Source organism: Pedobacter sp. PF22-3 (assembly GCF_026239555.1).
Lineage (GTDB): Bacteria > Bacteroidota > Bacteroidia > Sphingobacteriales > Sphingobacteriaceae > Pedobacter.
On the sequence record NZ_JAPIVP010000023.1, the window covers coordinates 1 to 57,671 of the forward strand.

Sequence of the window (57,671 nt, forward strand, 5' to 3'; positions counted from 1 at the left end):
ATGAGCGGAATAGCCCACAGCGCAGCGAGGACTATAAGCGAAAGCGGGACTAAAACTGCCAAGAACCACCAACCGTTCATTTCCAAATATCAACAAGAGAACAAAATATAAATACTGCAGATTTTGTAGCCCAATTATCAAAATTTGCCCTGTCAATATGATTAAAAAAACTTTAAATGCTTCTACCTCATTAATGCTAAATATCAAGTAAAAAGTTAATGACTAAAGCCTTTACTACCTGCATTCCTATTTCTTTTGCTTACCTTATATTCCCCAATACTAAGATTGTAGAATTTACTAATAAAACGACTGAAGAAGAAAAAAATAAATGTTCATATAACGTTTATTATTTTAAAAATTTTACTTTTACCATGAGAATCTTCCAAGTATAAACCGTATGAAATTAAATTACCCTATAAAAAGTATCTTTTCAGCATGTATTGCGTACGCTGCCGTTGGAATTGGATACACTACTGCAGTGCAGGCTCAAACTGCAAAAGTAATTAAAGTTAAAACAGACCAAAGTATTGCTAAAGTGCAACCGAACATGTGGGGTGTTTTTTTCGAGGATATTAACTTTGGTGCCGATGGCGGCATTTATGCAGAACTAATTAAAAACCGCTCTTTCGAATTTACCAAACCTTTAATGGGCTGGACAATTCAGCGGAAAAAGCAGCAGGAAGGCGAAATATTGGTGGTAAACCGCAAAGAGGTAAATACCGCCAATCCCAGATATTTACAGATAAAAAAACAAACCGACGATTTTGAGCTCGTAAATGAAGGATTTAAAGGTATTGGAGTAAAAAAAGGATTACGCTACGATTTTTCATTGATGTACCGCCAATCAGCCCCTGGGGTTAAACTGGTACTGATGTTAAAAGACGCGAACAATAAAATCATCGGACAGGGAACTTTAACACCTAACCAAACGGGTAGCGACTGGAAAAAACAATCAGCAAGTTTTACTGCTACGGAAACTGATCCAAAAGCTAAATTCTCTATTCTGTTTCAGGGAAATGGAAATATTGATGTAGATATGATTAGTCTTTTTCCTGGCGATACCTGGAAAAACCGTCCGCAAGGATTAAGGGCAGATATGGTGCAGTTATTGGCCGATATGAAACCTGGTTTTATCCGTTTTCCTGGCGGCTGTATTGTAGAAGGAACCGATCTGGCAAACCGCTACCAGTGGAAAAAAACCATTGGCCCCATTGAAGACAGGCAATTAATTATCAACCGCTGGAATACTGAATTTGCAAACCGTGCTGCACCGGATTATTTTCAAAGTTTCGGTTTAGGCTTTTTCGAATATTTCCAACTGGCCGAAGATATAGGTTCAGATGCACTACCGATATTAAATTGCGGTATGGCCTGCCAGTTTAACTCGGCTGAAGTAGCCGGGCTTGATGAACTGGATCCTTATGTACAGGATGCCTTAGACCTTATTGAATTTGCCAATGGCGATGTGACAACCAAATGGGGCAAAGTACGGGCCGATTTAGGTCACCCGAAACCTTTTAACCTAAAAATGATGGGTGTTGGAAACGAAAACTGGGGACCACAATACCTGGAAAGGTTAGCCATTTTCACCAAAGCCATAAAAGCCAAATATCCTGATTTTAAACTGATTAACAGCTCGGGAACTGATCCGGAAGGTGATCGATTTAATTTGTTGAATACAACTTTAAGAGGCAATAATGCTGACTTTATTGACGAACACTATTACCGATCTGCCGATTGGTTTTTAAAAAATGCTGGCCGTTATGATAACTATCCCAGAAACGGATCGAAGGTTTTTGTTGGCGAATATGCGGTTCATGCAGACAATAGTATAGTTGGAAGTAACCGCAACAACTGGCAAAGTGCATTAGCTTCAGCTTCCTTAATGACAGGTTTGGAGCGCAATGCAGATGTGGTACAAATGGCTTCTTATGCCCCGCTTTTCGCTAATATCGACGCCTGGCAGTGGGCACCCGATATGATCTGGGTAGATAACTTAAAATCGTATGGCACCCCTGATTATTATGTGCAGAAACAGTTTTCTACCAATAAGGGAACAGATGTAGTTTCGATTACACTTGATGATAAGAACATTATTGGCCAGGATGGGCTTTATGCTTCTGCCGTAACCGATCAGGCCAAAAAAGAACTGATCATTAAAATCGCCAACAACTCCAATCAATCGCAGCAAATAGATTTTGACCTTGAAGGGAAAATGAAACTAAAAAGTAAGGCCACTAATGAAGAAATAGCAAACAGCAACCTTACTCAGGTTAATTCTTTTGAAAATCCTGAAGCGGTAAGTCCGAAAAAAAGCACGATCAACCTAAAAGGCAAAAAATTAAACATTGCGTTAAAACCTTATTCTTTTAACGTGATCAAAATCCCATTTAACCAATAGATTTAACGAAATCATGATGAAAAAACTTCTCTTATCTGCAGCCCTATTCTGCAGTTCTATTTTAGTGCATGCACAAAATGAAACCCAGCTCACCATTAAGCCTGCAGGCGATCAGGTGGTGAGCAAACATATTTACGGTCATTTTTCAGAACACTTGGGCCGCTGTATTTACGATGGTTTTTGGGTAGGTGAAAATTCGACCATCCCAAATAAAGGTAGAATAAGATTAGATATTGTAGAGGCCTTAAAAAAGATCAAGGTTCCGAACCTGCGCTGGCCGGGAGGTTGTTTTGCTGATGAATACCATTGGAGAGATGGCATTGGTCCGAGAAACCAGCGGCCAAAAATGGTTAATACCAATTGGGGCGGTGTAACAGAAGACAATAGCTTTGGTACACACGAATTTTTAGACCTCTGCCAGATGCTTGATTGCGAACCTTATATCGCAGGAAATGTAGGTAGCGGAACAGTTGAGGAAATGGCCAAATGGGTAGAATATCTAAATTTTGATGGCGTAAGCCCAATGACGGCTATCCGTAGCCAAAATGGAAGAGAAAAACCATGGAAAGTTTCTTTCTGGGGTGTTGGTAACGAAAGCTGGGGCTGTGGCGGTAACATGACGCCGGCCTATTATTCTGACTTATACCGCAGGTATGCCACTTATGCACGCAACTATCCTGGTGCCCCGCTAAAAAGAATTGCCAGTGGAGCCAATTCAGGCGATTACAACTGGACCGAAACCTGCATGAAAAATATTGGCGACCAAATGTGGGGATTAACTTTACACTATTATACCATCCCAACAGGAAACTGGGGCAAAAAAGGATCAGCCACTAAATTTGATGAGGCACAATACTTTTCGACCATGAAAAACTGCCTGCATATGGAAGAACTAGTGACCAAGCACTCCGCAATAATGGATAAATACGATCCTAAAAAGAAAGTTGCTTTAGTGGTTGATGAATGGGGAATCTGGACAGATGTAGAACCTGGAACCAATCCGGGTTTCTTGTACCAACAGAATAGTTTACGCGATGCTTTAATTGCAGGCACTACGCTAAACATTTTCAATAACCACTCTGATCGTGTAAAAATGGCTAACCTGGCACAAACAGTAAATGTTTTACAGGCCTTAATATTGACCGAAAAAGACAAAATGATCCTTACCCCCACTTATCATGTTTTTGATCTTTACAAGGTACACCAGGATGCAAGATATTTACCAATTGCATTTACCAGTCCTGATTATGTTGTAGGTGGTCAAAAAATCCCGGCGCTAAATGTTTCTGCTTCGCAGGATGCCAGCGGCGCGATTCATATTTCATTGGTTAATTTAGATCCCAATAAAAAAATTGCGCTAAGTACCGTTTTGGACGGTTTAAAATGGAGCTCGGTTACCGGACAGATTTTAACTTCAGCTAAATTAACAGATGTAAACACATTTAACGATTTGAACAAAGTGCACAATGCAAAATTTACCGGCGCAAAAAAATCAGGCAATTCGTTAAAAGTAGAACTACCAGCTCAATCTGTTGTAGTTCTGGAATTGAAATAAGGTAATATCCCTCGAGAGGTCGTCATCCCCAACTTGATTGGGGATCTTAATCCAAACGTATTAAGATTCCCGCATGCGCGAGAATGACGACCATCCTAGTAAATCCTTTCAATGGTAGCTTGTTGAAGGGTCTCTTATATCTAGTAGCCTGTGTCCGCACAGACTACAATAGCACAAATTTACTTCACCAGCCTTACTTCATAAATATTCGCAATAGCCGATCGCTGATCGGCAACGAATTTTACTTCTAAATCTGCTTTTAACAACGCTTTTGGAATCTGATATTCCTGCGTATAAAAAACATTTCCCCTGCTTCCATCTAGCTTTACATTTTCAATTTTAACCCCATTGATCAGGATAGTGAAGTTTTTGTCCTTCTCCTTTCCAAAATAGGTTAAACTGAGTTTATTTCCGGATAAGTCTTTGTTTTTAAGCACATAACTAAACCATGCTTTCCCATTTCTAAAATGCCTTTCCTGGTAGGTTCCATTATCACTTTGTTCACCTTTAAAATTGTGATCAGATTCTGGTTGCTGCTCTCCGGGGTTAACCAGATCAACTGTTTTCTGTTCAATCTTCATCTTTTCTTCTTCAGCCAGTTTAATCGCCTTTGCCCGTTCTGGCAATGTCTGTTCACTGCTGTAAGGAAAATAAACTACATACCGCTTTTCGGCGAGGGTATAAAAAGGAACCAGTTTTAAGGATTTAAATCTTGGCTGATAAATCGCATTTCCGGCACTAAAAGTTAAACTCTTTTTATCGGTCAACGTAATTTCATTGGCAAGCGTATTTTTAGGTCCCGTAACCAATGGTGCATCGCTGATCGGGAATAAAGCACCAGAAGCAATATGTCCCATTCTACTGCCATCAGCGGTTAAATTAGGTTGATTTAGCGTATCCATCTCCGCAGCAAGTACAATTGGTCCACGCATAAAAGCTACCCAATCAGAACCGTCGGGCATAAACTCCGTAGTGGTATGCATGGGCAGGGAAATATTAACCACATCACCTGTATTCCATGTGCGATCGATACTGGCATAACCGTTTGCCCCACTTTTAGCAGCTACCTTTTTTCCGTTTACCAGTACAGTCATTTTCCCTTGCTCCAGCCATGCAGGCTGACGGAAATGTAACGCAAAGCGTTGTTTACTTTTCAATTGAAGTTTGATTGTCGTTTGTTCAGCATCTGGAAAAAGGGTTTGTTGTGTAAGTTGGATGCCTTTTTCTTTCCAGTTTAAGGTTGAAGGGATAAAAAGATTCACAAATACATCATTCGCTCGGTGTGCATAAATCAATTCTCCATATTTGCCATGGTTTTCCAATCCCGAACCTACACAGCACCAGAAACTTTCCTGCGGATTCGAATAAGTACGGTAATGCCCTGGCCGCATGGGTGTAAAATAGACAAAACCTCCTTCTGGCCTTTGCGATGAAAGAATATGATTGTAAAGTGTACGTTCATAATAATCGAGGTAAGTATTAGAAGGATCCGCTAAAAACAGTTCTTTCGTCAACTTTAACATGTTGTAAGAGTTGCAGGTTTCTGGTCCCTCCCGCGATTCTGTCATCGAAGAAAAGTCATTGGCAGGGTGAAAATGCTCTCTAACGCTATTTCCTCCAATGGCAACTGTTCTATGTTCCACTACCGTTTTCCAAAAGAACGCAGCAGCGTCTGCCCAGGCAGGATCCTTATCCAATAAGGCAATCTGCTCAAAACCAATCACTTTCGGAATCTGCGTATTGGCATGTAAGCCGTTCAGGGCATCTGTATTTTTTAATAGTGGATTCAGGATAGATTGATCTGAAAACCGTTTTGCCAGTTTAAGGTATTTCTGGTTGCCTGTTATCGCATAAACATGTGCAAAAACTTCGTTTAATCCACCATGTTCACTCTTTAACAATTCCTGCACTTGCTGATCGGACAAACTGGAGACCACATCCATGCACCAATCTGTTAACTTGATCAGCATCTGCTTCGCTTTTGCATTACCTGCAACCGCATATGCATCATACAACCCTGCATAAATTTTATGGATATTGTACAGGGGTACCCATTTTCCATTTAGCGAAAAACTGGATGATTTGATATTGCCAGCCTTAATCTCTTTCCAGATTTCCTTGCCACCAGGAATCCCTGCCAGGTAACCGTCGCCATTTTGGCGCTGACATTTATCCAACTCGGCAATCATATAATCTATCCGCTCCTTTACCTTTAAATCGCCAGTAGCGGCATACATTAAAGAGAGTGCCGAAAGAAAATGTCCACCAATATGCCCATCTAAGCCTGTGTTTTCCCAATTCCCGTAAGATGCTGCCTTAGGTTTTAGCCCCGCTTCCCTTAAATATGGCGCCAGAAGCCTATCCGCATCCAGCGATAGCATGTACTTTTTATCGGTTTCCTGTGCCTGTTTAAAAGGCCCAGCAAGCAAGCGGACTTCTGTCAAACTAAATGGCTGCAAGGCAGTTTGCCCTAAAACAGTTCCGCATAAGGCGGTAAACAAAATGGCAGGAATTATTTTTTTCATTTTTAAAAACATCATCATAACAAGTATAATTGAATGCAGTCGGTAAAGATTAGGTATAACATTTAACAAACTTCCGTACTAACTTAATCGGGCTTTTTTGTGCTTGCAGTTAGCTAATTATACCCAGAATATTAACTAACTGGTAAATGGTTGAACGCTCATACAATTAAAGGTTTAATACAACATCTGCTTGATGATTAAAACCAGCCAAACAGAATACTGATCACATTTGGTTAAATAAACGTCTTAAAGACATTTATAAAACGAAGATATAAAAACAATTACCAATTAAAACAGTATTGACCAAATCATTTAACATTTGGGCATTTTTTCTTACCGAATTCCTTAGGCATCCTCTACACAAAACACAAATCCATATATTTATATAGTAATTAATACTACAAATTAATTGGTTTCAATTTACATCATAATTAAATGATAATTTTTAGTAAAAATCATTACTTATCTGAAATATGCACTAATAACACCCAGAACCTAATTTTTAATTCAAAAAATTGTATCTAAGCCATTTATTTTAGATAAAATGCTAAAAAAAATATATAAATTTCACAATAACAATAACTTACAAAAAATAAATTCGTAAATTAACCCATTATTAATACTAATTAAATAGTGATAATCTTTCTTTGTGTATTAAAATTTCAATACAATACATTTAGTACCATTATTTAAAATATTGATTAAATTTTCGTTCATAAAACTCATTTTAATAAAATTTAGATGGCTCAGCAAGTATCCTGTTCAGTTCATTCATTTATAAATTATTAAAATATATTGACATATTTAATTATCATTTTAGTATAAATAATAATACACAACAATATTAGCTTTAAAAAGCTGTGTTATTGAGTATTAAGGCAGGCATAAAGAACCATTATGTTTCGCTCAGGATCAAATCCACCAAACAGAAGAGTAGCATCAAAATCTAAAGCCATGAATAAACACGTCATTATTGCAGTAACTCCCTTCGAAATACCCGACAGTAGATTAGTCTCCAATCTACAAAAAGCAGGTTGCTTTCCGGTCCTAAGTCTTGGCCATAGCTACCAGGAAGCTGAAAATGCACTTTCCACACTCCTTGCCACAGGCATTTCCGACTTTGGCGTGAGCATCAATTCAGCTTCGTTAGTAGATATTGATTTACCGACACAGGTGAGCTTGATTATTAAACCTTATGATCTTGCCCTAAAAACCAAAACATCTGCAAAAATCATTTACCAGGTTTTTGATCTTGAATCGGCTATCAATGCACAAAAAAATGGCGCTTATGGAATAATTGTTAAAGGCAATGAAGGTGCAGGCCGAGTGGCGTACGAATCTTCATTTGTTCTTTTTCAGCGTATTATTAAAGAAATCACCTCCATTCCCGTTTGGGTTCAGGGTGGCATAGGTATCCATACAACTGCCTCTTTAATGGCGCAGGGCGCAGCAGGAGTAATATTGGATAGTCAGCTTGCATTATTCCCAGAATGTTCTGCTCCTGAGGATTTAAAAAATGTTTGTGCTAAATTAAGTGGAACAGAAACCAAACTGATCGATAACTGCCGTGTGTTGGCCCGCCCCAATTCGCCGGTGCTGGCAGAAGACACAACTTATAATGACCTTCAAAAATATTTCAAAGGTTATAATCTGGAAACAAATTATCTTCCAATGGGCCAGGATATTACCTTATCCACTGACCTGGCAACTAAATACAAAAAGCTAGAAAAAATGGTTTTTGGCATTAAAGAAGCCATCTATGGGCATTTAAAACAAGCTAAAGCCATCAACGTTATTAAGGCAAAAAACCCACTTGCTCAAGACCTGAACATCACTTACCCTATCGCACAGGGGCCCATGACCAGGGTAAGTGATGTAGCGCCTTTTGCAGATGCCGTTTCGGAAGCTGGCGCCTTATCATTCATTGCACTTTCCTTATTAAAAGGAATATCAGCCAAAAACCTGATTGAAGAAACCAAAAAGCTGGCAGGCGAAAAAACCTGGGGTGTAGGTATTTTAGGCTTTGCCCCACAAGAACTCAGGGATGAGCAACAGGAATATATTTTAGCAGCCAAACCTCCTGTTTTATTAATTGCAGGTGGAAGACCTTCTCAAGCCAAACCCTTTGAAAAAGCAGGTATAAAGACCTTTTTACATGTACCATCTGCCGCTCTTTTAGATATGTTTTTAAAAGAAGGTGCTAAACGTTTTGTATTCGAAGGCCGCGAATGTGGCGGGCATGTTGGCCCCCTATCCAGCATGGTTTTATGGGAAAAACAGATCGAACGTTTATTAAAAGAAGAAAATGCCGATCAGATCAGTGTTTTCTTTGCTGGAGGAATTCATGATGCTTTTTCTACCGCTTTTATCTCCGTAATGGCGGCTCCTTTGGCGGCCAAAGGCATGAAAATCGGCGTTTTAATGGGCACAGCCTATTTATACACCAAAGAAGCGGTAAGTAAAGGAGCTATTTTGGATAAATTTCAGCAGGAAGCCATGCAGGCGAACGATACCGTGTTGCTGGAAACGGCTCCCGGACACGAAACACGCTGCCTGAATTCTGCTTTTGCTACTTTCTTTAACAAAGAAAAAGAGAAACTTCAGGCAGAGGGCCTGGATAAAAAAGAAATCTGGGCTAAACTCGAGTCGCTTAATGTTGGCCGTTTGCGCATTGCTGCAAAGGGAATTGAAAGACGTGGCAATGAACTGGTAAAAATTGATGAGGCAGAACAGACTGACCTGGGTATGTACATGATCGGCCAGGTTGCTCCTATGCACAAGGAAGTAATGTCATTACTCGATCTTCATCAGGATGTAGCCGACAAAAACTATACACATATATTAAATGCAACACTTCCTGCGCCTCCTGTTAATCAGGCAAAAGCACTTGATGTAGCTATTGTGGGCATGGCCTGTATTTTCCCAGGTGCCAGAAACCTTGAAGAATACTGGCGAAATATCATCCTAGGCAAAGACTCTGTTACGGAAGTTCCAGACGAAAGGTGGAACAAAGAACTATATTATAACCCTGATTCTACTGCAGGCGATATGTCGCACTCCAAATGGGGTGGTTTTATCCCAAGGATAGATTTCGATCCCTTAGAATTTGGCATTCCACCACAATCGCTCGCTGCTATTGAGCCTACCCAACTGCTTACCCTGATGGTTGCCAAACAGGCTATGCAACACGCAGGTTATGCCGATGGTGGTGTGGATAATGAAAATGTTTCTGTAATTATCGGAGCAGAAGGTGGAAACGATCTTGCCAATAGCTATAGCTTTAGGGGATATTACAAACAGGTTTTTGGCGAAATGCCAGCTGAACTTGATGCTGCTTTACCAAAAGCTACAGAAGACTCTTTTCCCGGCATTTTGGCGAATGTGATTTCAGGCAGAATTACCAACAGGTTAAATCTGGGCGGCAGAAATTATACTGTTGATGCAGCCTGTGCTTCATCTCTTGCAGCCATTGATTTGGCCTGCCAGGAGCTATTTTTAGAGAAATCAGATATGGTTTTGGCCGGTGGAGCAGATCTGCATAACGGCATTAACGATTACCTGATGTTTTCGAGCACACATGCCCTTTCTAAAAAAGGACGATGTGCAACATTTGATGCCGAAGCAGATGGAATTGCCCTTGGCGAAGGCATTGCCATGATCGTATTAAAAAGATATGACGATGCTTTACGCGATGGCGACACCATTTATTCTATTATTAAAGGCGTTGGTGGATCGAGTGATGGCAAAAGCCTGGGTTTAACTGCGCCACGTAAAAACGGACAGGTAAATGCATTGGAAAGAGCTTACAGTCAGGCAGGGATTACACCCTCTTTGATTGGCTTGGTTGAAGCACATGGTACAGGAACGGTAGTTGGTGATAAAACAGAAATCAGTGCATTAACCGATATGCTTAACCAATCAGGCGCAACAGCCGGACAAACACATCTAGGTTCTGTAAAAACACAAATTGGTCATACTAAATGTGCCGCAGGCATTGCAGGACTGATTAAAGCATCGCTATCTGTTTATCATGGCATTAAACCACCTACTATTAACTTAAAAACGCCAAATAGTTTCTACAACGCACAAACGAGTCCTTTTGCTTTCCATACCGAGGCTGGGTTATGGATGGAAGAAAAACGCTATGCTGGCGTTAGTGCTTTCGGTTTTGGCGGAACAAATTTCCATGCCGTATTGGAAAGTGCCAAAAATACAGAAGATAAAAATCCGATATTAAAATCATGGCCATCAGAACTTTTTGTTTTCAGGGGTGACACCTATGAGGAGGCTAAAAACCGAGTCATATCAGTAAAAAACCTATTAGAACTAAACGATCAGATCGAACTCAAAGATATTGCCTACAGCCTGGCTACTGCTGACACCAAACCCGTTCAATTGAGCATTGTGGCCAACCATGCGGAAGACCTGGTGATGAAAATAGATCTTGTGTTATCTGGCGTAGAAAGTAAAGATACCTACCTCACTCAAAAACAGGAAGGTAAAGTAGCCTTTATGTTTCCAGGGCAAGGCAGCCAACGGATAAACATGGCCAGAGATCTTTTTGTCATTTTCCCAGAAATGCGAAAACTGCTGAAAGCTTATCCAGAATATGAAAAAATTCTCTTTCCAAATACAGTATTTAACGATGTCGATGCAAAAGCACAAAAAGAACGCATTAAAGATACGCGCATGGCACAACCGCTATTGGGTATTGTTGACCTGGCCATTGCCAACTTTTTAAAATCACTTGGCATTGTGCCTGATATGGTTGCGGGGCATAGCTATGGCGAACTGCCTGCACTTTGCTTTGCAGGTGCTTTTGAAGAAGAAGCACTGGTTCACCTCAGTGCAGAAAGGGCAAAAGCTATCTTAAATGCTGTAGAAAACGGTGATCCAGGCACAATGCTTGCCGTAAGCGCAAAACAAGAGCAGCTTGCACAATATCTTGCCGATATTGAATCGGTTTACCCGGTAAACTTTAATGCACCAACACAATGTGTAATTGCGGGCAGCACAGCAGCCATAGGGAAATTAGCGGCTGTTTTAAAAGATGCCAAAATATCTTTCCGTCCGCTCGAAGTAGCCTGTGCTTTCCATAGTCCCTTGGTAGCCAAATCAAAACAGCTTTACCATGAAGTATTATCCCGTGTAAATTTTAACGATTTAAAACTCCCGGTATGGTCTAACACCACGGCAAAAGAATACCCAACAAATGCTGATGCAGTTAAAGAACGTTTAACTGACCATTTGATAAAACCTGTCCTTTTTGTTGAAGAACTCAGGGATATGTATGCTACCGGAGCCAGGATTTTCGTAGAAGTTGGTCCTGGCAAGGTGCTAAGTGGTTTAACCAAGGCATGTATTGGCAAAGATGAAGTGATTTTGCATACCGAAGATCAAGGCCACAACAAACTCAGCAATTTATTGGGCACATTGGCCGGCTATATGGCCACTGGTCGGGAAATTAAACTCCAAAAATTATTCGAAGGCCGTTCTGTTAAAACCATCAACCTAAACGAACCTTCCAGTTATAAAAAAAGTCCCGCGATCTGGTATGTCAATGGTCAGCATGCTGTTCCATCAACTGGCAAACTTCCGGCAAATGGTGCATCACCTATTACTAAACCAATTACCCTCATGAACAACACCTTTACTACAACCGAAAGTCAACAGGTTAATGGCTCAGCTAAAGACCTGATGCTGCAGGAATACCTGCACAGTATGAAAATGCTGATTCAGGCACAGCGCGACGTGATGCTTTCCTTTTTAGGACAAGCGCCAGCCATGCCTTCGCAAATCATTAATCAGCCCTTAACATCATATCAGCCACCTCAACCAGTGCGCGTTGAAAATCAGATCACGATCAAACAAGAGGTATCTGAGGTACAAACTATTGAACTCATTACACCAGTAAGCGCAGCAAAAGACTTAAAATTGGTGCTTTTGCAGCTAGTAAGCGATAAAACAGGTTATCCACAGGAAATGCTGGGGATGGAAATGGATCTTGAAGCTGATTTGAGTATCGATTCCATCAAACGCGTTGAAATTATCGGTGCACTACGTACCGAACTGGGTGGTTTTTCTCAACTGAATCTTCCGGAAGATAAAATTATGGAACAGCTGGCAGGCCTTAAAACTTTGAGCAGTTTGGTAAATTGGCTTACAGAAAATACAGTACAGCCCAAAACTACCGCTGCAGCTACTCCAACAGTACGGGTAACAATAGAAACTGACCAGCCAAAATTCTCCATTGATCAGTTAAAATCAACTATTCTGGAGATCGTAAGCGAAAAAACAGGCTATCCTAAAGAAATGCTGGGCATGGATTTAGATCTGGAAGCAGACTTAAGCATCGATTCTATCAAAAGAATGGAAATTATTGCTTCACTTAAAGAAAAAATAGGTTTTGGTTCGCAAAGCGATCAAACTGATGATTTAATGGAAAAATTAACTGCAATCAAAACCTTAAATGCACTGATTAACTGGATTGCCAACGTTGAAGCAAAAAGTTCGGAGGTGCTTACAGAAGCAAAAAAGCTTATTGAGGAGAGCATCGATGATCAAACGGTAAAAGAAAAATTATCACGTTTAAGATTTGAGCTAACTCCTGCAGCACTAACCATTACCGAAGCCGCCATTTTAAAAGGACAGCGTTTCGCTTTAACAGATGATGGTGGCGGACAAGCCATCAAAATCAAAAAAGTACTGGAGAAACATGGCGCCATTGCCGATCTGGTGAACTTTGAAGATCCACTGGATGGTTATCAGGGCCTCATCATTCTGAACATGTTTGAAGCACAGCAAAAAGTGGGTATTCTTGATCATTTCGCTACCATTAAAAAATTGAATTTTGATACCGTAAAATGGGTGTACCTAATTGCAGATACCAAACAATATTTTAACGATCAATCGGATATTTCTTTCTTAAGAAATTATCAGGGCTACTCTGGTTTCTTTAAAAGTTTAGACCGTGAGTATGAACATACAAAATGCCGTTTCATCAGCCTGGAAACCAAGATGACACCTGATGAAATCACGAATATTACCTTAAATGAAATCCTGAATCCTGATAAACCTTCAGAGATCATTTATAATGACAACAAAAGGCACATTATGGAATTGGTACCCCAACCTCTAAGTACCGAAACCGATGTACATATCCATTTGGATAAAGAGGCAGTAGTAATGGTTTTAGGTGGCGCACAAGGCATTACTGCCGAATTGATGATCCATTTTGCTAAAGATTATCCTTGCAGATACATACTGGTTGGCCGTTCGGCAAACCCTATCGCATCGGCAAACGAAGTAAGCGCTTCATTAAAAACCAAAGATGAGATTAGGCAATACCTGATTAAACAGGGAGAAATCAAAAAGCCTGCAGAAATTGAACAAGAAACCAATCGGATCTATAAAAACAACCAGATTTTACGCTGCATTGCAACTTTAGAAGAAGGAGGATCGACGGTAGTTTATGAATCCTTAGACTTAAAAGATGAAGGAGCGCTTACCCGTTTAATCAACCAGGTTTATGAAGATTACGGCCGTATTGATGGTGTGGTACACGGAGCAGGTTTATTGGAAGACAAATTGTTCAGTAGTAAAACCTCAGAATCTTTCGGACGTGTTTTCGACACCAAAGTAACCCCTTTAAGGGTATTAGCTGAACAGTTACGCCCTGAAACTCAATTTGTAATCCTGTTCTCGAGCATTGCTTCGGTGTATGGCAACCGTGGACAAACCGATTATGCCGCAGCAAACAGCGTAATGGATAAATACGCCTGGGCTTTAAAGCAGAAAATACAAGGTAAGGTTATGGCCATCAATTGGGGTCCCTGGAAAGGTGCAGGCATGGTTTCGCCAACCTTGGAGAAAGAATACCAGCGGAGGGGAATTGCATTGATCCCGCTACAGGATGGAATGGAAACTTTCCTGAACGAACTAAAATATGGTAAAGAAAGCCAGGTATTGATCATGGCCGGAAACACCTGGACATAGAAAAAATCATTTTCAGGATTTTTAGCTACCGGCCGTCAACCTGAATTTATTTCAGGGTCTATTTGACAGAAAAGATGCTGATCCCGATGTAAAAATCGGGACATCACAATGATCGATTTGGTTAAGCAAGCTAAAAATAGCCAGTACAAATAAATATTAAAAGAATTAAAAGTAGCAAGATCCCCCAAACGAAAACAATGAAGAAAAGCGATGTAGCAATTATTGGAATGTCATGCATTTTTCCAGGCGCGAAAGACATGCAGGCCTTTTGGGAAAATATTATCAACCGGGTAGATTCGACACAACAGGTACCTGCCGACCGGATTGACCCTGTACATTTTGATAAAACGGTAAGTGGCGTAGATCGTTTTTATTGCAATCGGGGCGGTTTTATCCCCGATCATCAATTCGATCCACAACGTTTCGGCATTTTGCCCCTGGCTGTAGAAGGTACCGAACCCGATCATTTGTTAACCTTAGATCTGGTGCACCAGGCACTGGAAGATGCAGGTATATTTGAAAAAAAATATGCGCTGGATAAAACAGGGATTATTATTGGGAAAGGCAATTATGTAGGACCTGGTGCAACCCGGGCGATCGAAATTGTGCGTACAGGGGAACAGATTTCGAGCATATTGAAAGACCTGATGCCACAACTTACAGAAACTGAAATTGATAAGGTAAAACATGAATTCCAATTGCGCAAGGGCCGTTTTAGTGCCGATACGGCAATGGGGTTGATCCCTAATCTTGTGGCTTCGCTGGTAGCCAATCGCCTTAATTTAGGCGGTTTAGCTTTTACACTGGATGCTGCCTGCGCCAGTTCGCTCATTGCAGTAGATCATGGTGTGCAGGAACTGAATAGCGGTCGTTGCGATATGGTTATTGCAGGTGGCGTACATTTGGGGCAGAATGCAGCTTTCTGGAGTATCTTTTCTCAATTGGGCGCTTTATCTAAACAGGAAAAAATCAAACCATTCGATCAAAATGCCGATGGTTTGATTATTGGCGAAGGCTGTGGTTTTGTGGTACTTAAACGTCTTGAAGATGCCATCCGAGACCAGGATAAAATTTATTCGGTAATTAAAGGCGTGGGCGTAAGCAGCGATGGAAGCGGCACCAGTGTAATGAGTCCATCAGTTAAAGGCCAATTGAAAGCCATTACAGAAGCCTGGAAAAATGCCGGATTGGAGCGTAAAAACATTGGCTATTTAGAGGCTCATGGTACCGGCACGCCACTTGGCGACAAAACCGAAGTAGAAACCTTAAAACAGTTTTTTGGTCAGGATACAGATCTGCCAAAAGCAGGTATCGGTTCTGTTAAATCAAACATTGGCCATGCCATGCCCGCAGCTGGAATTGCGGGTTTGATCAAATCAAGCTTGGCTTTATATCATGGTATTATCCCACCTACTTTACATTGTGAAGAACCCGTTGCTCAACTGGCCGAAACCCGTTTTTCTGCTGTTCAAAAGGCAATAGACTGGAACCAATCTAATCTACCGAAACTAGCGGCTGTAAACGCCTTTGGTTTCGGGGGAATTAATGCCCATGTGGTATTATCCGCTTACGATAAGCCTAAAAAAGATGAGGTTTTAGTGATGGCTAGACCTACTCATGAAAGTTTGATCCAATCGTTGGAAAATGGGAATTACAGTGCCGGACAAGGTAATTTCCGTTTGGTATTATTTAATCCAAGCGAAGAAAGGATCAAAAAAGCCTTAAAAATTGTAGCTAAAAATTCTCCGTGGAGAAACAAACAGGATATTTGGTACACCAATTCACCTTTATTGGCCAACGATGGTAAAATAGCCTTTGTTTTTCCAGGTTTAGACGGACTTGCTGGTGGTGAAATTAAATCGGTAGCCGATTATTTCAGGATCCCTATTGATGATAGCGAGAAACAAGATGGCCTTTTAAGCGAAGCCCTCCATATCCTGAACAAAAGCAGTGTTTTAGATCAGGCCTTGAAGCAACTGGGCGTTAAATCTGATATGAATGCGGGCCACAGCCTTGGCGAATGGCTTGCAGCAAGATCTTCTGAACTGGCCGAAGAAAGTTCGGTAATGAATTTACTGAGTGTACTTAATCCAGAAACTTTTGAACTGAAAGATTCGCGCTTTATTGCCGTAGGCGCAGGTTTAGACACCCTTCAACCCATTATAGAAAGCATACCTGATTTATACCTTTCTAATGACAACTGTCCACAACAGGTTATTCTCTGTGGCAGTAAAACCGCGCTTGATGAACTCGTTCAGATCCTAAAGGTGAAACAGATTTTTAATCAGATTCTGCCTTTTCAATCGGGCTTTCACTCTCCATTTGTGGCCGATAAACTGGGCTTGATCCTCGAAGGCATGCAAAATATGCAATTCCGAAAAACCAGCACACCGCTTTGGTCGGCGACCACTTTAGACACCTATCCTGAAGGTTTCGAAGCCATCCGCCAGTTAAGTGCCGAGCATCTGATTAAACCAGTCCGTTTTCGCGAGCTTACCGAAAAACTCTATGCTGAGGGCGCACGCGTATTTATCCAGGTAGGTTCGGGTGGCCTGGTCGGCTTTATAGACGATACCTTAAAAGGAAAAGAAATCAGCACGATTAGTGCTAATGTGCCCATCCGTTCGGGCATTACACAGTTGCAAAGGGTTTTGGCAGCACTTTTTGTGGAAGGAAAAGAAATCGGGCTTGATTACCTGGGTAACATTAAATCAACCCGCCCACTGAGTAACAAGGGAATTAAACTAGAACTGGGCTCGCCGATCATCCATAACCTGCAAACACTTAAAGGTTTAACCATTAAACAAACCCAACCAGCAAAGCCCAAAACTGTCGAGGAGGTAAAACATCCGGTTTTGCAGGCTTTTAATGAGAATGTGATGGAAATGATCAGTATGCAGAACGAAATGATGGAACTGTTCGAAAATACCGGTTTTCAGATTGACCGACCTAGCCATTGGTCACCTGCCGAACCGACAAAACCAATCAGACAGCCTTTTAGTCAAAAACTTGATGTAAGCCTGGATAACTGTCCTTATCTCATTGATCATTCCTTGTTAAGGCAGCCAAAGGGATGGCCGACCGTTGAAGATATGGATCCGGTGATCCCGATGACCATGATTTTTGAAGTATTTGCCGAAATAGCCAATGCGCAATCGCCCGGAGAAAAAGTGCATAAAATTATGAATATGCGTGTTTTCCAATGGATGAATGTGGTTAAACCTTTTCAGGAAACCGTAACCGGAGAATGGAAAGACGAACAAAGGGTTTATTTGAACCTGGAGCGTTTTGCCAATGCAGAAGTACAGCTTGCAGCACAGTTAAACCCTGCTCCAAACCGCGATTTCGATATCGGAAAGCTATTGGATATCGATCGAACGACTGAGCAGATTTACGACGCACACATGTTCCACGGACCAGATTACCAAGGCATTCAAAAATTAATCGCTGTTGGCGAAAAAGGGATTACCGGCATTATTGAAGCTGCAGGTGGAAAAGGCTCTTTACTTGATAATGCGGGCCAACTGTTCGGTTTGTGGCTTCAGCTTACATTAGAAAAAGACCGGATTGCTTTTCCTGTTAAAATCCAGGAAATAGAATTTTTCGGTGATATGGCCAATCAGGAAGGACAATTCGAGTGTACCTGTGTACTTACCGAAATAAACGATGAATTTGCAACGGCCGACATCATCATGAAAAGGGACGGCATTACCTGGTTGATTATTTCGGGCTGGCAGAACCGCCGACTCGAAATTGATGAACCACTTTGGAATGTATCCATGTCACCACTCCACAACCGTTTATCGGAAGAAGTTGCACCTGGCGTTTTTCTTTTCGGCAACGCTTACACCCGCGTGGTATCATGGGATTTTATCCTGAAAAGATATTTCAATCAAACAGAGAAAAAGCATCACAACAGCCTTTTGCCGAACAAAAGAAAAACCTGGATGATTAGCCGGGTAGCAGCAAAAGATGCGGTAAGAAACTTACTTAATACACAGAAAAATCAGGCCTGTTACCCCATTACTTTCGAAATTTATTCAGACGAACATCGCAAGCCTTATGTTAAAGGAGGTTTAACAGATAACATCAACATTTCTATTGCACATAAAGGTACCGATGCCGTTGGAATAGCCCGTTTTAACGAACCAGTTGGCATCGACATTGAGCACATAGAGGAACGCAGTGCAGGCTTTTTTGATCTTGTTTTTAACGATCATGAAATAAAACTACTCCAAAACCTCGATAAAACAGAATGGGCAACGCGATTCTGGGTAGCTAAGGAAGCCTTTGGAAAATACCTGGGCAAAGGCCTGCAAGGGAACCCTAAAGCCTATACTGTAGAATCTGTAGATGGCGAAGAATTACGCATTAATAACATCACAATCAAAACAATTAAACATAAAAACTATATCATCGGATGGACACTATAACTACAAAATTAAGCAGCGAAGAAATCTTCAACCTCATGAAACAATTTATCACTGAAGTAATCGGCGAAGAGTTTGTTGAAGAAATGGATATCACTCCAGAAAGTTCTTTTACCAAAGACCTCGAAATGGATAGCATCGAAATTGTATCCTTTTCTGAGAAAATAAAAGCACATTTTGGTGAGCAGATCGATTTTACAGGTTGGTTATCAGCAATGGATTTAGATCAGCTGATCAATTTAAATCTGGGCATGATCATATCTTATATCGAAGAATGCCAATCATAACGGTAAACGGCAAATCGGTTCACCTTCAGGAGCTTAATAAAGGAGCTGCTGAAACCATCGTCCTGGTTCACGGGATGTTCAGTAACCTGTCTGTTTATTATTTTAACATCGCTCCTCTGCTGGCCACAAAATACCATGTGGTACTTTATGACCTGAAAAGTCATGGCATGAGTGAAAAGACATTAACAGGGTATGATCTGGAAAGCATGACCAATGATTTATTGGCTTTAATGGATGAATTAAACCTGCACGATGTTCATTTGGGCGGTTATAGTTTTGGCGGATTAATCGCTTTAAAAATGGCCATCCGTTTTCCAGAGCGCATTAATAAACTGTCCATCATCGAAGCTCCAGATCCAAATGATGATAAAACAAGGGGAATAATTGATGAGTACAGCCGTGAGTTTTTAGAACATTACGTCGAAAATTTCACTGATACCACTAAGGTGAAAATGGGTAAAAGACAAATGGAGCGCAACCACCGCATGTACGAGTACCTCTTTTATCAAACCTCCATTAAAACTGATATGGAGATTGAAAAAAACTTTTTTAGTAGTCAATCTATCAAAACCATAAAAAAGAGCACCCTTTTGCTTTATGGCACCGATTCCAATTGCCTCAGCGCAGGCAAGCAGTTAGATGGCTTGATTGAAAATGCTGCCTTGATTGCTGTAACCGGCGACCATAATATCCCGATCCAGCAGCCCATGGTAATAGCCGAAGCATTGCTAAACTTTTTCCAGGAAACATAAAATTAAACAAACATGGCAAAATTCGTATTCGTTGTTCCTCCTTTAACCGGCCATATTAACCCTACACTAAGCATGGGTACTGCCTTGCTCGAAAGAGGCCATCGTGTAGCATGGATTACTTTAGATCAATCATTGGGCAACAAACTTCCTGTTGGCGGTGAATTGCTTGTGATTAGTTACGACCAGAACGACCAGCAGAAAAAAGATTCAGAAAAATACCTGGATATCATCACCAAAAAAATTGTTTATGGTATCGATAGCATCAAATTTCTGTACGAGGAAGTATTGATCCCACTTAACCGGCACAGTTATGAAGGCATTGCCGATCTACTTGATCAGTTTAAGCCCGATTTGGTGATTACTGATCATCAGATGTTTGCCGGTGCCATAGCAGCCACCAACAAAAATTATCCCTATGTTACTTCGGTTACCGCTCCTGCAGCCATAAAAGTAATGGATGAGTTGCCAAAGGTGCACGAATGGGAAGTAAACCAGATTGTGGAGTTGCAAAAAGAATTTGGCATTATGGCAAGTAGTTCTATTGCCTGTTCCGATCTGGCTACACTGGTATTCACCTCTCGTGATTTTTTCGGGGAAATGGATTTACCGGAACATTTTAAATTTGTAGGGCCCGTTTTTAACCGGCGTAAAACCTCCATTCGTTTTCGGTGGGAGGCATTCCATACCAGCCAGCCCAAAATATTGGTTAGTATTGGCACCACCTTCGATCATGAACATAAAAAAGCTTTTTTCGCAAAGGTAATCGAAGCCTTTGCCCATGAAGACCTGCATGTGGTGGTGGTTTCCGATCCGGATTTATTTGAAAAATGGCCCGCGAATTTTACGGTGCAGCGCCAGGTACCACAATTAGAACTTTTACCACACCTGGATACCGTAGTTTGCCATGGCGGACACAATACCGTTTGTGAAACTTTAATGAATGGCCTGCCCATGGTCGTTATCCCAATTGCTTACGACCAAAGCCATGTGGCCGGACGTGTTTTCAGGGTTGGTGCGGGAGAGCGCTTAAACTTTAACCGGTTTAAAGCCAGCCACCTTAAAGAAGCAGTAAATAAAGTGCTGCACAACGATAGTTACAAAATTGCTGCAGAACAGATCAAACAATCATTTATCCAGGCTGGCGGAACAGAAAGTGCAGCAGATTTATTGGAAACTTTAAGTAACAGAACCTCAAACATATTCATCAGTTAAATTACATTTTATGTCAAAATTTCTTTTCGTCGTACCGCCTTTCTTTGGCCATATCAGTCCAACCTTAAGTATTGGTGCCAGTTTATTGGCCCGCGGCCATGAAGTAAAATGGCTTGGTATTACTTCGCTTGCTCAGGTACATTTACCCGAGGGCGGCGAATTTATCTATCCGGAAGAAGATCTGATTGAGCATGCAGATGAAATACAACGTATTTTAAAACGGCAGGATGATGGCCCTGCCTGTTCGGGTCCCGAGGTGATGAAACTAGCGCTCGAAGAAACATATGTACCCTTTGCGAAGATGATGATGAAAGGGCTGAACAAGTTTGTTGATAAATGGAAACCCGATGTGATTATTAACGACTGCATTACTTTCGCTGGTGCACTAAGCGCGCATTTAAAAGGCATTCCATCAGTTACCACCACTCCGGTTCCTCCCGATGTGATGGGCGATACCGCCAATAGTGCACCAAAAATATTCGAATGGCAACAAAACCTGATTAAAGGCTTACAAAGAGAAGTAGGCATTTACAGTGACGATATCCACATTCACTCGCACGAGCTGAATATGGTTTTCACTTCTCAGGCCTTTGCAGGTTTTGAAGAAAAACCAGCGCACATGCATTTTGTGGGTCCTGTAAAAGGCAGACCAAATTTAGCACCTTTTGATTGGGAACGTTTAAGCCAGGCTAGAACCCCAAAAATATTTGTTTCATTAGGCACTTTGCTGGTTGATATCCGTGCGGCATTTTTTCAAAAACTCATTACCGCTTTCGAAAACGAACCTGTAACCATAGTTGCGGCAACCAATCCCGATATTTTTGAAAAATGGCCGGACAATTTCATTGTAAATGGCTTTGTGCCTCAATCTGAACTGATGCCATATATGGATGCCGTGATTTGTCACGGAGGTTTCAATACAGTAAACGACACTTTTACCAATGGTTTACCGATGTTGATTACCCCTATCGCCTATGATCATTTCCATACCGCAAAATTAATTGAGCAAGCTGGTTGCGGCATCAGTATCCGTTACAAACGTTTACGCATCAGCGAATTAAGAAATACAGTATTTGAACTTTTAGAAAACCCAAAATATCGCCAGGCAGCACAAAAAATAAAAGAAACATTCATTGCAGCTGGCGGCAATGATAAAGCGGTGCAATTGCTTGAGGATTTTGCCAGAACAACAACATTAGAAGCGGTTTAATCCCAGACCGTTTCGAGCGGAGTGCAATGCAGTCGGGAAATCAATCACGCATAGATCTCTCCATTCCACTGCGTTTCAGTCGAGATGACGAAATGCGTTACAATACTAACCCAAATGAAAAGAAAACTACTATTCGGTGAAAGGATGTTATACGGAGACGGTAAAAGTCCGTTTAATCTCATAATACCTTTCAAAATCAGGGGCGAAATAAAGGAAAGCGATCTGAGGCATGCTTTACATAAAATTCAGAATAAGCATCCTTGGCTAACTGCATCCATAGATTTTGATGAAAATAAAAGGCCGTGGTTTACAACCAATCTTAACGAGCATTTCAAAATCCCAATCCGCATAGTGGAGCGTTTAAGTGACGAACATTGGGAGCAGGAATCTACCTTGGAGTGGAAAACCGTTTTTGATGCTAAAACCGCACCACTTTGCCGCATTACCTGGATAAAAGGAGATGACGTTTCCGAAATCCTGATGGTATACCACCACTGCCTGTGCGATGGCACGGCCACACTTTCTATTTTAGCTGAATTGCTTCAGCTTTTGGATAATCCTGATGCCGATGTTGGCACTGAAATCCCGATTATGGGTATAAAAGATGTAATCCCCAAAAAAGTACTAAACAATTATCGCAACAGAACTAAAAACGTAATGGTAGGCAAAATGGCCACGCTTGCATTATGGCTGATCCCGATTAAAAAAGTAGCCATAGAACGCAAAAAAGATTTTATGCTCCGCTGGAGATTCGATCAGGAATTTACTCAACAGATTATCCAGTTCTGCAAAGCCAATCAGTTTACAGTAAATACATTGCTTAGCACTACTGTTTTAACTGCCTTTAAAGAAATAAGGAAAGAAAAAGCATTCAACAAAATATCGCTTCCGGTAGATATCCGGAACCTCAATCCAATCATAAAAAAAGACCACATATTTGCCTTCGGACTAATGATTGTACTCTCTTTATTACCAGAAAAAGATTTTTTAAAAAGTGTTAAAGCTTTACAAAGGAATGTGAACGATAAATTGGCCAAACTCAATCCATATAGTTTAATGATGATGATGGAAGCTTGCCATCCAGCCTTACAAAAATTCACTAATCTCTTAAAGTATGGAAAATCAAGTAATGATTGTATGTTTTCCAACCTGGGCAAAATTGATATTCCATACCAGTATCAAAACTTTGAAGTTGAAAGCATTTTCAGTCCTTCGGTAATGGGACCATTGGGCAATACCACTACACTGCTTACTTCCACTTACCGCAATCAAATGGACTTTAGCTTTATGGCCAGTGAAGGTTATTTATCGTTAGTAGAAGCAGCTGCCATAAAGGATAAAGTAATTGCTATCCTTAAAGAACACGTTAAAAAACCAACTGCAATTTTAACTGCCACCGCATGAAAAGAAGATTAATTTTAGGAGAAAGAATAATGCATGTAGATGCCAAAACACCATTAAACTGTGTTTTTGGCGCTAGAATTTCAGGAGAAATTAATGAAAATAATTTGCATATGGCCCTGCAAAAAATTCAGCAGAAGCATCCGCTCTTGCGAATGAAGATCGATGCCACAGGCAAAACCCCGTATTTTATGCTGAATGAGAACATCAGCAAAATAACGGTTAGAATTGTAGACCGTTTAACAAATCAGGATTGGTTAACACAATCGAAAATAGAATGGTACAAACTTTTTGATACCCCAAACGAACCTTTAGCCAGATTAGTGTGGTTAAAGGGTGAAATTAGATCAGATCTTTTGCTGGTGCTTCCACACTGTATCTGCGATGGCACTACAATATTAAATTTAATGCGTGAGCTCATGACTTTGATTGATCATCCTGAACAGGAACTCGCACCCTACGCTTCATTTCTTTCCGTTCAGGATCTCTTACCAGAAGATTTTAAGATCACTAGAGCAACCCATTTTAAAGGAAAAATTTTTGCAGCACTTGGCCGCTTATTTTTCTTTTTTAAAGCAACCTCCAACCATCATGTAAACCAGCGCAATTATGCAGTGCATTGGAAAATCAGCACAGATGATACCAAAAAACTATTGGTAAAGTGTAAACAAGAAAATACGACCGTTCATGCGGCCATCTGTGTTGCCTTTATGGAAGCTTTTAAACACATACAAGGCACTAAGGCTCATGGAAAGGTAATTTGTCCGGTTGATATCAGGCGTTTTGTTGAAACCATAAAACAAGATACTATGTTTGCTTTTGCCCCTATTGTAGAATTAAACCTTGATCAGACGGAGAATCATTTTTGGGGAAAAACCAGAAAACTAAAAACCGATCTCGAAGCAAAAGTAGCTGAGATGAAAGTTTATGATCTGTTAAACATGAGCGAATATTTCCACTCATCCATAAATAAGATGATCGGTTTTTTAAAAACAACAAAAGGCACACATGATATTACGCTCAGCAACATGGGCCTTTTAAATATACCCAAAGACTATAAAAACTTTACAATAGAAACCATTTATAGCCCTACAGTTGCTTTTCCATGGAAAAATGCCAACACCCTGGTATGCAGTACTTTTAACGGACAATTGGATTTCTCTTTTATGTCGAATGAAACGTTCCTTCGGGAATTTGAAGCCTGGCAGATTAAAGACAAAGCGATGGAACTGATTAAAGAAAACTTAAACGAAATGGCCAATGTTTGATGCTGTGCAGGATGACGAGCAGACAAAGGTTTCGAACTGGAGGAAGTTTGTGCGTAAAAACCTGCTTTTACACCTCATCCCGAATATGATATTAAATACGATAATACCATATTTTGCTTTTAAAGCGCAAAGTTCAGTACACTTATTCAATGGTGAACAGAACCTGGCCAGATTTTTATTGCCTATGTCGCTATTACTGCCGTTTATGATCACTTTGGATATTTTAAAGAAAATAAAAGCACTGCAACATACCGGTGCCATCAATTGCAAAGAGGAGGTAAAAATTACGGGTTATCCTTTTATTCTGAAAAAGGCAGTACTGAATGGGCTTTATAGCATTGCAATTGTTTTCATTTTAATGGTTATGCTATACTTTTCTTTCCCGCCCGATCACGATTTTGGGATTACACCATCTGCGATATGTGCGGGATTACTGGCAGGTTTATATTCTATTACCTTTTTTTATCTGGCCATCAGGAAGTTTAAGATTGATGCGATTTAATATCCCTAGAAAATATTCTTGTCATTCTGAACGTAGTGAAGAATCTGTTTAATTTTAGTATTATCATTAATAAATATATCAACCTGAGTGCTATTAATAATCTGTTCTGAAGATACGCTACAAACAATTTTCCTTTCTGCCCGTCACCCTGAATTTATTTCAGGGTCTATTTTACAGAAAAGATGCTGACCACACAGTAGACACAAAACAATTGAAAATACTATTTCTACTCGTAAAATAAATCCGATAGCTATCGGATCAGCATGAAGATCGTATATTTACAAATGATTAAAAATTAACCTTCTATTTATTAAGATAATCAAACTCAGTTATTAACTTCATTTAGATATTAATTCACAGCTTGTACTTCATTAGTCATGGATTCTTCGCTGCGCTACCATTGACAGATCCTATAGAAGAATAGTCATTTCGACTGGAAATCTATTGAGACAGATTTAGCTTCGCTGAGCACTTCGTGGTTCTCGGCTGCGTTGCACTTCGCTCAAAATAACGACCGTTAGTATTACCACTACTCCAACCAAACCATCTGTGTAAATGCACCATTGGTGGCAATATCCCAAACCTCTACCCTTACCCATTTACGGCCTTTTAAATCAATCTGCCAGCTAAAATCGCTTTTACCAAATGCCTGCGTTGTATTTAAATTTAGCTGTTTACGGTATACTTTTTTTCCATCACCTGATACAATTTCAGCAAAACTTAATGGGAATGTCCAATTAAGCTGCATATTTATCTTTGCTTTTCCACCATTATTAACTTTCAAAGTCTCGCCTGCACCTTTTCCATCAACATTAAAGCTCGGGATTAATACCTCACCTGTTGAAACGAAAAACTTGCCTTTCTGCATTACATCTAAAACCGGTTGCCAGCCATCAGCATAGTTGGGCAGTTTATCAAGTTGTAAATAATTTACGTTTAAGTGTGCGTACATTTCATTTTGTTCAGTAATGGTAAAGATGTCTGCCTCTGAGATAATATGTTTCTTCAACCCCCAATTGGCCATATCGTCCATCAGATTTAATACCCTTTTACTTAAAGTAGGTAAAGAAAGATCACCCGGAATCGCTTTCCAGGCTGCGCCCATAAAAGTTTCCGATTTAAAAAAATCCTCTTCCTTATATTTATCCGGATAACCTGTTGAAGCTTTTGTTCGGGCATGGGCAGTCCAGGCTAAGCCATGCTCCTGTTCCAGCAATTTGAGCATTTCGGCCTTATCACTTACCCGGTAAACTTTACCGTATTTAGGATTGTTGCTTTCGAAAGGCAGGTCGCTCTTCCTCGCCATGATCCAGTAAATCGGTTTAGGAAAAAATGCCAGCCAATGTCCACCATAAAAATTATTGGCCTCTTCACCCGGTAACAGCAGAAAATTAGGGTCAGACAGCTTTTTAGTTTGTTTAAATAAGGCATCTAATTCCTTTAAACGTGTAGAATCTGGTCCTTTCGGATGGCCGGGCCCATGAAATTCGGCCAGTTTCACAATGTTCAATCCTGCTTTCTTTAATACATCAACAAATTCCGGTTGCTCCGGAATAGGTTTTCCACTTAACACCACATCCGAAATAAACTCATTGTGAAAATGGCTTGCCATGGTTTTATAGCCTGCCAAGGGCACATAAGTATCATTATGGGTAAACTTTTTTACTTCATTTAAAACCACATCTGCTTTCCCTGTGCTCAGCAAGCAGAAAAAATTAAGGCGTTGCTGGGTATTGGGAGGCGCATTAAACCAAGGTACATAACGTTTATCTCCTAAAGGATCCTGACGGATGCCAATCCCAAAATCGGGAACCAGGTTTAAATAATTGCTCCCTTTCCAGGTAAATTTAAGATTAAAAGCTTCATCCAATGGATAAAAATATTGATGTGGGGCAGGAAAAACAGCTAAGCTGCCTCCGGTATTTTCACCGATTACAGTACGATATTTCACCTCCAAATTTTTACTTCCATCAGTTTTAACAGCCTTTTCGGCGTGAAGATCACCTTTTACATCAGACCAGGCTACATTAGACCAGGTCTCTTTTTTGCTTACCAATCCGGCATCGTATAAAATAGCAGTCGAATCTTTTTGGGTAGATACTACAGCAGCTACATTAAACAATGGGCTTCCGTTGTAGAGTGTTATTTCTAAATTACCACTAAAATTTTCAGACTTTAAACCCGCTATCTTAACCACAGTTTGCATACCATGTGTAGAAACACTCGCATTTCCTTTTTCGAATTTGACTAGATTGGTGGTGTATGGTCTGTTAGGAACACGGTCGAAAAACACATCCCAACCTCCACTTTCCGGACTCAATGTACGTTTACCTACCCTCAAAATAAAAACAGGATCAAGATTTGCAGCTACCACTTTAAATGCACCTTTTTTACCCATCTGCAAACTGCTAAAGAGTGGTTTCCCGTTTTCCAGATCAAGAACCATTTTACCAATCGCATTATTGCCAACCGGCCAATTCACAATTACTCCTTTTTGCCTGACATAAACAGTTGCCCCATTAGGTTTAAAAGCTTTTAAATTAACCTGAGCAGATGCATTTATGAAAAATATACAGATAATAATAAAAATTGGAAGGGACTTTTTCATCAGGGATATTTGTTTTCTGGTTAGTAGAGAATAGGCAAGATAATGATTATGAGCAAAATATGTAATTTCAAAATTTGAATCTCCATTATCATAAAAATTTAATTTTCCATTTTAAAAACTTTACGCACTTAAACTTCGTAATAAGAAAGACAAACAAACATTTGACCGTTAAGGAATTAGAATAGTAAAATTAAGGTCGAAATGACTGTTCATAGATTAACCTGGTGCATTCTGTTCATTTTTTATTTTTTTATAAAAAAACTGTTACATTTCCTAACTTAATAAGGATTTTAAATATCAAACACTTTGCATCCAATACTCATCAGAAATAATGTAAAAATACTTGGCGAAGGCAGCCAGGTACTCCTATTTGCCCACGGCTTTGGCTGTGCACAAAACTCATGGAAATATATCACAGATGCTTTCCTAGAAGATTATAAGGTAATCTTATTCGATTATGTAGGCTCTGGTGATTCGGACCTCAGTCAATACAACCAAAAGAAATATGCCACGCTCGAAGGATATGCCTGCGATGTAATTGATATTATACAAGCACTTGATCTGAAGAACATTATATTTATTGGGCACTCGGTTAGTAGTATGATCGGCATGATTGCCGCACTGCAGCTACCAGAAGTGTTTAAAAAATTGGTATTTATCGGACCATCACCCCGCTATTTAAACGATGGTGATTATATCGGCGGATTTAATGCTGAAGATATTGAAACCATTTTTATGCATATCGCCCAAGATTATGTGGCCTGGAGTAAACAATTGGCGCCAATAGTGATGGACAACCCTGATAAACCCGAACTATCTGATTTTTTACAGGAATGTTTTGAAGCCACCGACCCTAGTGTAGCGCTGGCCTTTGCAATGGCTACCTTTAAAGCCGATTACAGAGATAAATTGAAAAACCTCGAAGTACCAAGTCTGACCCTGCAATGTAGAAACGACGTAATCGCTCCATTATCGGTCGGAGAATTTATTCATAAAAATACACCCGAAAATTTTTTGGTCGTTATGAAAGCTAGCGGACATTTCCCCCATATCAGTGCACCCGATGAAACCATCAGGGAAATAAAAGATTTTATCGAAGATGCCGGTCTGAAATCAGCATCAGATCATCTTTATAAGCCACAAGATTTCGCCCACTAGTAGTTAAAACTGAATAATAGAGAAAAAGTACAGGGTATTGATCCAAAAATCAGGTACTTTTTCCCTAACCTTTTCGCAGCATGATGGCAATCAGCTCTACCCAACGTTCCATGTTGTTCTTAATTAAATTAGCTTGAATAAATTACAGACGGGCATTGGATTTTGCCTAAAGGTGTATGATATTACAGTCTAAGCCAATTAACCTCAGTTCGATTAATATTTTTTCGTAATGATTGAATCTTAGCTCGCTTGCCTAGCACGATCGTCATGCTGAATTTATTTTACAAGTAGAAATTTTGTTTTCAATTGTCTTGTAGCTACTACGTGGTCAGCATCTTTCCTGCAAAATAGACCCTGAAATAAATTCAGGGTGACGGCCACCGAATACGAAATGCCAATAATGATTATCCAAACCCACATTATTAATCGAACTCAGGTTATATATAATTAGGTTTGGTTTTCCTTATTCTTTTACAGACAAACATTAAAACCCATCCATCTAATTTATTTTCATAAATTCCCAATCGTTAGCGGCATAATTATTTATAAATATGTTCACCGCGAATCTTCTCCTAACCTATTACCAGAACTGTTCCAGGTCTTCTAAACACATTCTTTTTAGCAATTCCACCTATTTATTAACTGTATCAGAATAAAGTAAAACGCTGAGTAAGCATAGCTACAGGGAATATTCGACCAAATGAATAATGAACAAAATGAATAAAATTTATCTTTGTTGAAATCCGATCCAATTCTCGTCGCGTATATACGCCTGATCATAACTGATAATCACTCATAACGCCTTTAAAATGCGCTTTAGCGGTTTGTCAGATTTACAAAGCAAAAAAATTTATCCTATTATCAATAAAAAATAAAATGAACAAAATCAGAACAATTGCACTTTGCACAGTCGCCGTGCTTTCTATCTACACAGCTAAAGCACAAACCTTTAAAGAGCCAGTTGGCTATAAACTTAAAAATGGCATGAACATTATTATTTCTGAAAATAATAAATCGCCAAAAGCTTATTCAAGCTTTACCTTAGATGCTAATGCATTTAATACTAAAAAGGATGGCGTAGTTGAGTTATTAAATGCCGTACTAAATGAAAATGTGAGCAAAAACGCGAACATCAGTTTTAAAGATAACAGTGGCAAACTGGCTACAGCCAGCGCAGATTTAGAAAAAGATTTGACTGAAATGGCTGCGCTGATCCAGAATGCTACAATTGATCAAAAAACTTTCAATACTGCCAAGGCTAAATTATTAACCAGCATAAAACTACAGGATTACGATTATGATCAAACGGTAAATGAAAATTCGATCAACGCTTTAACCTTAGCCGATGTTAAAAACTTTTACAGCCAGATTTCTCCTGAAAAAACGTTTTTAACCATTGCAGGTGATGTTGAATTAAATACAGCTAAAGCTTCAGCAAAAAAAGCATTTGGCAACTGGAACCGGGCACAAGAACTAATAACAACGGTTACAAAATAATATTAAAATTAAACCTAAGCCCTTTGATTCGTTTCAAAGGGCTTTTTTTATGCCCAAATTGTTACATTTAATCGGTTTTAACCTTCCGTATTCCACTAATCATTCAATATATTCGTTTTAAATAAAAATCATCATTTCCGAAAAGTCGACAGATGAAAAAAACATATACCCTACTCACTTTTATTGCCATTAGTTTTTCGCTACAGGCCCAGGTTGTAGTTAACCGAAATCAGGATATCGAAAAAATGGTTAAGACGGTTAATCCCGATTCGCTTAAATCATATATCAGTAAAATGGTTTCTTTCGGGACCAGAAATACACTCAGCGATACTAAAAGTAAAACAAAAGGGATTGGAGCGGCCAGAAATTGGGTGGTCAATAAGTTTAATCAATTTGCAAAGCAAAGCGATGGCAGGCTTACCGCATGCCTGGATACCATAACATTTAAACCTGATGGCAAAAGAGTAGATAGACTTACACTTTTAGGAAATGCTGTTGCCGTACTAAAGGGCACGGATACAAGCGACAAACGTGTGTATGTAGTAAGCGGACACCTCGATAGCCGTGTTACCGATGTAATGAACAGGACCAGCGATGCACCCGGTGCCAATGATGATGGCAGTGGCGTTGCAGGCGTAATAGAGGCTGCAAGAATTATGAGTCAATATAAATTTCCTGCAACCATCATATTTGTAGCCGTAAGCGGTGAAGAACAATCTTTATTAGGCTCTGGCTTTATGGCCGCAAAAGCAAAAAAAGAAAACTGGAATGTAGATGCCATGTTAAACAATGATATGATTGGCAGTAACAACAGTAGCGAAACGCAAATTATTGATAATACCAGGCTGCGCGTATTTAGTGAGGGTTTACCCAGCTTCGATCTGGATAAAAATGCGAAGAGCATTCGCCAGTTTGGCTTAGAGAATGATGGTAAAAGCCGACAGTTGGCGCGTTATGTTAAAGAAATAGGCGAACGGTATGTAGATCAGTTAGAAGTTAAATTAATTTACAGAAACGACCGGTTTCTGCGTGGCGGAGACCACACCCCATTTGTAGAAAATGGTTTTACGGCCGTACGCATCACCGAAATGAACGAAAACTTCGACCACCAACATCAAGACCTGAGAACAGAAAATGGTGTGCGGTATGGCGATCTGCAGGAATTTATGGATTTCGAATATTTACGCAAAAACACAGGCGTAAATATTGCAGTTTTAGCCAATCTTGCCAAAGCCCCTTCCAGCCCAACCGAAGTAAAAATCGATGTTAAAAACCTGAGCAACGCTACCTTTTTATACTGGAAAGCACCTCTTAATGGTACAGTAAAAGGTTATTATGTATTAATGCGCGAAACCAGCAGCGCTGTTTGGGAAAAGAAATTTTTCACTTCAGCTACTGAATTAAAATTGCCATACAGTAAAGATAATTATTTATTTGCCGTTCAGAGCGTTGGAAATGATGGCAATGAAAGTTTACCTGTGGTACCAGGTATCGGCAGATAATAAAAACATTTGAGGTTTGACTTTGTTTAAATTCAAATTTTAGGCATGAAATTTAAACCGCTGGCTTTTATCATCAATATTGCCATCACGCTGGGTGTTGGTGCACTAGGTGGATGGGCAACCGCTCAATCTGTTAAAACCTGGTATCCAACCTTAAATAAGCCATCTTTTAATCCACCAAACTGGATTTTTGCACCTGTTTGGACTACACTTTACATACTGATTGGCATTGCTGCTTACCTGGTTTGGGTTAGACGCGATAAAATTGTTCATTTCCCCCGAACTGTGGCCATTTACCTCATCCAGCTGATCTTAAATCTTGGCTGGTCTTTCATTTTCTTTTATCTGCATGAGATCGGCTTCGCCCTGGCCGAAATTATTTTACTGTTAATTATCATTATTATCAATGCAAGTATGTTCTATAAGATAACCAAATGGGCGGGTTTACTATTCATCCCCTATATTCTGTGGGTAAGTTTTGCATTATTTTTAACCTACAACATTTTCATTTTGAATTAATTTTAAAAGAAAACCCTATTTTTAGAGAGTGGTAACTTTTAAAAAATATTTGCTTATACTGTTCGTTCTGTGCTATAGCCAGTTGCAGGCGCAAAAGGTAGGTCTTGTGTTTAGCGGTGGTGGTGCAAAAGGATTGTCGCATATTGGTACGTTAAAAGCCCTGGAAGAAAACCACATCCCTATCGATTACATTACCGGCACATCAATGGGTGGCATTGTTGGTGCCATGTATGCCGCAGGTTATAGTCCAAAACAGATTGAGGAGATAGCACTCAGTAGCGATTTTCAGAACTGGGTAAATGGGCGTTATACGAGCGATTACACCTACTATTTCCAGAAAAATGCACCCAATGCCTCTATGCTTACTGCAAAAGTGGCTATTGATACCGGTTTTCATTTTAGTTTCCGCTCAAACCTGATTAATGATATCCCGTTAAACTTTGCCTTTCTTGAGCTTTTCTCGCAAGCTTCTGCCGTTTCTAAAGATAATTTCGACAACCTGTTTGTGCCCTACCGCTGTATGGTGGCTGATGTACTTTCACAAAAAAGCATCACCGTAAGCAAAGGAAGTTTGGCAGAGGCAGTAAGGGCAACCATGACGGTGCCCATTATTTACCGGCCGATTAAATTGGATGGAAAGTATGTTTTTGATGGTGGACTTTATAATAATTTCCCAGCTGATGTAATGGAAAGAGATTTTAAGCCAGATTATATAATTGGTGCCAATGTTTCTTCCAAAACCTATAACGAATACCCTAAAAATATCGACGATCGTTTAATGAACCGCTTTCTGGTGTACATGTTCCTATCCAAATCAGATTCTACCATGATCGGTAAAAACGGTGTTTATATCCAGCCCGATTTAGCTACCTATAGCGTATCTAATTTCGCTCCTGTTGAAGAACTGATCAAAAAAGGATATGATGCAACAATAGCTGATATGCCAAGAATTAAAGCACTAATCAGCAGAAGGGTGAGCGATGAAGAACTGGCACAGAAAAGGAAAAAATTCAATTCGAAAAAACCAGATCTCAAATTCAGCAATATTATTGTAACGGGCGTAAACAGCCAGCAGAAAAAATATGTAGAAAGGCTTTTCAAAAGCGATAAAATGACTTTTAACCTGCAAGATATTAAACGTGGCTATTATAAGCTCGTTGCCGACCAAACTTTTGAAACGGTATATCCTAAAATCTCTTATCAAGCGGCAACAGACAGTTACACTTTTGAGGTAGTGGCACAGCCGAAAAAAAGCTTTAAGCTCGAATTAGGTGGCAATATCTCCACCAGGCCTATCAGTAATGTTTTTTTGGGTGCCCAGTATAATTACCTCAACCGAAAATCGTATACTTTCGGAACAAGCTTTTACTCCGGTCGTTTTTACGAATCGGTTCAGGTAAATGGCCGTGTAGATTACCCAACCAAACTCCCCTTATTTTTCGCTGGAGAGCTCACCTATAATCACTGGAATTTTTATAATACCAGCCAGATCTTTATCGAAAACCCTCGTCCTATTTATATCGAACAATCAGATCGCAAGATTGATCTCATGCTGGGGATGCCCTTAAACTATAACACCAAAATTGTGCTACATGCAACATTCATTAACAATAATGACCGTTACAGCCCTAACAATACCTTTGCCGTAGGCGATCTGTTAGATCAAACTATATTTAATGGTTTCAGAAGCTCATTAAACCTGGAAAAAAATTCGTTGAACAGAAAACAGTATGCCACCAATGGCCAAAGTTTTTCATTAAGTTTTAATTACACCACCGGTCGCGAAAATTACAATCCTGGCAACATTTTCCGTAACACCCCTGGTTTTGTGAAAATTCCGGGCAGTAGCCAACTCCGCCATTGGGCCAGTATTAAACTCACACAGGAGAACTATTTTTTACACCTTAAAAAATATACTTTGGGTTATATTGTGGAAGGTGTATTTTCGAATCAACCCTTATTTAGCAATTATTACGCAACACTTTTAACCGCTCCTGCCTTTTATCCACTGCAAGATAGCCGCTCGCTATTTCTAGATAAATTTAGGGCAACCACCTATGCCGCAGGTGGGATAAAAAACATTTATAATGTTAAAAAAAATCTTGACTTTAGATTGGAAGGTTATTTATTTTTACCACATAAAGAATTTGAACTGAATAATTTTCAGGATATCAATTACGCAAAGGCCATAACAAAATTACGTTATGCAGGTACTGCAGGTCTGGTTTATCACTCGCCGCTGGGCCCGGTTAGCCTAAGTTATAATATATATAATGATGCGATTAAAAGAAATGGTGTATTATTGCATATCGGTTATTTAATTTACAATAAACGTTCTATCGAATGAAACGAATCGTACTCTTGCTTACGCTGTGTTTAACTGGGCTTTTCGGCTTTGCACAAACCGCATCAATCAATAATTTTCTGGTCAAAGAAAATTTGCTTAAAAACAGTAAACTGGCCATTATAGCAGCCGATTCGCTAAATAACCCTAACGAAAATATAAACGGAACCTATACCTTTAGCGTAAGTGGTTTTACACAGGTACTAAAATTTAACGATGGCATCGCTGTACTGCCCTTACCAATAGATAAATCTACCTTTATTTATATTAAACACCAAAACGACGCTGGCACACATAGCAAACTGGTGTATGTGTATAAAAAAGACACTGATTTAAGCCCTTACACCATCAATAGTTTATGGTTATTCATCATCCCTATTTTATTGATTGTAATTGCCTTCGCATTCCGCAAACTCATTATATTTGTGGTAATTATACTCCTGGTATTTGCATATTTTAACCACAGCAACGGACTAAACCTTTCTACCTTTTTCGAAAGTATTTTTGACGGTTTAAAGAACCTTATTTGATGTCTGGAGAGAGTAAATTGCATAAACGGTCGTCATCCTGAACCGAGCCTTAGCGAGCTCACCGAAGGTAATTTATTTCAGGATCTTTCTGATTCGATTGGAATTCATGCTCACGCTCGTTTCCAACGAGTGTAAAAATAACAAATCGTTTTTAACGATTAACTTCAGTGTTTATCACAAAAGGTCTAATGCAATTTCTATTTTTTAGAAAAGCAAGGCCTGCGGTGCTTCGGTTCCGCTAGCCCCGCCCTTTGCTTAATCCCGATAAATTAAACGATAATAAAAAAGATCATCTAAATCGGGATAACGCTGTCGGTCGGGTTTATTGAACTCAGGTTCACTTAACCAAAATAAAAATGGTTTGTGGAGACACGAACCATGGCTCCAGATCACCGCGATCAAATTAAGATAGGCCCTTACAGATACAAACCATGGCCAAAAAAAAATGCTCCGTGCCAATCCGCGTGTCCGTGGCAAAAATTTAAACAGGTTAATTTGTGGTGTCGGGTGTTACCACCTGACACAAAAAGCAATAATCAGCCAGTAAAAAGGCGATTCATTAAAGCAGCACTTAACTAATCAAGGTCAGTTATTCCTAATCATGCTCACGCTCGTTTCCAACGAGTGTGAAAATAACAAATCGTTTTTTAACGATTAACGCTATATTTTGCACAAAAGGTATAGTACGATTTCTATTTTTTAGAAAAGCAAGGTCCACGGTGCTTCGGTTCCGCCAGTCCCGCCCTTTGCTTAATCCCGGGAGATTAACCGCCAAATCAAATGATGCTTAAACCGGGATAACACTGCCGGTCGGGTTTAGTTAACCCAGGTTCACTTAACCAAAATAAAAATGGTTCGTGGAGACACGAACCATGGCTTGGATGATTCACCCAAGTATGCTATTTTAAATTACTAATATTTTTAGTAAATTTGTTTTATGGAAAATCTATTTTTGGTTTGTTTGATTCCGCCTGTTTCTATTGCAGAAGACATAAATGAGATCAGAACCTACATTTCAGATAAATTTAATGTGCATGAATCATTAAAGCGTCCGGCACACATTACCTTATATCCTCCGGTAAAAATTTCATCATTTGATGCAGAAAAGAGTTTTTTTAAAGCTTTAGCAGATGCCTCTTTCCATCAATCCTTTACGCAGATACTCCGAAATTTCAATTCATTCCCTGAACATACCTTTTACCTCGACGTTGAACAAAATGATGGATTAATGCACCTCGAAAAAAAGATAACCAAAGCATTACAACCTTTGAAACTGATCGAGAAAAAAGAAAAATTCAATCCACATTTAACCTTAGCCTTCAGAGATTTAAAACCTATTTTCAAACAGATTTGCGCCGAATTTAAAGACCGCAAATTTAAACGTGAATTTGTGGTTTCATCTTTCTCTGTTTATAAGCACGTGGATAAAAGATGGCAACCATATAGAGAATTTTCTTTTAAAGACCCTGATACAAAACCCAAAGCCTTAAGCCTTTTTGATTAATTAAAAAGGCATCCCGATACCAAAGTTGTATTGTATAAAACGATAGGTATCAGGTCCGTGAGTGGCATTATAATTATTTTTGAAATCCCGTGCCCCAGATAAAAACTTACTGATCACCCATTGATCCGATCCCACAAACTGAGGGTCTTTAAGCTTTAACCCCACATCAAACCTAAATACAAAATATTGCACGTCATATCTTAGTCCTACACCTGTTCCAACAGCTAGTTGTTGTGCTAATTTACTTAATCTAAATATGGTTTGTTCATCAAGTGTAGGATTGGAAACGAGAATTGATTCGCCTCTGCGCAGGTTCCATACATTGCCAATATCAACAAATGCTGCCCCTTTTAATGTTGCACCTAAAAACTTTTTGGCCACAGTAAAACGGTATTCAAAATTGGTTTCAATCCGCATGGTTCCGAGCTGGTCAAGCCCAAAAAATGCCCTCCTCAGGGTATCACTCCTTAAAATACCTCTATCATAGTTTCCAGGTCCTATGGTTCTTGCCTGCCAGGCCCTTATTCCGCTGGATCCACCAGCAAAAAACTGCTTTTCAAAGGGTATACCTGTCAATACTGAATTTCCGTATGCGTAAGCTACACCCGCATTTAAACGGGCAACAAACTGTTTCTCGCCCCCCAAATGTTTGTACCACCTCAGGTCGACTTCAGGGCGCATATATTGATTAAATGGCAAACCGAATATTCTCGCAGGATTATTGTTTGCAGGATCACCTTTTTTGCCGGTTAATGCGGATATCCCCTGCAACATATTACCCGCTATATCCATTCCAGCCCTTAAATAAACAAAAGACCGGTATTCATTTAATTTATTTGCATTTAAGGTATAAGTATACTTCATCCCCAGTGTTAAATCTTTACGGCCTAACAACGTGGAATAATAAAGGTTGTTCAATACGGTTTGCTGATCAACGTTAGGGTCTAAATAGCCAAAACGGTATTCGAAATTTAAAGGTGTAAAAGAGTGCAACTTAGATTTGGTTTCAAACCAATCGTAAGTAATGGAGTTGATAAAAATCCTCCTTACCGAAACATCTTTCTGTAGCGCATAAATGTAGCTTGATGCAAAAGTAGTGTGTGGCATGCCATTACCACCCAAAACCGGATTGTAGAAAGGAATCATCAACCTTGGAACGGTAATACTCGAACTGATTGAAAAATCACGCTGATAAATGTCGCTAAAGGGTTTAGCACCATTACCAATTCTTGATTGCAAACCACCTTTTACCTGAAGTTCAAATCTTTCGGCTCCTCTAAAAATATTGTTATTGGTATACGTATTTCCAATCGTAAAACCTACCGTACCGCCATTAAAAGGCACCTCTCCTTCCACGCGGTTACTCATCACCTTTTGTGGAATAAGCTGGATTACGGTGTTTATTTTGTTTGAGGTACTGTCTCTTCTGTAATAATCGATTTTTACATTTTTAAAAATATTGAGTTCATATAACCTATCGTAAGTAAGGTTTTCATTTCGGATATCATAAAGATCGCCCTCTTTCAGAAAATCATACCTTACAATGGGGTTTCTGCGGTAGCGTTTAGAAAAATCGGTGAATATGATACCGTTAACAGTGTCTTTATTGAGTTTATAACGTACCGAATCTGGAAAACCATCAGGATTAGGTGCGATGATCATATGGGTATATCCAATGTTGAACTGCTTATGTTCGCCATCATTGGGATTAGCTACATTCAGGTTTAGGTCTATTTTATTGGTTTTAGAAGTGGGCTCTGCACCATACACGTCGAAATTAACGTAGGGTCTTAAGAAATAGAAATAGCCATTTTCCTTCATAATGCGGTAAATCTGCTCCCTTTCATACGTTAAAGAATCTTCATCATACTGCATCCCGGTATGTAAATGGGTTACCGCAGCCTTATTCGATTGGTAAAGGTTTTTAATATTTTTATTTGGTATCGAATCAGAAAGCTTATCAATAAAATAAGCAGGACCAGGTTTTGCCGTGAATACAATTTCGGCCTTTTTATCTGCAACCTTTATCGCCGCTTTTACTTCGGCCCGGCGGTATCCCTTACTTTTTAAAAATTTCTGTATCTGTGTCCTGGAAATTTCAACCAATGTGCTATCCAAAATGGCTGGCGGTGTTCCAAACGGTTTAATATCACTGGTTTTATACCGGCCATCTTTGGTATTAAAAAAATTGTATAAAGGCACATTGATACTCAATTTCGATGCCGGCCTGATGTCTTTCTGCACATAGTTATAAGCCTGTTCTTCAAATTTAGCATCAACACTATCAATAGTTACCTTTTTCACTATCGATTGATAGTCTGCAATGTACTTAGTTGATGAGCAGGCCTGAATTAAAACAATAATAAATAGTAATATTGCAGTGCTTTTCAGTTTAATATTTATTGAGTTTTGGTATGCTTTCAAAATCACAGATTAGTTTTATAAAATCGTTACATCAAAAAAAATATCGTAAAGAACATGGTTTGTTTATTGTTGAAGGTATAAAATCCATACAAGAATTTTTTCAATCAAGTTACCAGTTCCACACTATATTTTATAACAGCGAGCAATATCATTTGTTACCCAAATTGCCTGCAAATATAAACTTATTTGAAGTAAAGAACGCCGAATTAGAGAAGATTAGTACGCTGCAAACACCACAGGGCTTTTTAGCGCTTGTTCATATCCCCAAAAACAGGGAATTGGCACCGGAAGAGTTAAAAAATCAGTTTACTTTGGTATTAGATGGCGTTCAGGATCCGGGTAATATGGGCACCATTATCCGTACGGCAGATTGGTTTGGTTTTAAAAATATCATCTGTTCTCCAGACTGTGTAGAAATATTCAATCCGAAAACGGTACAGGCCACCATGGGCTCTTTGGCAAGGATAAATATCCATGAAGCAGATTTACCCGTATTACTGGAGCATAATACCATTCCTGTATTTGGTGCATTATTAGATGGCGAATCTATTTACAAAACAAAATGGGGAACGGAAGGATTGGTAATATTAGGTAATGAAGGGAAGGGAATATCGGCAGAGGTGATCAAAAAAATAAATAAGCCGGTCACCATTCCGAGAGTTGGGCAAGCCGAATCGTTAAACGTAGCTGTAAGTGCTGCAATCTTTTGTGCTGAATTAGTGCGAGTTCGCAATTAAATTAGATATTTATTTAAATAATGTTTGCGCGCTAACTAATAATTGCTATTTTTGCAGCCTTGAATTTAAGGTCGAGTGGCCGAGTGGCTAGGCAGAGGTCTGCAAAACCTTCTACAGCGGTTCGAATCCGCTCTCGACCTCCATTTGTACAAATAAAATAATTAAAAGGTTATTACCATGGCAGTTACCAGATTAAAAAGAAAAGACAGAAGAAATAAAAATACAGCTCACCAAGAGGTAGCATTTTTAAAAAGAGCAACTAACATCGAGTTAGGAAGTCGCTCTGCACAACCTAAAAACGATCAATTAGCTAAAAACAATGCTGTTTTAGCTGCTTTGGCAAAATAGTTTTTAGAAATTTCTTCTTTAAGAATTTAAAGCATCCTTCTGATCAAAGGATGCTTTTTTTATGCGTAGTGTTTTTGATACTTATAATATTAATTGTAATTACAGGCCTCTTTTTTTATTCAATCGCATGCTGAACTTGTTTTACAAGTAGTGGTCGTATTTTCAATTGCCTTGTAGCTACTACGTGGTCAGCATCTTTCCTACAAGATAGACCCTGGAATAAATTACCTTCGGTGAACTCGCTTAAGGCTCGGTTTACTGCGTACCTTTCCGCTTCGCTACAGGTCAGGATGACGAGTACATTAAACCAGCTCTTTACAGATACTTTTAATCAATCCTGGTCCTTCGTAAATAAAACCAGTATATAACTGAATCAGACTGGCGCCTGCATCCAGTTTCTCTTGCGCATCTTTGGCTGAGTGTATACCACCTACCCCAATAATCGGGAAAGCTTTATTTGATTTTTCTGAAAGATAACGGATCACTTCAGTTGAGCGTTCTTTTACTGGTTTTCCACTCAATCCGCCGGTTTCGGCTTTTAAATGCTGCTCTGTAGCCAGGTTTTCCCTGCTAATGGTGGTATTGGTGGCAATAATGCCTGCAATTTTTGTTTCCGCAACAATTTCGATGATATCGTCTAGTTGTGCATCAGTTAAATCAGGTGCAATTTTTAACAAAATTGGGCGTGAAATATCATTTTTACGATTGCGCTCCTGCAGGGTATTCAGAATTTTCTTCAGCGGTTCTTTTTCTTGCAATTCGCGTAAGCCTGGAGTATTTGGTGAGCTTACATTTACCACAAAATAATCTACCACATCAAAAAGACGGTCGAAACATTTAATGTAATCGCTTACCGCATCTTCATTAGGCGTAGCCTTATTTTTACCGATATTTCCACCTACAACAATATCAGGATGTTTATCTTTTAGCAGACGCAAGCGTTCTGCCATCACATCTACACCCTTGTTGTTAAAGCCCATTCTGTTGATTAAGGCTTCATCGTTAGGTAAACGGAACATACGCGGTTTATCATTTCCGGGCTGAGGCATTGGTGTTACCGTACCTACTTCAATAAATCCAAAACCTAAATTACTGAGCGGCTCTACGTATTCGCCATTTTTATCAAACCCAGCGGCCAAACCAACAGGATTTCTGAATTTTATCCCAAAAACCTCGCGTTCCAAGCCTTTAATGTGCACATCAAAACTGCTACGGATAATGGTTTTACCTAGTGGAAAATTATCATTAAACCATTTTAGCCGCTTGACCACAAAATAATGTACGTTTTCAGGATCAAATTTGAAGAATATTGGTTTAATAAGGCGATACATGCCACGAAGATAAGAACTTAATGGGAAAAAGGAAAATGGGACAATTTTCAGTTATCAATTTTCAGTAACCAATTAACTAATGATTAATGAACCAATGAACAACTAAACTTCTCATCCATTTTCCTTTCCATCATTCTAATATGCTGCCGTAAACTGCTCCTGGTGGTGCGCATTATTTTCCAGCTCATCAGCAATTACAATCGCTAAATCTTCTACCGATAAAATAGAACGGCCTTCTTCATTAAAAACCGGACTTGTTTTACCTAAACGATATTTCCCGGTACGGCCAGTCGTAATGCCTGGATGCATCTCAATTGCCGGACTAAAAAATAACCAGTCTAATTCTTTCTCTTGTTTCAGCGTGTTAAAATAATCCCTTACTGCAGTTGCGCCTGGTTTGATTTCGGCAGGAAAATTTGGTCCATCTACAACCTGCTGACCATCAATCTGCAATGTACCCGCTCCACCAATAAAAATATAACGTTTAACACCAGATGCTTTTACTGCAGCCTGAATGGCGTTTGCGCCCTCTACAGTATCATTGTATAAATTAGGATTGGTCCACCCCGCGTTAAAAGCACTTACTACAGCGTCAGCGCCTGCTAAAACTGCTGCTAATTTTTCAGTATCCAAAACATCTACCGAAACCTTACTTACTTTTTCATCAGTGCTTCCAATCTTGTCGGTATCTCGCGCAATGGCAATCACATCATTTCCACGGCTTACCAGTTCGTTTAAAATCGCTTTGCCTACAAATCCAGAGGCGCCTATCAATGCTACTTTCATGTTATTTAATTTTTAATTTATGTATCTATTTAAATTGTAATGTTTTTTATTACAGTTATATGCAAAAAAAATTATTCAAATTTCGAAGCAAAATCTTCCAAAGTTTGTTTTGACAAATTTGTAATCAGCGCACGCTCTGCAGCGCTGTACAGACTATCTAAATGTTGATTGATCTGCCTGCCAATCGGACATTTAGGATTCGGTTCATTTTTATGCTGCCCCAATAACATATTACCGCTTCTAACCGACTGATAGACTTCGCCCAGATTGATATCTTTGGCATTTTTAGCCAGAAACGAACCTCCACCCTTACCTTCCTTACTCTCCACAAAACCATGTTTACGTAAATTCATGATTTCTTTGCGTATTAAAACAGGGTTAACATTAATACTTCCGGCCAGAAATGCTGAACTCACAACACTACCTTTCGCCTCATTTAATAAGGTTAAAATGTGTAAGGCAATCGGAAACCTGCTCGTGCTCATTCTGTAATTATTTTTATTACAGTACAAAAATAAGAAGGTTTTACTAAAATCAGAATTTATTTTACATTTTCTAATAAACCATTCGTTGCTACGTTCAGGAGACCGTTTTTCCTATTTGACTTTCCCCCTGAAAAAAGCCTTTAAATTTCGTACTTTTGCAGCCGAAATGATTTCAATAAATAATTTAACTTTCCTGATTGGCTCAAGGGCCTTATACGACGACGCAAACTGGCACATCAAACCTGGCGATAGAGCTGGTTTAATTGGCGCCAATGGCACAGGAAAATCAACACTTTTAAAAATAATTGTAGGCGAGTACGCACCGAGTTCGGGTACGGTTTCCATGTCTAAAGACCTGAAAATTGGCTACTTAAACCAGGATTTACTTTCTTACGATTCGCACCATAGCATTTTGCACGTGGCCATGGAAGCTTTTGAACGCCAAAACCAGTTGCATGATGAAATTGAGGAACTGCTTAAAAAAATCGAAACGGATTATAGTGAAGAGGTTTTATTTAAATTAAGCGATAAACAGCAAGAGTTTGAAGCTTTAGATGGTTACAACATCGAATATAGGGCAAATGAAATTCTGGCTGGTTTGGGTTTTAGTACGGCAGATCAGTTACGACCGTTAAATACCTTTTCAGGGGGCTGGCGGATGCGGGTAATGCTCGCTAAAATCTTGTTGCAAACTCCTGATATCTTATTGCTGGATGAGCCTACCAACCACATGGATTTACCTTCCATTAAATGGTTGGAAAACTATTTAATGGGCTTTGAAGGTGCCATTGTAATTGTATCTCACGATAGGTATTTCTTAGATAAGATTGTAAACCGTACGGTCGAATCGCGTAAGGGCAAGTTAACCGTATATGCAGGCAACTATAGCTTCTATGTGGAAGAAAAAGCCTTACGTGGCGAAATCCAAAAGGGTGAATTTAAAAATCAACAGGCCAAAATTAAACAGGAAGAACGTTTAATTGAGCGTTTTAAAGCAAAGGCGAGCAAGGCTAAAATGGCTCAATCGCGGATGAAAGCTTTAGACAAGATGGAGCGTATTGATGATGTTGATGATGATAACCCAACCGTAAATTTTGCTTTCAAATTCTCTAAACCATCAGGCAGGCACGTGGTGCGGATAGAGCATGCCAATAAGAGTTATCCAAATGTGCATATTTTAGACGATGCTGAGGGTGTAATTGAAAAAGGCGATAAAATTGCCTTGATCGGTGCCAACGGTAAGGGTAAATCTACTTTATTGAGAATGATTGCCGGAACTGAAAAATTTGAAGGTTTCTGCGAAACGGGTCATAATGTAACCACCACTTTCTTTGCGCAGCACCAATTAGAGTCGCTGCATTTAGAAAATTCTATTTTAGAAGAATTACAGGCATTCGCGCCAAAACATAGCGATACCGAATTACGGAGTATTTTAGGTTGTTTCCTTTTTACGGGCGATGATGTTTTCAAAAAGATCAAAGTGCTTTCCGGAGGAGAAAAATCGCGTGTGGCCCTGGCTAAATCTTTAACAACAGATTCTAACTTCCTGATCCTGGATGAGCCTACCAACCACCTGGATATCCAATCGGTAAACATCCTGATCCAAGCATTAGACCAATTTGAAGGTACTTTTATTGCCGTATCTCACGATAGGTATTTCTTAGACAATGTGGCCAACAAAATCTGGTTTATAGAAGGCGGAAAAATTAAACAATACCCTGGTACTTATGCCGAATATGAGGAATGGAATAGCAAAAGGGTAATTCCTGCACCTAAACCTATTCCGGTTAAAATGCCAGAAAAACCAAAAGAAGAACCAAAACCAATTACGCCCAATACGGCGAACCATTTGAAAAAGCTCAATGACGAACTGCAAAAAACAGAAAAATTGATTACCGAACTGGAGCAGAACGTTAAAAACATTGAAGCAGAACTGGCAGATGAAAATATTTACGCTAAAGCCGATAAATTAGCAGAAGCCAACAAACGTTATTTAGCAACTAAACAAGAGTTAGATAACAGCCAAAGTAAATGGGAAAGTTTAGCTGCTGAGATTATGGAGCTGGAGGGTTAGTTTTAATGTGCAGTCAGATGTTACCACCTGACTGTTAAGTGATCCTTAGAAAATCCAAAAAATAGAATTTGAATGCAAATTAAGATCAGTGTCAGATAGTAATATCTGACACCACGAGAAAAGCATATTAAGGCCACAGAAATGCTGTGGCCTTTTGTTGCCACGGAAGCGCAGAAACACAGAAGAAGGTTTTTGTTGTTAGAATCCACTAGCTCGGTCGTCATTGCGAGGAGGAACGACGAAGCAATCTTTCATGCTAGCAATTCTTGCTATGAATTTTTGTTCAATAATTTTTGCCACGGAGACACAGAAACACGGAGAATAATATTTCAGGCTATATCATACTGAGGCACGAAGCATCTGCAACTCAGGTGTGCAGCCTGATGTTACCATCTGGCTGATGCATTATATTTAATCGGAGAGTTGTCAACTTTCAGGCCACCTCACTATTCAAGTTGACAACTCTGAACAAATCAAACTTCCATGAAAAAGATTTCTCCGCTACGGTCGAGATGACGACCCAAGAGAAATACAAAACTCAGACAAAAAATCTTTCGTGTTAATACGCGCATCTGTGGTATATTGTCAAAAACCTGGTGATGGCGTGTCAGATAGTAATATCTAACACCACAGCTATCCTTGACAACCATCCAACAACTCCATTTTGTCCCTTCCCAATAAAACTTTACTTTTAGCCATGCAGAAAATATTATTTACGGTTTTATTTTTCATCTCTACTTTGGCTTTTGCGCAAAACGACAAAACCTTTACCAACGAGAATAAAATTTATCTTCCAAATATTAAAACTGTACTTTGCTATAACAGCAATAAAGAGCAAAGTTTACCTGTTATTATGCTCAATTCGTCAGAAACAATCACTTTTTCTTTCGATGACCTGCTGGCAGGCACCCAAAATTACTGGTATACCATCGAACATTGTACGGCAGAATGGGAGACTTCAAAAATTTCGAGCATTGATTATTTAGGGAGTTTTAACGACGACCGCATCATCAATTATCGCTATTCTTCTAACACCGCAAGAAAATACACCCATTACGAAATCAGCTTACCCAATACCCAAATCCAACCTAAAATTGGTGGAAACTATGTATTAAAAGTCTATTTAGATGGCGACAAAAACAAACCGGTTATTTCGCAGCGCTTCTACATCCTTGATAGTCAGGTTGCCGTAGCGGCAGAAGTAACCAATTCCATGCAGGTAGAAAACCGGAATTACAAACAGAAAATCAACTTTACTATTAATCACACCTTCCCCATTCCCAACCCCTACCAGGATATAAAAGCGGTAGTGATGCAGAATTTTAATGCCAATACCATCCAGGTGAATACCAAACCAGCCTTTGTACGGCCAAACCAATTGGTTTATAACGACCTCAATACGAACGATTTTTGGGGAGACAACGAATTTAGAAAATTTGATACGAGGAGTTTGCGCTACAAGGCAGATAACGTGAAGGATATTTATCGCGATAATCAATCCGTAAATGTGATACTTTTTCAGGATGCATCTAGAACAGTAGGTGCGTTTGCCAACCAGTACGATGAAAACGGAAACTTTTTTATCCGCAATACCGACGGGCGCGAAGATAAAACAGAAGCAGAGTATATGAGTGTTCTATTCACTTTAAATGCCCCGGCACCCAGCCCTAATGGCGATGCTTATGTTGTTGGCCGGTTTAACAATTTTACCATGAGCAATGAAAACAAACTGCTCTATGATGCCAACAGGAAACAATTTTATGGCAATGTGATCCTTAAACAAGGCCTCTATGACTATGAATATGCCTGGTACAATCAAGATACCAAGCTAATGGAAAGCAAACCTTTTGAGGGTGCATTCTTCCAGACCGAAAACAGCTACCAGATTTTCGTTTATTACCGTCGCCCTGGCGCACGTTGGGACACGCTCGTTGGTTTTACCAATTTAAGCAATAAAGTTTCAGACAGCAGGTAAGCAGTACCATTGCAAAATCAGAAGCTTAAATGACCTTACATCCCTTATATGGTAAAACCCTTTGCCTATGACGGTCTAATATAACCAGATACAAGTGGAATTTATTTAAAGATTCCTCACCGAATAGATCCAGAAATAATTTACCATTGACAGGCTCAAAAAAAGTCGTCATTGCGAGGAGGAACGACGAAGCAATCTATCATGCTAATGATCGTCGCTGAAAAGATTGCTTCGTCGGCTGAAAAAGCCTTCTCGCAATGACGATTTAACGCGAAGGTATATAGGTTGGATCTTACCCTCACCCATATTGATTTGTATAACATAAATTACCCATCAAGATGACTATAGCTTTAATTGTCAAATTGACCTTTATATAACAATACCTACCTTTATTGTTACATAAATTTTCTTTGTTTTAAATGTGGTTATTTACTTTAGTGTTTCAGAAAGTTACCAGATAAACACTAGAAGATCAAGCGTATCTAACCAAAAATTATGTTTAAAAAATTAATTGCCGTAGCGTTAATAATCTATCCCTGTGCGCAGATTTTAGCACAAACAACCAGCGAATCGTACACACAATCCATTAATGGAACCAAATTAAAATTCGATATGCAGGCCATACCAGCAGGCAAATTTAAAATGGGCAGTAAAACAGGAAAACCAGATGAGCAACCCGTTCATGAGGTTAAGCTTGATGCTTTCTGGATGGGAAAACACGAAGTAACCTGGGATATTTTTGAACCTTTCCTCTACCGTGATTATGAAAAACAAGCCAGTATAGGCGCTATTCCAGCTGAAGTAGATGCCGTTACCAGACCTACAAAACCCTATCTTGATATGACCTTTGGCATGGGTAAAGCCAACCAGCCAGCGGTGGCCATGACCCAATATAACGCCATCCAGTTTTGTAAATGGCTTTATATTCGTACCGGTATTTTTTATCGTTTGCCAACAGAAGCAGAATGGGAATATGCCTGTAAAGCCGGAACGGAAGGCAATTATTCTTTTGGTGATGATGCTGCTAAATTAGGCGATTATGCCTGGTATAAAGACAATAGCGACAACAAAACACACCAGGTGGGGCAAAAAAAACCAAACCCATGGGGATTATTTGATATGTATGGAAACGTGAGCGAATGGACCTATGACCAATATATCGTTGACTTTTACAATCAAAGCAAAGATAAAACCGCAGAAAACCCAGTGGCAATACCTGAAAAACTCTACCCAAATGTAGTTCGCGGCGGCTCGTATGATGAAACACCAAATAATTTAACCTCAACAGCCAGACTGGCTTCTGATCCGTCGTGGAAACAATTAGATCCACAGATTCCGAAAAGCAATTGGTGGTTTCCTGAAGCGCCTTTTGTAGGTATGCGCCTGGTACGCCCTGTAAAAACGCCATCAAAAGCAGATATAGATGCGTATTACAATAAGCAACCGATAAAAGACTTTTAAAAACACATCTCTAACCAAAATAAAAATTAAACACATGAAAAAACCAATTAACCAACAAGATCGTCGCGATTTTTTAAAAGCCACAGCCATGCTGGCCGGTGGGGCCATGCTCAGCAGTATTCCACTGGCCGGCGCATATGCGTCAGGATCAGACACCATTAAAATTGCCTTAATAGGCTGTGGCGATCGTGGTACCGGAGCGGCTTTCCAGGCATTGAGCACCAAATTCAATATTAAACTGGTTGCCATGGCCGATGCTTTTCAGGATCGCTTAGACAGCAGTTATCAATCGTTAAGTTCGAAATTTGCGGCAAAAATGGATGTTCCAAAAGAACGCCAGTTTGTAGGTTTTGATGCTTATTTAAAAGCCATTCCACTAGCTGATGTAGTTTTGTTAACTACGCCTCCAGGCTTCCGCCCTATCCATTTTGAAGAAGCGGTTAAACAGAATAAACAAATTTTCATGGAAAAACCTGTTGCTGTAGATGCACCGGGCATCAGAAAAGTATTGGCCGCAGCCGAAGAAGCGAAAAAGAAAAAATTAAATGTGGTAGTAGGTTTGCAGCGCCGCTACCAGACCAACTATCGCGAGTCGATGAAACGCATTAACGATGGTGCCATTGGCGATATCATGTCGGGCCAGGTGTATTGGAACAGCGGTGGCGTTTGGGTACGTCCGCGTACAGCAAACCAGACCGAAATGGAGTACCAAATGAGAAACTGGTATTATTTCAACTGGTTATGCGGCGATCATATTGTGGAGCAACACGTGCATAATATCGATATTGCCAACTGGATCAAAAACGGACATCCGGTTTCGGTACAGGGAACAGGTAGCCGTGCCTGGAGAACAGGAAAAGACTACGGAGAGATTTATGATAACCACTCTATCGAATTAACGTATGCCGATGGTGCGGTAATCAATAGCCAATGTCGCCATTTCGAAGGCATCAGTAACCGTGTGGATGAAACTTTTCAGGGTACCAAAGGCAAAATTTACCTTTCAGGCAGCAACCAGGCCATTATGAAAGATTACAGTGGCAAAGAACTCTATAACCACAACACCAAAGGTAACGCCAACCCCTACCAAACAGAGCATGATGAACTGTTCGATGCGGTTTCTAAGGGAGAATATAAATTCAGTAATGTAGACTATGCTGCAACAAGCACATTCTCGTCAATTATCGGTCGTTATGCTACTTACTCTGGCCAGACCATTAAATGGGATGAGGCTTTGGCTTCCAACATCAGTTTAATGCCAGAGCGTTTGGCATGGGATGCTAATCCGAAGTTAATGCCTGATGAAAAAGGACTATATCCTATCGCCATGCCCGGCCAAACCAAGGTGATCTAAAATTAAATTGATGCGTTACAGGTTTCTGCTTTTCATTCTACCAGTAATATTTGCTTTCTCCCTGAAAAAAGAGCTGAAGCAATATAAAATTAATGGTTTTGCACAGGGAACCGATTATGCCATTATGTACTATGCCACTGATAGTTTAGCCACTAAGGCTGGTATAGATAGTTTATTGAACGAAATTGATTTATCGATGTCGCTTTACAAAAAGGGATCATTGATAAATCAATTTAATGCTGCCAAAAAAGAAATTAAAACCGATCGTTTTATGAACGACGTGCTGAAAAGGAGTTTTGAGATCAACCATGATACAAAAGGCATTTTCGACATTACCGTTGCTCCATTGGTACAAGCCTGGGGTTTTGGGCCGAAAGAGACCAAAAACGAGCCCGATCCGGTAGTCATTAAATCAATATTGGCCTGTGTTGGCATGAGAAACCTGAAGTTAAAGAATGGCTTATTAAGCAAATTAAAGCCCTGTGTACAAATCGATTTAAATGGAATTGCCCAAGGTTATAGTGTCGATTTAATTGCCGCTTATCTCGAACAAAAAGGAATTAAACAGTATGTAGCCGAACTGGGAGGCGAAATTCGGATTTCAGGACCTAAACCCAATGGCGAAACCATGAAAATTGGCATTGAAGGTCCGGATAAGGATGGAACTCCGGTAATCAGGCACATCGCTGCGATCAATTCTGGTGCCATTACTACTTCGGGCAACTATCGGAAATTTCACCAGAGCGGAAAGAAAAAAATTTCTCACCTGATCGATCCTAAAACAGGCTATCCTTTAGATAATGAGATGATCAGCGTTACTGTTTACGCAAATGATGCCATTACAGCCGATGGATATGATAATGCCCTAATGGCGATGCACCTCAAAGATGCCATGGCCTTTGTTGAAAGTAGAAAAAACCTGGAAGCTTATTTCGTATACCACCAGAAAGATGGCAAAGTGGCTGATACGCTAACTACAGGATTTAAAAAACTAATTATGCACTAATACCTATCAACCTCAGTTCGATTAATAATATGCCTTTTGAAACGTACTGCCGATATTTAAGCTTAGAGTCGTCACCCTGAATTCATTTCAGGGTCTATTTTGCAGGAAAGATGCTGACCACATAGTAGCTACAAGGCGACTGAAAACACTATTTCTACTTGTAAAATAAATTCAGCATGACGATCGCGTTAGGCAAGGGAGCTTAAAAATGCAATCATTACGAATAAATATTAATCGAACTTAGGTTATCCGTTTAAAAACAAACCGATGAAAAGAAGTGAATTTATAAGAAACAGCTTATTAACTGCTGGTGCAATAACCACCGGAGCAGGAATTACCAATAGTTTTGCTGCCGAAAAAACAAATGATACATTAAGCGATAAAACTTTTAACCTCGATTATGCACCACACCAGGGCATGTTCCAAAACCATGCAGGCAAGAGTTTTCTAGATCAGATCCAATTTATGTACGATAAAGGTTTCCGTTCGATAGAAGATAACGGTTATCTGGGTCGTTCTGTTGAAGAACAGGAGAAAATCGGTAATTTACTTGCGAAACTGGGCATGCGCATGGGCGTTTTTGTAGTAGATGGTGGTGATAACTGGAAAACCTCTTTAACCACCGGCAAAAAGGAGTTTAAAGATAAATTTATCGAAACCTGTAAAAAATCGGTAGAAGCCGCAAAACGCTGTAATGCCAAATGGCTTACCGTAGTGCCTGGGTTTTATGAGCGCAACCTGCCTTATGGAAATCAATTTGCTAATGTAATTGATGCCATGCGCGCAGGCGCCGAAATTTTTGAACCCCACGGTTTGATTATGGTTTTGGAAACCTTGAGCGACACCCCGGAACTTTTCCTGCAAAAAACAAATGAAACCTACGCCGTTTGTAAAGCAGTTAAAAGTCCTTCATGTAAAATTCTTTATGATATTTACCACATGCAACGTACAGAAGGCGACTTAATTAAAACCATCGATCGTTGCTGGGATGAAATTGCCTACATCCAGATTGGAGATAATCCGGGCCGAAAAGAACCAACAACCGGGGAAATTAATTATAAAAACCTATTCAAACACCTGCATACCAAAGGCTACAAAGGCGTTATGGGTATGGAACACGGCAATTCGAAAGGTGGAAAAGAAGGCGAACTGGCTGTTATTTCGGCGTATAGGGCTGAGGATAATTTTTTGTAAATAATAAAAAAATCGTCATTGCGAGAAGGAACGACGAAGCAATCTTTCATGCTACTGATTCTTGCAATAAGATTGCTTCGTCGGCTGAAAAAGCCTTCTCGCAATGACGATTTATTGAGGACTACCCCACTTTCAACACCCACACCGAAACACTGCCGGCATTGCAATGAAACTCTGCCCAGCCATTTTCATCAATAATTACTTCCTGCTGGCGATAGCCTAAGGCATCAACAAAGGTTTTTCCGGCAAAGTGTTTGCCTATTTCCATTTCTTTAAAGCCTTCCTCTCCTGTACTCAACAATACGGCTAAACCACTGTTTTCATGTTCTTCATCACCAGCACGGGTCCATCCTACACAAATACCATGATCAAAATAATCACGTTGTTCACCGTAGGCTAAGGCTGCACGGATTTTACTCATGGTTTCGACAGCAGGGATTGCGGCCAGGTCAACATGCACCTCATCGCCTTCCTTGTCTTTATCATCATAAATTCCTCCATACAGATCAGGAAAGAACAAGCATGGAATGCCTTGCATGCGCAAAAGGATCATGGCATACGCTAAAGGCCTGAACCAAAAATCGACATAAGATTCTAATGCCTGTAAGGGTTGCGAATCATGATTATCCACAAAGGTTACCGCCAAATCAGGCTTTACCTGCACCAGCGTTCCATCAAAAATCGTCCGCATATCAAAATCTTCGTTTTTACTGGCCAGGAAAAAATTATGGTGCAACAACGAATCGAATATTTGTGTCCTTCCGCCGGTAATTTCAATATAGTTCAATTGCCCAGCTATATCTACCACGTTCCAATCCTCGGCTACAATAAAAAACTCGCGGTTATATTTTTGATTCAGGTGATCGATCCACTCTACAATAAAATCAGGATTGATGTGTTTAACCGCATCTAACCTGAAACCGTCTACCTTAGTGGTTTCGACTACCCATTCGCCCCAGTATTTTAACTCTTCAACTACAGCCCTGTTGCGGTAATCGATATCATTGTACATCAGGTAGTCGTAATTGCCGAATTCTGTAGATGGAACCTCTTCAAAACCTTCACCTAAGTGGTTTTGGATCGAATAAATAGCTGTTTCCTTTCTATCTTCTGCCCAGTCTACCCCACTAAAACACTCATGGTTCCATATAAATTCAGAATATTTACCTTTTCGTCCGGGGAAAGTAAACTTTGTCCAGGCTTCTATTTCGAAAACATCGCTGGTAAATTCATTTCTATTATCAGGATTTACAGTTCTAACGGATACTTTCTCCAGTTCATCGCCACCCGCTTTGTGGTTAAACACAGCATCGGCTAAGGCGCCAATTCCATTTTCGTGTAATGCTTCAATAGCTTTGATATACTCATCTTTAGAGCCATATTTGGTATGCACACTTCCTTTCTGATCGAACTCACCTAAATCAAAAAGGTCGTAAACGGCATAACCAACATCATAAGTTGCGTTGTTCGATTTATAAGCCGGTGGCAACCATACAGCGGTTATTCCAATTTCTTTTAAATGACTCGCTTCTGCAGCTACTTTAGTCCACAAATTTTGTTCTTCGTTATAATACCAATGGAAAAATTGGATAAGGGTCTGATTTTGCATTAATTCGATTTTTTGTATGGATAACAGGAGAGCTGATGAATTTGTTTTTGGAGTGAACATCTTCACAAGTTCTTTCCCGCTGACTTCGCTGATGCCCGCAGAAAAATAACTTAAATCTGCAAAAATCCCTTTGATTTGCGGGAACAACCTTACTCACGCTTTCCCGCTGATCTCGCCAATCCTCGCAGAAAAACAAAATAATAAGAGCCTGTTTAAAATTAAATAAAATTTATTTCGTATGTCAGTCTGAGCGTAGTCGAAGACCATTTCAACGTATTAATAAAGCAATCGACTATGCTACCATTGACAGACTCCCAAAAAAGGTCGTCATTGCGAGGAGGAACGACGAAGCAATCTATCATGCTAATGATCCTTGCTATAAAGATTGCTCGGAGAGATTTATTTCCATTAAATTCTACTGTCACTCATATTGATTTTTATACAATAAATTATCCCTAATGGTGACAGCAAAAGGCTATTTATATTTATTATAAAAATTTAAACAGGCTCTAAATCTGCGAAAATCTATTTGATCTGCGGGAACAATTTCGCGCGCACTTTCCCGCTAATTACGCAAATCACCCCAGAAAAACATCATTTCAATCCACTATAATCGAAGTAAATTGCTTTTAAAAAATGTGCAAAAATTAATTAGCCACGGAAACACAGAAATCACGGAGGAGTTAAAGTTTTTACGTGTTTTTCGTGCTTCCGTGGCAAACATAATGATTAGGCATGCGCAGAAAGAGGAAGAATTATCAGAGAAAAGTTAAAAGCGATTTCCCTGCGCCAGAATCTATTTCTAATACATTTTAATTACTTTTGCCCTTAAATGAGTTTAAAAAAGAAATTTGCCAGAGAAAGTTTTACCATTATGAACGAATTGGTATTACCAAATGATACCAATACCTTAAATAATCTGATGGGTGGGCGTTTGCTTCACTGGATGGATATTGCAGCGGCGATTTCGGCTCAAAAACACTGTAACCGTATCGTGGTGACCGCTTCGGTTGATAATGTTTCCTTTAAACAGCCCATTAAATTGGGTGATGTGATTACCATAGAAGCCAAAGTAACCCGGGCTTTTAATACTTCAGTAGAAGTTCGTTTAGATGTATGGGCAGAAAATATTCCGAGTGGTGCACGTCAAAAAAGTAATGAGGCTTATTATACTTTCGTAGCACTAGATCAAAGCGCCAGAACCATACCTGTACCAGAACTGATTCCGGAAACGCCCGAAGAAATCGATTTATTTGATGGCGCCCTGCGCCGCCGGCAGTTACGTTTGGTTTTAGGTGGCAAAATGCATCCTGATGAGGCCAGCGAACTCAAGGCACTTTTCTTTAAAACGTAATTTTTTTCAACAAATTCCTTTCTGCTTGGTTTGATTGTTTTACTTTAGTGTTTACCTTACGCTGAAAAATATGACAACTTATACCATACTTATTATTTTAAGCGGATTAGTCATTTTCTCTTATCTGTTTGATTTAGTGGCCAGTAAAACCAAAGTACCATCGGTTTTATTGCTGTTGTTACTGGGCATTGGCCTGCGTTTCCTGGTCGATTACCTCAAAATACAAACCTTTAATTTCCTCTCCATTTTACCCACGCTCGGTACCGTAGGTTTAATCCTCATTGTTTTTGAGGGTTCACTGGAACTGAAGTACGATCGCGAAAAAAATAAAATCATCAGGAGTGCTTTCTTTTCAGCATTAACCATTTTACTCGCAACAGCAGCCATCATTACGCTGATTATCTACCAGATTACCCATAAAGATTTATATACCTGCATTGCCAATGCCATTCCCTTCAGCGTCATCAGTTCGGCCATTGCCATACCCTCTGCTGCCGCGCTGGGAAGCCAGGACCGGGAATTTGTCATTTATGAATCTTCCTTCTCCGATATCCTCGGCATTATCATTTTCAACTTTGCCATAACCAACCACTCCATTACCACATCGGCCTTTATCGGCTTAGGCTTAAGCACTTTTTTAATCATTTTATTATCGGCCATTGCCTGCGTGGTGCTGCTTTATGTTATGGGGAAACTGGTGCACCACATTAAATTTTTCCTCATTATTTCCATATTGATCCTGGTTTATGCCATTGGACAGTCGTACCATTTATCCTCACTGGTTTTGATTTTGAGTACCGGCTTATTTTTGAACAATGCCGATACCATCCGGAATGCCTGGTTCAGGAGTGTGTTTCTGTATAAAAACCTTGCTGCAGATTTATCGCAGCTATATCAGCTCTCTGCCGAAAGTGCCTTTATTTTAAGAACGTTTTTCTTTGTGATTTTTGGCTTTACTATGAACATTAGCGAGCTTAACGATAAGCCCGTACTGGCCAATGGTTTTTTCATTTTGCTCACCATTTTCGCGGTTCGGTTTTTCTTTTTAAAGGTATTTAAAAATGGCGCCCTTAGCCCAATCGGTTATATTGCACCACGCGGCCTGATCAGTATTTTACTTTATTTCAATTTGCCTAAATCGCTGAAAGTTGCCGAGGTTGGCCCTTCTTTTCTGTTTTTGGTGGTGTTGGGCACCAGCCTGGTGATGACTTTAGGTATTACCTTAAGCAAAAGAAATACAGCGGTTCATTAATGATTAGGTCAATTCGTCTGTTTAACTGGTTAATTGTTCAAATCGGTTAATCCACTCCAAACGCTACACGCTTGGCGTTTAAGGTTTATCAATATAGTAAGCTTTTGAATAGATTTCCAGTTTTTTATACGCAGTGGCAAACAATTTTTCATCTTTATTGATCTTCAAAAACATTTTTTTAGCCTTAAGTTCGGCTATAAGGCCATAAGTTGTGCCTACTGCTGCCCCTAAAGTTGTAGCGGCCAAAAACGCTGCAAGTTGTTCGTTGCCATATCCATTGTTGTTATCTGTAAATGCCAAAGAACCAATTGCCGCGCCAGCAAGTGTCCCGATCAGAAATCCTTTACCTGTATTGATGCCTTTTTTCTTTAAGCGGATGCTGATGATATTTTTAGCACGGAGTATGATGTAATTCCCATAACCATCATTCACAGCGACACCTTCAGGAGAAATTTTCTCTAAAGTACCTTTTACAACAGGTAAAGAATCTGAAACCACTTTTACCTGGTAATTGATAAATTCCTGCGCCTTGGTTTCACTAAGAAACAGATTAGCCACAAAGAAACACAGCGATACAAAGAAAATTTTCATTGGAGAGCGGTTAAAGTTGGTGAATTGTATAAATTGGTTAACTGTAATAATTGGTTAAACGGTTAATTGTTCAAATCGACTAAAGACTGCCGACTTAAGACTTCGGACTAAAATCGATCAATCCACTCTCAACTCGAAACGCCCAACTCCAAACTTTAGTGCGTAGCATTAGGCGCTTAGCATGAAAACTCCCAGCTCCAAACGCCTAACTTTATTACCTCCTCGTGCAATAGACTCAAGACTTCCGACTAATAACTTGGGACTTTAGACTAAAGACTAAAGACTAAACCTACGCTCCCATTTCCAGAATCTTATCAAATTCTGTTGCTTTTAATGGCATTACCGATAAACGTCCTTGTTTAACCAATGATATATCAACCAAACTTGGTTCTGCTTTGATCTGCTCTAAAGAAACCGGGTTTTTCAGGCTTTCTACAGGCGATAAATCAACCACTACCCAGTTGGCATCATCAGTTGTGGGGTCCTGGTA

At 39.7% G+C, this 57,671-nt stretch carries 37 protein-coding genes and 1 tRNA gene (1 of these 38 running past the window's edge); 29 read left to right on the forward strand and 9 right to left on the reverse strand.

The features are described 5' to 3' along the window. Positions 1-397 precede the first annotated feature (397 nt). Together OQX63_RS21560 and OQX63_RS21565 are read left to right on the forward strand one after the other, a co-directional pair. Positions 398-2,401 (forward strand): alpha-L-arabinofuranosidase C-terminal domain-containing protein, encoded by a 2,004-nt coding sequence (locus OQX63_RS21560; RefSeq protein WP_265852871.1) that lies wholly within the window; start codon positions 398-400, stop codon positions 2,399-2,401. A gap of 13 nt (positions 2,402-2,414) precedes the next feature. After that, the gene (locus OQX63_RS21565; RefSeq protein WP_265852872.1) at positions 2,415-3,956 is read left to right on the forward strand and encodes an alpha-N-arabinofuranosidase; all 1,542 of its coding nucleotides are present in this window, start codon (positions 2,415-2,417) and stop codon (positions 3,954-3,956) included. Positions 3,957-4,135: 179 nt separating this feature from the next. Here OQX63_RS21565 and OQX63_RS21570 read toward each other — a convergent pair whose 3' ends face one another. Next, the gene (locus OQX63_RS21570; protein WP_265852873.1) at positions 4,136-6,481 is read right to left on the reverse strand and encodes a glycoside hydrolase family 127 protein; all 2,346 of its coding nucleotides are present in this window, start codon (positions 6,479-6,481) and stop codon (positions 4,136-4,138) included. 954 nt (positions 6,482-7,435) lie between these two features. Between OQX63_RS21570 and OQX63_RS21575 the strand changes: the two genes are divergently transcribed. The 9 genes from OQX63_RS21575 to OQX63_RS21615 all read left to right on the forward strand — a co-directional run bounded on the left by OQX63_RS21575 (position 7,436) and on the right by OQX63_RS21615 (position 25,538). Then, a complete protein-coding gene (locus tag OQX63_RS21575) occupies positions 7,436-14,476 on the forward strand; it encodes a type I polyketide synthase (protein WP_265852874.1) in 7,041 nt (2,346 codons plus the stop codon). Between the two features lie 197 nt (positions 14,477-14,673). Continuing rightward, complete coding sequence (locus OQX63_RS21580) at positions 14,674-18,909, forward strand: beta-ketoacyl synthase N-terminal-like domain-containing protein (protein WP_265852875.1); 4,236 nt, start codon at positions 14,674-14,676, stop codon at positions 18,907-18,909. Positions 18,910-18,944: 35 nt separating this feature from the next. Beyond that, complete coding sequence (locus OQX63_RS21585; RefSeq protein WP_265852876.1) at positions 18,945-19,193, forward strand: phosphopantetheine-binding protein; 249 nt, start codon at positions 18,945-18,947, stop codon at positions 19,191-19,193. Next, complete coding sequence (locus tag OQX63_RS21590) at positions 19,181-19,945, forward strand: alpha/beta fold hydrolase (RefSeq protein WP_265852877.1); 765 nt, start codon at positions 19,181-19,183, stop codon at positions 19,943-19,945. Before OQX63_RS21585 ends, OQX63_RS21590 begins: the two co-directional genes overlap by 13 nt. A 12-nt stretch (positions 19,946-19,957) precedes the next feature. Continuing rightward, positions 19,958-21,157, forward strand: coding sequence for a glycosyltransferase (locus OQX63_RS21595; RefSeq protein ID WP_265852878.1), 1,200 nt, complete (start codon positions 19,958-19,960; stop codon positions 21,155-21,157). A 10-nt stretch (positions 21,158-21,167) separates the two neighbouring features. Further along, positions 21,168-22,367 (forward strand): glycosyltransferase, encoded by a 1,200-nt coding sequence (locus tag OQX63_RS21600; RefSeq protein ID WP_265852879.1) that lies wholly within the window; start codon positions 21,168-21,170, stop codon positions 22,365-22,367. Between the two features lie 114 nt (positions 22,368-22,481). Beyond that, positions 22,482-23,771, forward strand: coding sequence for a condensation domain-containing protein (locus tag OQX63_RS21605; RefSeq protein ID WP_265852880.1), 1,290 nt, complete (start codon positions 22,482-22,484; stop codon positions 23,769-23,771). Beyond that, on the forward strand, positions 23,768-25,036 hold the full coding sequence (locus OQX63_RS21610; RefSeq protein WP_265852881.1) for a condensation domain-containing protein: 1,269 nt from the start codon (positions 23,768-23,770) through the stop codon (positions 25,034-25,036). Before OQX63_RS21605 ends, OQX63_RS21610 begins: the two co-directional genes overlap by 4 nt. Then, positions 25,029-25,538 carry a hypothetical protein gene (locus tag OQX63_RS21615; RefSeq protein WP_265852882.1) on the forward strand — a complete coding sequence of 170 codons (510 nt, stop codon included), beginning with the start codon at positions 25,029-25,031 and terminating at the stop codon, positions 25,536-25,538. The genes OQX63_RS21610 and OQX63_RS21615 overlap by 8 nt, the downstream gene beginning before the upstream one ends. Before the next feature lie 529 nt (positions 25,539-26,067). Here OQX63_RS21615 and OQX63_RS21620 read toward each other — a convergent pair. Beyond that, positions 26,068-28,146, reverse strand: a complete 2,079-nt coding sequence (locus OQX63_RS21620) for a hypothetical protein (protein WP_265852883.1) — start codon at positions 28,144-28,146, stop codon at positions 26,068-26,070. 306 nt (positions 28,147-28,452) lie between these two features. On the opposite strand from OQX63_RS21620, the gene OQX63_RS21625 reads away from it, so the two are divergent. The 7 genes from OQX63_RS21625 to OQX63_RS21655 all read left to right on the forward strand — a co-directional run bounded on the left by OQX63_RS21625 (position 28,453) and on the right by OQX63_RS21655 (position 37,200). Continuing rightward, a complete protein-coding gene (locus OQX63_RS21625; RefSeq protein WP_265852884.1) occupies positions 28,453-29,304 on the forward strand; it encodes an alpha/beta fold hydrolase in 852 nt (283 codons plus the stop codon). A gap of 876 nt (positions 29,305-30,180) precedes the next feature. Further along, positions 30,181-30,801 carry a hypothetical protein gene (locus OQX63_RS21630; protein ID WP_265852885.1) on the forward strand — a complete coding sequence of 207 codons (621 nt, stop codon included), beginning with the start codon at positions 30,181-30,183 and terminating at the stop codon, positions 30,799-30,801. A gap of 152 nt (positions 30,802-30,953) precedes the next feature. Continuing rightward, positions 30,954-32,303, forward strand: coding sequence for a M28 family metallopeptidase (locus tag OQX63_RS21635; RefSeq protein ID WP_265852886.1), 1,350 nt, complete (start codon positions 30,954-30,956; stop codon positions 32,301-32,303). Between the two features lie 45 nt (positions 32,304-32,348). Beyond that, positions 32,349-32,822, forward strand: coding sequence for a TspO/MBR family protein (locus OQX63_RS21640; RefSeq protein WP_265852887.1), 474 nt, complete (start codon positions 32,349-32,351; stop codon positions 32,820-32,822). A gap of 49 nt (positions 32,823-32,871) precedes the next feature. Next, entirely contained in the window at positions 32,872-35,169 is a 2,298-nt protein-coding gene (locus OQX63_RS21645) for a patatin-like phospholipase family protein (RefSeq protein WP_265852888.1), read from the forward strand. Next, positions 35,166-35,696, forward strand: coding sequence for a hypothetical protein (locus OQX63_RS21650; protein ID WP_265852889.1), 531 nt, complete (start codon positions 35,166-35,168; stop codon positions 35,694-35,696). Before OQX63_RS21645 ends, OQX63_RS21650 begins: the two co-directional genes overlap by 4 nt. 937 nt (positions 35,697-36,633) lie before the next feature. Then, the gene (locus OQX63_RS21655; RefSeq protein ID WP_265852890.1) at positions 36,634-37,200 is read left to right on the forward strand and encodes a 2'-5' RNA ligase family protein; all 567 of its coding nucleotides are present in this window, start codon (positions 36,634-36,636) and stop codon (positions 37,198-37,200) included. Here the strand turns inward: OQX63_RS21655 and OQX63_RS21660 are convergent, their stop codons facing one another. Beyond that, positions 37,201-39,624: a BamA/TamA family outer membrane protein gene (locus OQX63_RS21660; RefSeq protein WP_265852891.1), complete on the reverse strand. Its 2,424-nt coding sequence runs from the start codon at positions 39,622-39,624 to the stop codon at positions 37,201-37,203. It lies immediately after the preceding gene. Between OQX63_RS21660 and OQX63_RS21665 the strand changes: the two genes are divergently transcribed. From OQX63_RS21665 to OQX63_RS21675, 3 genes are all read left to right on the forward strand, one after another. After that, complete coding sequence (locus OQX63_RS21665) at positions 39,615-40,361, forward strand: TrmH family RNA methyltransferase (protein ID WP_265852892.1); 747 nt, start codon at positions 39,615-39,617, stop codon at positions 40,359-40,361. The two genes, OQX63_RS21660 and OQX63_RS21665, sit on opposite strands and share 10 nt — an antisense overlap. A 69-nt stretch (positions 40,362-40,430) precedes the next feature. Continuing rightward, positions 40,431-40,504 (forward strand) — tRNA-Cys (locus tag OQX63_RS21670). A gap of 34 nt (positions 40,505-40,538) precedes the next feature. Then, positions 40,539-40,709 (forward strand): hypothetical protein, encoded by a 171-nt coding sequence (locus OQX63_RS21675; RefSeq protein ID WP_029275070.1) that lies wholly within the window; start codon positions 40,539-40,541, stop codon positions 40,707-40,709. A 302-nt stretch (positions 40,710-41,011) separates the two neighbouring features. Here the strand turns inward: OQX63_RS21675 and OQX63_RS21680 are convergent, their stop codons facing one another. The 3 genes from OQX63_RS21680 to OQX63_RS21690 form a co-directional block, all read right to left on the reverse strand. Beyond that, positions 41,012-42,040 (reverse strand): quinone-dependent dihydroorotate dehydrogenase, encoded by a 1,029-nt coding sequence (locus OQX63_RS21680; protein WP_265852893.1) that lies wholly within the window; start codon positions 42,038-42,040, stop codon positions 41,012-41,014. 135 nt (positions 42,041-42,175) lie between these two features. After that, positions 42,176-42,826, reverse strand: coding sequence for an NAD(P)-dependent oxidoreductase (locus tag OQX63_RS21685; protein ID WP_265852894.1), 651 nt, complete (start codon positions 42,824-42,826; stop codon positions 42,176-42,178). A 71-nt stretch (positions 42,827-42,897) separates the two neighbouring features. Beyond that, the gene (locus OQX63_RS21690) at positions 42,898-43,311 is read right to left on the reverse strand and encodes an Rrf2 family transcriptional regulator (protein WP_265852895.1); all 414 of its coding nucleotides are present in this window, start codon (positions 43,309-43,311) and stop codon (positions 42,898-42,900) included. A 166-nt stretch (positions 43,312-43,477) separates the two neighbouring features. Here OQX63_RS21690 and OQX63_RS21695 point away from each other — a divergent pair, with 166 nt between their 5' ends. The 6 genes from OQX63_RS21695 (at position 43,478) to OQX63_RS21720 (ending at position 52,375) form a co-directional block, all read left to right on the forward strand. Further along, positions 43,478-45,385: an ABC-F family ATP-binding cassette domain-containing protein gene (locus tag OQX63_RS21695; RefSeq protein WP_265852896.1), complete on the forward strand. Its 1,908-nt coding sequence runs from the start codon at positions 43,478-43,480 to the stop codon at positions 45,383-45,385. A 697-nt stretch (positions 45,386-46,082) separates the two neighbouring features. Further along, complete coding sequence (locus OQX63_RS21700; RefSeq protein ID WP_265852897.1) at positions 46,083-47,360, forward strand: DUF5103 domain-containing protein; 1,278 nt, start codon at positions 46,083-46,085, stop codon at positions 47,358-47,360. 495 nt (positions 47,361-47,855) lie between these two features. Then, positions 47,856-48,821 (forward strand): formylglycine-generating enzyme family protein, encoded by a 966-nt coding sequence (locus OQX63_RS21705; protein WP_265852898.1) that lies wholly within the window; start codon positions 47,856-47,858, stop codon positions 48,819-48,821. 34 nt (positions 48,822-48,855) lie between these two features. Next, positions 48,856-50,175 carry a Gfo/Idh/MocA family oxidoreductase gene (locus OQX63_RS21710; protein ID WP_265852899.1) on the forward strand — a complete coding sequence of 440 codons (1,320 nt, stop codon included), beginning with the start codon at positions 48,856-48,858 and terminating at the stop codon, positions 50,173-50,175. 10 nt (positions 50,176-50,185) lie between these two features. Further along, complete coding sequence (locus tag OQX63_RS21715) at positions 50,186-51,181, forward strand: FAD:protein FMN transferase (RefSeq protein WP_265852900.1); 996 nt, start codon at positions 50,186-50,188, stop codon at positions 51,179-51,181. Positions 51,182-51,448: 267 nt separating this feature from the next. After that, positions 51,449-52,375 carry a hydroxypyruvate isomerase family protein gene (locus tag OQX63_RS21720; RefSeq protein ID WP_265852901.1) on the forward strand — a complete coding sequence of 309 codons (927 nt, stop codon included), beginning with the start codon at positions 51,449-51,451 and terminating at the stop codon, positions 52,373-52,375. Between the two features lie 121 nt (positions 52,376-52,496). On the opposite strand, the gene OQX63_RS21725 is transcribed toward OQX63_RS21720, so the two are convergent. Beyond that, positions 52,497-53,984: an alpha-amylase gene (locus tag OQX63_RS21725; protein ID WP_265852902.1), complete on the reverse strand. Its 1,488-nt coding sequence runs from the start codon at positions 53,982-53,984 to the stop codon at positions 52,497-52,499. 832 nt (positions 53,985-54,816) lie between these two features. Here OQX63_RS21725 and OQX63_RS21730 point away from each other — a divergent pair. Both OQX63_RS21730 and OQX63_RS21735 read left to right on the forward strand, forming a co-directional pair. Next, complete coding sequence (locus OQX63_RS21730) at positions 54,817-55,338, forward strand: acyl-CoA thioesterase (RefSeq protein WP_265852903.1); 522 nt, start codon at positions 54,817-54,819, stop codon at positions 55,336-55,338. Between the two features lie 70 nt (positions 55,339-55,408). After that, positions 55,409-56,590: a sodium:proton antiporter gene (locus tag OQX63_RS21735; protein WP_265852904.1), complete on the forward strand. Its 1,182-nt coding sequence runs from the start codon at positions 55,409-55,411 to the stop codon at positions 56,588-56,590. A 78-nt stretch (positions 56,591-56,668) separates the two neighbouring features. Here OQX63_RS21735 and OQX63_RS21740 read toward each other — a convergent pair whose 3' ends face one another. Together OQX63_RS21740 and OQX63_RS21745 are read right to left on the reverse strand one after the other, a co-directional pair. Next, positions 56,669-57,181: a hypothetical protein gene (locus tag OQX63_RS21740; protein WP_265852905.1), complete on the reverse strand. Its 513-nt coding sequence runs from the start codon at positions 57,179-57,181 to the stop codon at positions 56,669-56,671. Positions 57,182-57,470: 289 nt separating this feature from the next. Further along, positions 57,471-57,671, reverse strand: partial view of an EVE domain-containing protein gene (locus OQX63_RS21745; RefSeq protein WP_265852906.1) — the final stretch only. 204 nt of this gene lie beyond the right edge of the window; 201 of the gene's 405 nt are visible here — the last part of the coding sequence; its start codon lies beyond the right edge, outside the window; it ends in the stop codon at positions 57,471-57,473.

Coding starts and splice junctions, on each gene's coding strand:
- OQX63_RS21615 (WP_265852882.1), top strand. CDS start 25,029: ATGTTTGATGCTGTGCAGGATGACGAGCAGACAAAGGTTTCGAACTGG.
- OQX63_RS21725 (WP_265852902.1), bottom strand. CDS start 53,984: ATGCAAAATCAGACCCTTATCCAATTTTTCCATTGGTATTATAACGAA.
- OQX63_RS21710 (WP_265852899.1), top strand. CDS start 48,856: ATGAAAAAACCAATTAACCAACAAGATCGTCGCGATTTTTTAAAAGCC.
- OQX63_RS21570 (WP_265852873.1), bottom strand. CDS start 6,481: ATGAAAAAAATAATTCCTGCCATTTTGTTTACCGCCTTATGCGGAACT.
- OQX63_RS21685 (WP_265852894.1), bottom strand. CDS start 42,826: ATGAAAGTAGCATTGATAGGCGCCTCTGGATTTGTAGGCAAAGCGATT.
- OQX63_RS21700 (WP_265852897.1), top strand. CDS start 46,083: ATGCAGAAAATATTATTTACGGTTTTATTTTTCATCTCTACTTTGGCT.
- OQX63_RS21705 (WP_265852898.1), top strand. CDS start 47,856: ATGTTTAAAAAATTAATTGCCGTAGCGTTAATAATCTATCCCTGTGCG.
- OQX63_RS21690 (WP_265852895.1), bottom strand. CDS start 43,311: ATGAGCACGAGCAGGTTTCCGATTGCCTTACACATTTTAACCTTATTA.
- OQX63_RS21730 (WP_265852903.1), top strand. CDS start 54,817: ATGAGTTTAAAAAAGAAATTTGCCAGAGAAAGTTTTACCATTATGAAC.
- OQX63_RS21630 (WP_265852885.1), top strand. CDS start 30,181: ATGAACAAAATCAGAACAATTGCACTTTGCACAGTCGCCGTGCTTTCT.
- OQX63_RS21560 (WP_265852871.1), top strand. CDS start 398: ATGAAATTAAATTACCCTATAAAAAGTATCTTTTCAGCATGTATTGCG.
- OQX63_RS21720 (WP_265852901.1), top strand. CDS start 51,449: ATGAAAAGAAGTGAATTTATAAGAAACAGCTTATTAACTGCTGGTGCA.
- OQX63_RS21610 (WP_265852881.1), top strand. CDS start 23,768: ATGAAAAGAAGATTAATTTTAGGAGAAAGAATAATGCATGTAGATGCC.
- OQX63_RS21740 (WP_265852905.1), bottom strand. CDS start 57,181: ATGAAAATTTTCTTTGTATCGCTGTGTTTCTTTGTGGCTAATCTGTTT.
- OQX63_RS21600 (WP_265852879.1), top strand. CDS start 21,168: ATGTCAAAATTTCTTTTCGTCGTACCGCCTTTCTTTGGCCATATCAGT.
- OQX63_RS21635 (WP_265852886.1), top strand. CDS start 30,954: ATGAAAAAAACATATACCCTACTCACTTTTATTGCCATTAGTTTTTCG.
- OQX63_RS21580 (WP_265852875.1), top strand. CDS start 14,674: ATGAAGAAAAGCGATGTAGCAATTATTGGAATGTCATGCATTTTTCCA.
- OQX63_RS21655 (WP_265852890.1), top strand. CDS start 36,634: ATGGAAAATCTATTTTTGGTTTGTTTGATTCCGCCTGTTTCTATTGCA.
- OQX63_RS21590 (WP_265852877.1), top strand. CDS start 19,181: ATGCCAATCATAACGGTAAACGGCAAATCGGTTCACCTTCAGGAGCTT.
- OQX63_RS21650 (WP_265852889.1), top strand. CDS start 35,166: ATGAAACGAATCGTACTCTTGCTTACGCTGTGTTTAACTGGGCTTTTC.
- OQX63_RS21735 (WP_265852904.1), top strand. CDS start 55,409: ATGACAACTTATACCATACTTATTATTTTAAGCGGATTAGTCATTTTC.
- OQX63_RS21565 (WP_265852872.1), top strand. CDS start 2,415: ATGATGAAAAAACTTCTCTTATCTGCAGCCCTATTCTGCAGTTCTATT.
- OQX63_RS21605 (WP_265852880.1), top strand. CDS start 22,482: ATGAAAAGAAAACTACTATTCGGTGAAAGGATGTTATACGGAGACGGT.
- OQX63_RS21585 (WP_265852876.1), top strand. CDS start 18,945: ATGAAACAATTTATCACTGAAGTAATCGGCGAAGAGTTTGTTGAAGAA.
- OQX63_RS21595 (WP_265852878.1), top strand. CDS start 19,958: ATGGCAAAATTCGTATTCGTTGTTCCTCCTTTAACCGGCCATATTAAC.
- OQX63_RS21640 (WP_265852887.1), top strand. CDS start 32,349: ATGAAATTTAAACCGCTGGCTTTTATCATCAATATTGCCATCACGCTG.
- OQX63_RS21695 (WP_265852896.1), top strand. CDS start 43,478: ATGATTTCAATAAATAATTTAACTTTCCTGATTGGCTCAAGGGCCTTA.
- OQX63_RS21680 (WP_265852893.1), bottom strand. CDS start 42,040: ATGTATCGCCTTATTAAACCAATATTCTTCAAATTTGATCCTGAAAAC.
- OQX63_RS21715 (WP_265852900.1), top strand. CDS start 50,186: ATGCGTTACAGGTTTCTGCTTTTCATTCTACCAGTAATATTTGCTTTC.
- OQX63_RS21665 (WP_265852892.1), top strand. CDS start 39,615: ATGCTTTCAAAATCACAGATTAGTTTTATAAAATCGTTACATCAAAAA.
- OQX63_RS21575 (WP_265852874.1), top strand. CDS start 7,436: ATGAATAAACACGTCATTATTGCAGTAACTCCCTTCGAAATACCCGAC.
- OQX63_RS21675 (WP_029275070.1), top strand. CDS start 40,539: ATGGCAGTTACCAGATTAAAAAGAAAAGACAGAAGAAATAAAAATACA.
- OQX63_RS21620 (WP_265852883.1), bottom strand. CDS start 28,146: ATGAAAAAGTCCCTTCCAATTTTTATTATTATCTGTATATTTTTCATA.